43 protein-coding genes are annotated in these 43,040 nt (G+C 69.5%); 20 read left to right on the forward strand and 23 right to left on the reverse strand.

Features of this window, described 5'->3' with window-relative positions:
* Nucleotides 1-150: 150 nt before the first annotated feature.
* The 4 genes from radA to MKL11_RS09775 all read right to left on the reverse strand — a co-directional run bounded on the left by radA (nt 151) and on the right by MKL11_RS09775 (nt 3,879).
* Complete coding sequence (gene radA / locus MKL11_RS09760; RefSeq protein ID WP_243942729.1) at nt 151-1,587, reverse strand: DNA repair protein RadA; 1,437 nt, start codon at nt 1,585-1,587, stop codon at nt 151-153.
* Between the two features lie 44 nt (nt 1,588-1,631).
* Entirely contained in the window at nt 1,632-2,714 is a 1,083-nt protein-coding gene (gene alr / locus MKL11_RS09765; protein ID WP_243942645.1) for an alanine racemase, read from the reverse strand.
* Nucleotides 2,715-2,820: 106 nt separating this feature from the next.
* Nucleotides 2,821-3,054, reverse strand: coding sequence for a PbsX family transcriptional regulator (locus tag MKL11_RS09770; RefSeq protein WP_243942647.1), 234 nt, complete (start codon nt 3,052-3,054; stop codon nt 2,821-2,823).
* A gap of 135 nt (nt 3,055-3,189) precedes the next feature.
* Entirely contained in the window at nt 3,190-3,879 is a 690-nt protein-coding gene (locus MKL11_RS09775) for a queuosine precursor transporter (RefSeq protein ID WP_243942649.1), read from the reverse strand.
* A gap of 153 nt (nt 3,880-4,032) precedes the next feature.
* Between MKL11_RS09775 and MKL11_RS09780 the strand changes: the two genes are divergently transcribed.
* The 5 genes from MKL11_RS09780 to MKL11_RS09800 all read left to right on the forward strand — a co-directional run bounded on the left by MKL11_RS09780 (nt 4,033) and on the right by MKL11_RS09800 (nt 8,812).
* Entirely contained in the window at nt 4,033-4,659 is a 627-nt protein-coding gene (locus MKL11_RS09780) for a CvpA family protein (RefSeq protein ID WP_243942651.1), read from the forward strand.
* A gap of 132 nt (nt 4,660-4,791) precedes the next feature.
* Nucleotides 4,792-6,261, forward strand: a complete 1,470-nt coding sequence (purF, locus tag MKL11_RS09785) for an amidophosphoribosyltransferase (protein ID WP_243942653.1) — start codon at nt 4,792-4,794, stop codon at nt 6,259-6,261.
* Nucleotides 6,262-6,416: 155 nt separating this feature from the next.
* On the forward strand, nt 6,417-7,166 hold the full coding sequence (locus MKL11_RS09790; RefSeq protein ID WP_243942654.1) for an SDR family NAD(P)-dependent oxidoreductase: 750 nt from the start codon (nt 6,417-6,419) through the stop codon (nt 7,164-7,166).
* A gap of 63 nt (nt 7,167-7,229) precedes the next feature.
* On the forward strand, nt 7,230-7,637 hold the full coding sequence (locus tag MKL11_RS09795) for a dihydrofolate reductase (RefSeq protein ID WP_243942656.1): 408 nt from the start codon (nt 7,230-7,232) through the stop codon (nt 7,635-7,637).
* Between the two features lie 56 nt (nt 7,638-7,693).
* Nucleotides 7,694-8,812, forward strand: coding sequence for a carboxylate-amine ligase (locus tag MKL11_RS09800; RefSeq protein ID WP_243942658.1), 1,119 nt, complete (start codon nt 7,694-7,696; stop codon nt 8,810-8,812).
* A 9-nt stretch (nt 8,813-8,821) separates the two neighbouring features.
* On the opposite strand, the gene der is transcribed toward MKL11_RS09800, so the two are convergent.
* The 3 genes from der to MKL11_RS09815 all read right to left on the reverse strand — a co-directional run bounded on the left by der (nt 8,822) and on the right by MKL11_RS09815 (nt 11,639).
* Nucleotides 8,822-10,174, reverse strand: a complete 1,353-nt coding sequence (gene der / locus MKL11_RS09805; protein ID WP_243942660.1) for a ribosome biogenesis GTPase Der — start codon at nt 10,172-10,174, stop codon at nt 8,822-8,824.
* Between the two features lie 28 nt (nt 10,175-10,202).
* Complete coding sequence (locus tag MKL11_RS09810) at nt 10,203-10,913, reverse strand: tetratricopeptide repeat protein (protein WP_243942662.1); 711 nt, start codon at nt 10,911-10,913, stop codon at nt 10,203-10,205.
* A 117-nt stretch (nt 10,914-11,030) separates the two neighbouring features.
* The gene (locus MKL11_RS09815; RefSeq protein WP_243942664.1) at nt 11,031-11,639 is read right to left on the reverse strand and encodes an NnrU family protein; all 609 of its coding nucleotides are present in this window, start codon (nt 11,637-11,639) and stop codon (nt 11,031-11,033) included.
* Between the two features lie 106 nt (nt 11,640-11,745).
* Here MKL11_RS09815 and MKL11_RS09820 point away from each other — a divergent pair, with 106 nt between their 5' ends.
* Both MKL11_RS09820 and MKL11_RS09825 read left to right on the forward strand, forming a co-directional pair.
* Entirely contained in the window at nt 11,746-13,122 is a 1,377-nt protein-coding gene (locus MKL11_RS09820; protein ID WP_243942666.1) for a hypothetical protein, read from the forward strand.
* A gap of 85 nt (nt 13,123-13,207) precedes the next feature.
* Nucleotides 13,208-13,840 (forward strand): MSMEG_1061 family FMN-dependent PPOX-type flavoprotein, encoded by a 633-nt coding sequence (locus MKL11_RS09825; RefSeq protein ID WP_243942667.1) that lies wholly within the window; start codon nt 13,208-13,210, stop codon nt 13,838-13,840.
* Here the strand turns inward: MKL11_RS09825 and MKL11_RS09830 are convergent.
* Nucleotides 13,834-14,052, reverse strand: coding sequence for a hypothetical protein (locus MKL11_RS09830; RefSeq protein WP_243942669.1), 219 nt, complete (start codon nt 14,050-14,052; stop codon nt 13,834-13,836). The genes MKL11_RS09825 and MKL11_RS09830 overlap by 7 nt on opposite strands.
* Nucleotides 14,053-14,236: 184 nt before the next feature.
* On the opposite strand from MKL11_RS09830, the gene MKL11_RS09835 reads away from it, so the two are divergent.
* Together MKL11_RS09835 and MKL11_RS09840 are read left to right on the forward strand one after the other, a co-directional pair.
* Nucleotides 14,237-14,560 carry a hypothetical protein gene (locus tag MKL11_RS09835; RefSeq protein ID WP_243942671.1) on the forward strand — a complete coding sequence of 108 codons (324 nt, stop codon included), beginning with the start codon at nt 14,237-14,239 and terminating at the stop codon, nt 14,558-14,560.
* 87 nt (nt 14,561-14,647) lie between these two features.
* Nucleotides 14,648-14,908 (forward strand): hypothetical protein, encoded by a 261-nt coding sequence (locus MKL11_RS09840; protein WP_243942673.1) that lies wholly within the window; start codon nt 14,648-14,650, stop codon nt 14,906-14,908.
* Nucleotides 14,909-14,922: 14 nt separating this feature from the next.
* Here the strand turns inward: MKL11_RS09840 and MKL11_RS09845 are convergent, their stop codons facing one another.
* The 4 genes from MKL11_RS09845 to MKL11_RS09860 form a co-directional block, all read right to left on the reverse strand.
* On the reverse strand, nt 14,923-15,597 hold the full coding sequence (locus MKL11_RS09845) for an SOS response-associated peptidase (RefSeq protein ID WP_243942675.1): 675 nt from the start codon (nt 15,595-15,597) through the stop codon (nt 14,923-14,925).
* Between the two features lie 156 nt (nt 15,598-15,753).
* Nucleotides 15,754-17,232 carry a PAS domain S-box protein gene (locus tag MKL11_RS09850; RefSeq protein ID WP_243942677.1) on the reverse strand — a complete coding sequence of 493 codons (1,479 nt, stop codon included), beginning with the start codon at nt 17,230-17,232 and terminating at the stop codon, nt 15,754-15,756.
* 457 nt (nt 17,233-17,689) lie between these two features.
* Nucleotides 17,690-18,871: an SMP-30/gluconolactonase/LRE family protein gene (locus tag MKL11_RS09855; RefSeq protein WP_243942679.1), complete on the reverse strand. Its 1,182-nt coding sequence runs from the start codon at nt 18,869-18,871 to the stop codon at nt 17,690-17,692.
* A 92-nt stretch (nt 18,872-18,963) separates the two neighbouring features.
* A complete protein-coding gene (locus MKL11_RS09860; RefSeq protein ID WP_243942681.1) occupies nt 18,964-20,139 on the reverse strand; it encodes a zinc-dependent alcohol dehydrogenase in 1,176 nt (391 codons plus the stop codon).
* Between the two features lie 351 nt (nt 20,140-20,490).
* On the opposite strand from MKL11_RS09860, the gene MKL11_RS09865 reads away from it, so the two are divergent.
* Nucleotides 20,491-21,603, forward strand: coding sequence for an alkene reductase (locus MKL11_RS09865; protein ID WP_243942683.1), 1,113 nt, complete (start codon nt 20,491-20,493; stop codon nt 21,601-21,603).
* A gap of 172 nt (nt 21,604-21,775) precedes the next feature.
* Here MKL11_RS09865 and MKL11_RS09870 read toward each other — a convergent pair whose 3' ends face one another.
* Genes MKL11_RS09870 through MKL11_RS09885 form a run of 4 tightly spaced genes read right to left on the reverse strand, consistent with a single transcriptional unit; the run spans nt 21,776 to nt 25,905 of the window.
* On the reverse strand, nt 21,776-23,017 hold the full coding sequence (locus MKL11_RS09870) for a cytochrome P450 (protein ID WP_243942731.1): 1,242 nt from the start codon (nt 23,015-23,017) through the stop codon (nt 21,776-21,778).
* A 16-nt stretch (nt 23,018-23,033) separates the two neighbouring features.
* Complete coding sequence (locus tag MKL11_RS09875; RefSeq protein WP_243942685.1) at nt 23,034-24,350, reverse strand: NAD(P)/FAD-dependent oxidoreductase; 1,317 nt, start codon at nt 24,348-24,350, stop codon at nt 23,034-23,036.
* Complete coding sequence (locus tag MKL11_RS09880; RefSeq protein ID WP_243942687.1) at nt 24,347-24,586, reverse strand: ferredoxin; 240 nt, start codon at nt 24,584-24,586, stop codon at nt 24,347-24,349. The genes MKL11_RS09875 and MKL11_RS09880 overlap by 4 nt, the downstream gene beginning before the upstream one ends.
* A complete protein-coding gene (locus MKL11_RS09885) occupies nt 24,583-25,905 on the reverse strand; it encodes a nucleotide disphospho-sugar-binding domain-containing protein (protein WP_243942689.1) in 1,323 nt (440 codons plus the stop codon). The genes MKL11_RS09880 and MKL11_RS09885 overlap by 4 nt, the downstream gene beginning before the upstream one ends.
* 1,002 nt (nt 25,906-26,907) lie before the next feature.
* Between MKL11_RS09885 and MKL11_RS09890 the strand changes: the two genes are divergently transcribed.
* Together MKL11_RS09890 and MKL11_RS09895 are read left to right on the forward strand one after the other, a co-directional pair.
* Nucleotides 26,908-27,783, forward strand: coding sequence for a hypothetical protein (locus MKL11_RS09890; protein WP_243942691.1), 876 nt, complete (start codon nt 26,908-26,910; stop codon nt 27,781-27,783).
* A gap of 35 nt (nt 27,784-27,818) precedes the next feature.
* A complete protein-coding gene (locus MKL11_RS09895; RefSeq protein WP_243942693.1) occupies nt 27,819-28,274 on the forward strand; it encodes a hypothetical protein in 456 nt (151 codons plus the stop codon).
* 44 nt (nt 28,275-28,318) lie between these two features.
* On the opposite strand, the gene MKL11_RS09900 is transcribed toward MKL11_RS09895, so the two are convergent.
* The 3 genes from MKL11_RS09900 to MKL11_RS09910 are packed head-to-tail and all read right to left on the reverse strand — an operon-like array spanning nt 28,319 to nt 30,386.
* Nucleotides 28,319-28,951, reverse strand: a complete 633-nt coding sequence (locus MKL11_RS09900) for a TPM domain-containing protein (protein ID WP_243942695.1) — start codon at nt 28,949-28,951, stop codon at nt 28,319-28,321.
* A complete protein-coding gene (locus MKL11_RS09905) occupies nt 28,941-29,750 on the reverse strand; it encodes a TPM domain-containing protein (RefSeq protein WP_243942697.1) in 810 nt (269 codons plus the stop codon). The genes MKL11_RS09900 and MKL11_RS09905 overlap by 11 nt, the downstream gene beginning before the upstream one ends.
* On the reverse strand, nt 29,751-30,386 hold the full coding sequence (locus MKL11_RS09910) for a LemA family protein (RefSeq protein ID WP_243942699.1): 636 nt from the start codon (nt 30,384-30,386) through the stop codon (nt 29,751-29,753).
* A 195-nt stretch (nt 30,387-30,581) separates the two neighbouring features.
* Here MKL11_RS09910 and MKL11_RS09915 point away from each other — a divergent pair, with 195 nt between their 5' ends.
* From MKL11_RS09915 to MKL11_RS09935, 5 genes are all read left to right on the forward strand, one after another.
* On the forward strand, nt 30,582-30,992 hold the full coding sequence (locus MKL11_RS09915) for a hypothetical protein (protein ID WP_243942733.1): 411 nt from the start codon (nt 30,582-30,584) through the stop codon (nt 30,990-30,992).
* A gap of 32 nt (nt 30,993-31,024) precedes the next feature.
* Entirely contained in the window at nt 31,025-31,915 is an 891-nt protein-coding gene (locus MKL11_RS09920) for a LysR substrate-binding domain-containing protein (protein WP_409565836.1), read from the forward strand.
* A 105-nt stretch (nt 31,916-32,020) separates the two neighbouring features.
* Nucleotides 32,021-33,214, forward strand: a complete 1,194-nt coding sequence (locus MKL11_RS09925) for a CaiB/BaiF CoA transferase family protein (protein ID WP_243942701.1) — start codon at nt 32,021-32,023, stop codon at nt 33,212-33,214.
* Nucleotides 33,211-34,134: a hydroxymethylglutaryl-CoA lyase gene (locus tag MKL11_RS09930; RefSeq protein WP_243942703.1), complete on the forward strand. Its 924-nt coding sequence runs from the start codon at nt 33,211-33,213 to the stop codon at nt 34,132-34,134. The genes MKL11_RS09925 and MKL11_RS09930 overlap by 4 nt, the downstream gene beginning before the upstream one ends.
* A 277-nt stretch (nt 34,135-34,411) precedes the next feature.
* Nucleotides 34,412-35,737, forward strand: coding sequence for an MFS transporter (locus MKL11_RS09935; RefSeq protein ID WP_243942705.1), 1,326 nt, complete (start codon nt 34,412-34,414; stop codon nt 35,735-35,737).
* Nucleotides 35,738-35,753: 16 nt separating this feature from the next.
* On the opposite strand, the gene MKL11_RS09940 is transcribed toward MKL11_RS09935, so the two are convergent.
* The 3 genes from MKL11_RS09940 to MKL11_RS09950 all read right to left on the reverse strand — a co-directional run bounded on the left by MKL11_RS09940 (nt 35,754) and on the right by MKL11_RS09950 (nt 39,049).
* Nucleotides 35,754-36,713 (reverse strand): helix-turn-helix domain-containing protein, encoded by a 960-nt coding sequence (locus MKL11_RS09940; RefSeq protein WP_243942714.1) that lies wholly within the window; start codon nt 36,711-36,713, stop codon nt 35,754-35,756.
* Between the two features lie 379 nt (nt 36,714-37,092).
* Nucleotides 37,093-38,052, reverse strand: coding sequence for a helix-turn-helix domain-containing protein (locus MKL11_RS09945; RefSeq protein ID WP_243942717.1), 960 nt, complete (start codon nt 38,050-38,052; stop codon nt 37,093-37,095).
* Nucleotides 38,053-38,089: 37 nt separating this feature from the next.
* Nucleotides 38,090-39,049, reverse strand: a complete 960-nt coding sequence (locus tag MKL11_RS09950; protein ID WP_243942719.1) for a helix-turn-helix domain-containing protein — start codon at nt 39,047-39,049, stop codon at nt 38,090-38,092.
* A gap of 251 nt (nt 39,050-39,300) precedes the next feature.
* Between MKL11_RS09950 and MKL11_RS09955 the strand changes: the two genes are divergently transcribed.
* Together MKL11_RS09955 and MKL11_RS09960 are read left to right on the forward strand one after the other, a co-directional pair.
* Entirely contained in the window at nt 39,301-39,714 is a 414-nt protein-coding gene (locus tag MKL11_RS09955) for a MucR family transcriptional regulator (RefSeq protein WP_243942721.1), read from the forward strand.
* Between the two features lie 3 nt (nt 39,715-39,717).
* Entirely contained in the window at nt 39,718-39,957 is a 240-nt protein-coding gene (locus MKL11_RS09960) for a hypothetical protein (protein WP_243942723.1), read from the forward strand.
* 99 nt (nt 39,958-40,056) lie between these two features.
* On the opposite strand, the gene MKL11_RS09965 is transcribed toward MKL11_RS09960, so the two are convergent.
* The gene (locus tag MKL11_RS09965) at nt 40,057-41,685 is read right to left on the reverse strand and encodes an inorganic phosphate transporter (RefSeq protein ID WP_243942725.1); all 1,629 of its coding nucleotides are present in this window, start codon (nt 41,683-41,685) and stop codon (nt 40,057-40,059) included.
* A gap of 389 nt (nt 41,686-42,074) precedes the next feature.
* On the opposite strand from MKL11_RS09965, the gene MKL11_RS09970 reads away from it, so the two are divergent.
* A partial coding sequence (locus MKL11_RS09970) for a phosphatase PAP2 family protein (RefSeq protein WP_243942727.1) occupies nt 42,075-43,040 on the forward strand: 966 nt, incomplete at its 3' end.

Genomic DNA, 43,040 nt, shown 5'->3' on the forward strand with positions numbered 1-43,040 from the left:
GGGACAGGGTGAGGGGTGCGACCTCTCCGGATGGACCTGATCCCTCACCCCAGCCCTATCCCGCACGGGAGAGGGGGCATGTCGCGGCCTTCACACGCCACCGCACGCTTCATGCTGCCTCGTCCTTCGCGAGCAAAGCGACAGCCAACCCTAAACCTCCTCGTCGGCGTAGCGCGACTGCGCCCGCCCGCGCTGCCCCGATCCCTTCCGCGGCGCGCCGGCGCTGATCCCGGCCACCAGGTCGGCGATGTGGCGCAGGGTCTCCACCGACAGGGCCTTGTCGCCCTCGCCGCGGCCCTGCGGGATCAGCGCCTTGGCGAATCCGAGCTTCTGGGCCTCCTTCAGCCGGGCGCCGGCCTGGGCCACCGGCCGGATCGCCCCGGACAGGCCGATCTCGCCGAAATACACCGTCTCCGGCGGCAGTACCGCCCCCGACAGGGACGAGACCAGCGCCGCCGCCACCGCCAGATCCGCCGCCGGCTCGGTGATCCGCAGGCCCCCGGCCACGTTCAGATAGACGTCGTGGGTGCCGAGCCGGATGCCGCCATGAGCCTCCAGAACGGCCAGCACCATCGACAGCCGGTTCGGATCCCAGCCGACCACCGCCCGGCGGGGCATGCCGAGGGAGGAGGGCGCCACCAGCGCCTGGATCTCCACCAGCAGGGGCCGTGTCCCCTCCATCCCGGCGAAGACCGCGGTGCCGGCGGCCTGGTGGTCGCGGCCGGCCAGGAACAGGGCCGAGGGGTTGGGCACCTCGGCGAGCCCCGCATCGGTCATTTCGAATACGCCGATCTCGTCGGTGGGGCCGAACCGATTCTTCACGGCGCGCAGGATGCGGAAATGGTGGCCCTGGTCGCCCTCGAACGAGGCGACCGCGTCGACCATGTGCTCCACCACCCGGGGGCCGGCGATCTGCCCGTCCTTGGTGACGTGGCCGACCAGGATCACCGCCGTGCCGGTGGTCTTGGCGAAGCGGATCAGCGCCTGGGCCGAGGACCGCACCTGCGTGACCGTGCCGGGGGCCGATTCGACGGTCTCGGTCCACATGGTCTGGATCGAATCGATGATCGCCAGGGCTGGCGGCCGGCCCTGGCTGAGGGTCTCGATGATGTCCTCGACATTGGTCTCGGCGGCCAGATCCACCGGGCGGGAACTGAGCCCCAGCCGCTCGGCCCGCAGCCGCACCTGCCCCACCGCCTCCTCGCCCGAGATGTATGCGACCCGCTCGCCGGTGCCCGCCATGGCGGCGGAGGCCTGCATCAGCAGGGTCGATTTGCCGATGCCGGGATCGCCGCCGATCAGGATCACCGAGCCGCGCACGAAGCCGCCGCCGGTGACCCGGTCGAGCTCGCCGATCCCCGAGGGGATGCGCGGCGCCGCCTTGGTCTCGCCGGTCAGGCCCTCAAGCGGAAACACGCGGCCGCGGGCCCGGGACGGCCGGGTCGCGAGCGGGCCGGACTGGCCGGGCGCAGCGGCCGCCTCCTCGACGATCGTGTTCCAGCCGTTGCACGCCTCGCAGCGCCCGCGCCAGCGGTTGTAGACCGCCCCGCAGGATTGGCAGACGAAGGTCTGGTGGATCTTGGCCATTCGGGTCCGCGCGCCGCCGGTCCGGCATTCGAGGGTGGGTCGGATCACCCTACATAAGTTCGAACATAACGCGAACCCAACCCCGTCAGGATCTCGTAGCCGATCGTCCCGGCAGCGCGGCCGACCGTGTCGATGTCCAGGCTGTCGCCGATCAGCACGGCTGTGGCGCCGCGCCGGGCCGCGGGGGCTGCGGTGACGTCGAGGATGATCAGGTCCATGGAGACGAGACCGAGGATCGGGCAGGGCACGTCGCCGACCAGAGCCTGGCCGCGTCCGCTGATCGCCCGGGGGAAACCGTCGGCATAGCCGAGGGACAGGGTGGCGAGCCGGCTCCGGGCCGGGGCGGTCCAGCGGCCGTTATAGCCGACGCTCGTGCCGGCTTCGACGGTCCTGACCTGGGCGATCAGGGCCTCCAGCCGCACCACCGGGCGCATCGGGTTGGCGGATTCGGGGGTCGGGTTCCCGCCGAACAGGGCGTAGCCCGGGCGCAGCAGGTCGTGCCGGGCGCCGTCGAGGAAGACCCCGGACGAATTGGCGAGCGACGCAAGCAGGCCCGGATAGGCCGCCCGGACCCGGGCGAACTCGGCGATCTGCCGGGCATTGACCGGATCCGCCGGCTTCTCGGCGCTGACGAAGTGGCTGAGCAGCAGATCGATGCCGGCGGCGGCGATGCACGGGTCGCCGGCGAGCTCCAGCGCCTCCGGGACCGGCAGCCCCAGGCGGTTCATGCCGGTATCGACATGGAGCGCCGCCGGCAGACCCCCGCCCGAGAACGCCGCCCATTCGGCGATCTCCTCGCGGCTGCCGAGAACCGGGCGCAGGCGATAGGCCGCGAAGGGCTCGCAGGCGCCGGGCGGCAGGCCGTTCAGGATGTAGATCGCGGCCTCCGGCAGGGCGGCCCGGGCCGCGATGCCCTCAGCGAGGTGCGCGACGAAGAAGGTCCGGCACCCGGCCGCCCACAGGGCCGGCCCGACCCGGGCGACGCCGCTTCCATAGGCATCGGCCTTCACCACGGCGGCGCAATCGGCCCCCCGGGCGGCCAGCATCCGCCAGTTGGCCACGATCGCCCCGAGATCGATGGTCAGCCGGGCGCCGTGGGCGCCGATCTCCGTTCCCGACTCCGTCACCGATCCGCTACCCGCCACCGAAGCGCCCCCGATCCTCGATTCCCCGCGGACGGATGCACGATGCGGACCCGTGAGGCGAGTCGGTTCGCGGCATGGACCAGTCGGCCTACAGCGCACCCGCCGTGTCCGCATACAGCGCCGGCAGATGCTCGGCGCCTTCCAGAAGCTCGGCGAGGGTGTAGCGGCGCTTGGGAGCCGGTATGGCCGTCGCGACGAGCGATCCGTCCTTCACGGCGAGGGTAAGAGTGGTGCCGGTGCCGGCTCCAATGGCCGCCAGGATGGCTGGGTGCAGGGTCATCACGTGGGTGCCGCCCTGACGCTGGATCGTCACGGCCGTCATGTCCGGCTCCCGCCGGGGCGGTCGACCGTCCTTGCTTGTTCGCGATTTTTCGGCAGCGGGCGACATGGTCACGCTCCCCCGGGAAAGCACCGCCACGATAGCACCCCACCTGCGGCGTTGCGAAGACAACACCCATCATCCCCGCAAGCGGAACGGGTTGAAATCCGTCTCCGTATCGAAGGCGTCGCGCCCCTCGGCGCGCTTCAAAACGCCGATCAGCGGCACGCTGAGGGGCAGGGCCACGATCTCCCAGCCGACCTTCAGCGCCCAGATCGAGAGCGCGAGGCGGACGAGATCTGCGGCGGGGTAGAGGCCGCCGAAGCCGAGCCCGATGAACAGGGCCGAATCGATGCCCTCGCCGACCAGCGTCGAGGCGACGAGACGCACCGCCAGGAAGCGGCCGCCGAAGCGCAGCTTCAGCCTGGCCAGCAGGTAGGCGTTCAGGAATTCGCCGACGAGATACGCCGCGAGCCCGGCCAGCGCGAGCCGCGGGGTTGCGCCCAGCACCGCCTCGAACGCCGCCTGGTGCGGCCAGAACGGCGCGGGCGGCAGCGCCGCCGCGATCCCGTAGGCCAGGATCCAGAGCGCCTGCGCCAGGAAGCCGGTCCAGACCACGGCCCGGGTGCTGGCGTAGCCGTAGACCTCGGTCAGCACGTCGCCGAACAGGTAGGAGGCGGGAAACACGATCACCGCCGCCGTGAAGGTCAGGCCGCCCACCGAGACGATCTTGCCGGCCAGCACCAGCGAGATCATCAGCACCGCGCCGAACAGGCCGGCGATCGGAACGAGGTAAACGGGGCCGGCGGACGCCTGGTCCGCGCTCACGATCGGCGCGGGCTGATGCACGGACGGCACAGGCCTCGGCCGAGGCCCGCACCCGAGGGTGACGGCCGAGGTTCGGCTTGGTATACTTCGCCCCCGGTCCCGGGGAGCCGCATGGCCGCCGCGGCATCCCCTCTGGTGCCTAAAAGTTCACAGATGCCGTTTACCGTTCTGGATCTCGTCGTGCTCGGCATCGTCGCGGTCTCCGCGCTGCTCGCGGCCGTCCGTGGCGTCACCCGCGAGGTGCTGGCGATCATCGCCTGGGTGGCCGCCGCCGCCGTCGCGTGGTCGTTCTATCCGATGCTGCTTCCGCTGGTGAAGCAGCACGTCAACAGCGATACCGTGGCGCTGGTCGCCTCGATCGCGGCGATCTTCCTCGGGACTCTGATCGTCGTGTCGATCATCACCGTGAAGATCTCCGACGTGGTGCTCGATTCGCGCATCGGCGCGGTCGACCGCTCGCTGGGTTTCCTGTTCGGGGCGGGCCGCGGCTTCCTGATCTGCGTGATCGGCTGGGTGTTCCTGTCCTGGCTGGTGCAGGGCAAGGTGCCGGATTGGGCGGCACAGGCGCGCACGCGCCCGATGCTGGAGAAATCCGGAGACGCCCTGGTGGCCCAGCTCCCCGAGAACCCGGAGGGCTTCCTGAAGCAGTTCAAGAAGCCGAAGGCCGTCACGCCGCCCAACGAGGCGGCCGACGCCCCCGCCGAGACCGACCCGGCGCCCCAGCGCCGCACCGAGACCGTGCCCAATCCGACGACTGCGCCAAGCCCGACGCGACGCTGACCTGCGGCACGCGCCGTTGGACGGTCTGCGCAGAGCGCCTAGATAGCGGTTCCGGAGACGATCGGATGATATCCGCGACGACCGGCGCGCCGGCCCGTCGCCGCCGGGACTCGTGAAGTGGTCGATCGCAGCATGTTTCAATCCGACGCTCACGCCTCCGATTTCGATCTCGACGGCGACACGCTGCGCGAGGAGTGCGGCGTCTTCGGCATCTTCGGGCACCCGGAGGCCTCGGCCATCGTGGCGCTCGGCCTGCATGCCCTGCAGCACCGCGGCCAGGAGGCGGCCGGGATCGTCTCCTTCGACGGCTCCGTGTTCCATTCCGAGCGCCGCCCCGGCCTCGTCGGCGATTCCTTCTCGGACGGCGACACCATCGCCCGGCTGAAAGGTCGCGCCGCCATTGGGCACGTGCGCTACTCGACCACCGGCGGGACGATCCTGCGCAACGTGCAGCCGCTGTTCGCCGAGCTGGCCAGCGGCGGCCTCGCAGTCGCCCATAACGGCAATCTCACCAACGCCCTGTCGATCCGGCGCGACCTCGTGCGCGACGGCGCGATCACGCAGTCGACGTCCGACACCGAGGTGATCCTCCACCTGGCGGCCCGCTCGCGGAAGCCGCGGATCGTCGAGCGCTTCATCGACGCCCTGCAGGCGATCCAGGGCGCCTACGCGATCGTGGCGCTGACCAACAAGAAGCTGATCGGCGCACGCGACCCGCTGGGCATCCGCCCGCTGGTGCTGGGCGAGCTGGACGGCCGCTACATGCTGGCCTCCGAGACCTGTGCGCTGGACATCATCGGCGCCCGCTACGTCCGCGACATCGAGAACGGCGAGGTCGTGGTGATCTCCGAGGAGGGCGTCGAGTCGATCCGCTTCGCCGACGCCGTGCCGATGCGGCCCTGCATCTTCGAGTACATCTACTTCGCCCGGCCGGATTCGGTGGTGAACGGCAAGAGCGTCTACGCGGTGCGCAAGGCGATCGGCCGGGAACTCGCCCGGGAGGCCGCCGCCCCCGCCGACATCGTCGTGCCGGTGCCGGATTCCGGTGTGCCCGCTGCGCTGGGTTTCGCCCAGGAGACCGGCATCCCCTTCGAGATGGGGATCATCCGCAATCACTATGTCGGGCGGACCTTCATCCAGCCGACCCAGTCGGTGCGCGAGCTCGGCGTGCGGATGAAGCACTCCGCCAATCGGGCGGCCATCGAGGGCAAGAGCATCGTGCTGGTGGACGACAGCCTGGTGCGCGGCACGACCTCGGTGAAGATCGTCCGGATGATGCGCGAGGCCGGCGCCGCCGAGGTGCATTTCCGGATCGCCTCTCCGCCGATCACCTATCCCGACTTCTACGGGATCGACACACCGGAGCGGGAGAAGCTGCTCGCCGCGACGCACGATCTCGAGGCGATGCGGAAGTATATCGGCGCCGATTCGCTCGCCTTCCTGTCGATCCCCGGCCTCTACCGGGCGATGGGCGAGGAGGAGCGGAATGCGACCTGCCCGCAATACACCGACCATTGCTTCACGGGCGACTACCCGACCGGCCTGACCGACCTCTCCATCGCCGGCCCGAAGCGCTTCGCGATGCTCGCCGAAGCCGACTGACACGGGGTTCCCAAAGGGCGAGCCCTTTGGCGGGGTTAAGGGGCGGCGCCCCTGGGTCTTCGCAGGGCTCTGCCCTGCACCCGCAAAAGGTCACGGACCTTTTGAAACCGGAACTTTTTGGTCCTCCTGGCGCGGAAATGCGCTAGGTCCCGCGCATGGCTGAGTCTCAAAAAATCCTCGAAGGCCGCGTCGCGGTGGTGACCGGGGCGTCCCGCGGCATCGGGCGGGCCGCCGCCCTGGCCCTGGCCGAGGCCGGCGCCCACGTGGTCGCGGTGGCCCGCACGGTCGGCGCCCTGGAGGAGCTGGACGATTCCATCCGGGCGGCCGGATCCAGCGCCACCCTCGTGCCGTTCGACCTCGCCGATTACGACGCGATCGACCGGCTCGGCGCGGCGATCAACGAACGCTGGAAGCGGCTCGACATCCTGGTCGGCAATGCCGGCATCCTCGGCGCGCTCATGCCGATCGGCCACATCACCCCGAAAGTCTGGGGCCAGGTGATGGACGTGAACGTCACCGCCAACTGGCGCCTGATCCGCTCCCTGGACCCGCTGCTGCGCATGTCGGACGCCGGCCGGGTGGTCTTCGTCTCGTCGGGGGCCGCCTCGAAATGCCGGGCCTATTGGGGGCCGTATTCGGTCTCCAAGGCGGCGCTCGAAGCGCTGGTGCGCACCTACGCGGCCGAGACCGAGACCACCGCCATCCGGGCGATGCTGCTCAACCCGGGGCCGCTGCGCACCGGCATGCGCCGCTCGGCCATGCCGGGCGAGGACCCCGAGACCCTCAGGACCCCCGAGGATCTCGCCCCCCATTTCGTGCGGCTCGCCGCACCGGACTGGGCCGAGACGGGCAAGCTCTACGATTTCCCCACCGACCGGGTGCTGAGTTTTCGCGCGCCCGAGTAAAGGGGTCCGGGGCCCGCGGCCCCGGCGGGTCGCGGGCGGAGCCCGCAGGGGTTGGGATTTACGATGATCGACGTCCGCTGCATCTGCGCGATCGGCCTGCGCGGCCAGCTCGGCCTGAACGGGCACCTGCCCTGGGAGGGCAACACCGATCCGCTGTTCGTGGAGGACGTGACGCGCTTCTTCGCGCTCACCATGGGCCACGTGCTGATCGCCGGCCCGAAGACCGTGGCTTCGGTCCCCGCATTCGCCTTCGAGGACCGCACCATCGACGTGATCCGCAGCCACGAGGATCCGGAAGCGGTGCTCAAGCGCTACCCGGGCCGGCGCATCTTCGTCGGCGGCGGCATCGCGGTGTGGAACGTCTACGCCAAGTACATCCAGAACTGGGACATCACGCGCCTGCCCTATGACGGCGAGGCCGACCGCTGGTTCGACCCCGCCTGGCTGGTGGGCGGGGCGCTGCGGACCTAACGGCACCTTCGAGCCGGCCGGCGCGTTGGCATGCGTGCCGTGTGTCCGGAGTCTCGATGAGCGCCCACAGCTACCGCTTCGGCGTCGAGGAGGAGTATTTCCTGGCCGATGTCGAGACTCGCGGCACGCCCCGGGGCGATCTGGCCGGGTTCCACGCCCGGGTGAAGGCGGAACTGCCCGAGACCGGGCGCGAGCTGGTCGCTGCGCAGGTCGAGGTGTGCACGCCGCCGCTGTCCGATGCGCAGGCCGCGCGAAACAATCTCGGCGGCCAGCGGGCGCAGCTCGCCGGCATCGGGGCCGAGAACGGGCTGAGCCTGCTGGCCTGCGGCACGCATCCGCTCGCGCGCTGGTCCCGCCAGACCGCCACGGACGGGGCGCGCTACCAGGGCATCCTGTCGGATGTCGGCATCGCAGCCAGGCGGGCGCTGATCTGCGGCATGCATGTCCATGTCGAGGTGCCCGACCCCGATGCCCGGGTCGACCTCATGAACCGGCTGCTGCCGTTCCAGCCGCTGCTGCTGGCGCTCTCGGCCTCGTCGCCGTTCTGGCAGGGGGAGGCGACCGGGCTGATGGCCTATCGGCTGAGCGTCTTCGGCGAATTGCCCCGCACCGGCCTGCCGGAACTGTTCCGCGACGCCGCCGCCCATACGCGGTTCGTGGACATCATGACCCGCTCCGGCGCCATCGCGGATGCGAGTTTCCTGTGGTGGTCCCTCCGGCCGTCGATCAAGTTCCCGACCCTGGAATTGCGCATCGCCGATGCCTGCACGCGGCTCGACGATTGCCTGTGCGTCGCCGCCCTGTATCGCTGCCTGGTGCGCCTGTGCGTGCGCCGGCCGGACCTCCATGCCGGGCTCGACGGCGTCTCGCGGGCCTTGGCCTCGGAGAACCTGTGGCGGGCCCAGCACAGCGGCGTGCGCGCGACGCTGATCGACGAGGCGACGGCCGCGGCCGTGCCGTTCGCCGCGGCGCTGGAGGCGGTCCTCGCCCTGGTGGAGGAGGATGCGGACGCGCTGGGCTGCGCGGCGGATGTCGCCCGCGCCCGGGCGATCGTCACCGCGGGCACCAGCGCGGACGGGCAGGTGAAGGCCTATGAGGCCGCTCTGGCCGAGGGAAAGGACGAGCGCGTCGCGCTGTCGGCCGCGGTGGACTGGATCGCCGACGCCTCCCGGTGACGGTCCGCCTCAGCCCTTGTCGAATGGGTTCTCCGAGGTCCGCAGGCTCAGGCGGATCGGCGTGCCCGGCAGCTCGAACGTCTCGCGCAGGCCGTTGACCAGGTAACGGGTGTAGGATTTCGGCAGGGCGTTGAGCTGGTTGCCGAACAGCGCGAAATGCGGCGGCCGGCTCTTCACCTGGGTGGCGTAGCGGATCTTGATCCGCCGGCCCGACACCGCCGGGGGCGGGTTGCGGGAGGTCGCCTCGCTCAGCCAGTCGTTGATACGCGAGGTCGAGATCCGCTTGTCCCAGACCTCGGAGGCCTGCACCACCGCCTGCATCAGCTTGTCGAGGCCCTCGCCGGCGAGCCCCGAGAGCGGCACCACCGCGACGCCGCGCACCTGCGGCAGCAGGCGGGTGCAATCCTCGCGCAGCTGCTTGAGCAGGCCCGGCTGGTCGGCGACGAGGTCCCACTTGTTGAGGCCGATCACCACGGCCCGGCCCTCGCTCTCGACGAGGTCGATGATGGTCAGGTCCTGCTTCTCGAACGGGATCGTGGCGTCGAGCAGCACCACTACCACCTCGGCGAAGCGCACGGCGCGCAACCCGTCCGAGACCGCGAGTTTTTCCAGCTTGTCGTCGATCCGGGCGCGGCGGCGCATCCCGGCGGTGTCGTGGAGCTTGATCTTCCGGCCCCGCCACTCCCAGTCCAAAGAAATCGAATCGCGGGTGATGCCGGCCTCGGGGCCGACGAGCAGCCGATCCTCCCCGAGCATCCGGTTGATCAGCGTGGACTTGCCGGCATTCGGCCGGCCCACGATGGCGACCTTCAGGGAGCGGCCGCCGGGGGCGTCCTCGTCCGCATCGTCGTCCTCCGGGTCGGGTTTGGGCAGGACGCCCTTCAGCGCCTCGTGCAGCTCGCCCAGGCCCTCGCCGTGCTCGGCCGAGAACGGGATCGGGTCGCCCAGCCCGAGGGTGAAGGCCTCGTAGGCTCCGGCGAGTCCTGTGCCGCCCTCGGCCTTGTTGGCGATCAGGATCACCGGGCAGCCGGCCCGGCGCACCAGTTCCGCGAAGGGCTGGTCGGCCGGCAGCACGCCGGCACGTGCGTCGATCACGAACAGCACTGCGTCGGCGGCGAGGATCGCCGCCTCGGTCTGCATCCGCATCCGGCCCATGAGGGTCGCGGCGTCCGATTCTTCCAGTCCGGCGGTGTCGATCACCCGGAAGTGGAGGCCGCCGAACGCGACATCGCCCTCGCGCCGGTCGCGGGTCACGCCGGGCCGATCGTCCACCAGCGCGAGCTTCTTGCCCACGAGGCGGTTGAACAGGGTCGACTTGCCGACGTTCGGCCTCCCGACGATCGCGACGGTCGGCATATCCATGATGTGTCTCGAAAAGTCCGAACAGAAATCAGCGCGTGATCGGCGGGGGCGGGGCGGCGACCTCGGGCTTGGCCTCGGTCACGGTGACCGGGCCGCCCGCCACGAGGGCCGCGTAGACCTCGATCCGCTCACGCAGGTTCCGGGGCGTCTCGGGATCGGCGACCAGCTGGTCGAACCAGCGGCCAGCCTCCTCGAAATCGCCCTTCTTCAGGGCGGCCAGGCCCAGCATCTCGCGGGCGGTGTGGCGGAACGGCGTGCCGGCGGCGAGCCCCTGGAGGTTGGCGAGCGCCGGGTCCGGGTTCGCGCTGTCGAGGCGCAGCAGGGCGGCGCGCAGGCGGGCGAGGTCGCGCAGGCCGTCGCCGAGGCCGGTATCACCGGCGAGCGTGTCGAATTCCTTCGCGCCCGCCTCCGGGTCGCGCTTGCCGGCCTCCGCGGCCGAGCGGAACCGCGCCAGCAGCCGGTAGCCGGCCGGGCCTTGGATTTCCAGGGCGTCGAAGACCTTGTCGGCCTCCGCGACCTTGCCGTCTCGGGCGAGGCGGTTGGCCTCGTCGAACTGCACCGAGGCGGCTTCGGCCGCCGCGCGTTGCTGGTTCTGCCAGTAGCGGTAGCCGGCGACGCCCACCACCAGCAGCACGGCAAGCGCGATGATCACGCCGCTATAGCGCTTCCAGATCTGGAGGATCCGGTCGCGGCGATAGTCCTCGTCGACCTCGCGGATGAACTCGTTGTTCTCTGCCATCGTTTCCCGGCCCGCGCATGTCCGCGGGCCACCTTGCACAGCTATCGAGCCCCGCGCCTAACACACGGGGGCCGGGTTGGCGACAGCGGGCGTGGTGGGGGCGGGGGTGCGGAGGCCTCAGGCGGCGCCGGGCCAGACCGAAACGCCGATCAGCGGGTAGTGCAGGTAGCGGGCGAAGACGAACCAGACGGCCGTCCCGATCACCACGGCCAGGATGTCGTTGCGCCAGCCCTGCGGGGCCGCGACGGCGCCGCCGTGCTGTGCGACCACCGCCCCAGGGGCGAGCGCCCGGCGCTTGGCGCTGATCCGCGCCGCCACCGCCCAGGCCAGGAAGCCGCCAAACAACAGGATCGAGCCGAGATCGCCGTTGGCCAGGAGGTGGGCGGTCGCCCAGATCTTCACGGCAAGCAGCATCGGGTGCTTGGCTTTCGCCCGAATGTGGCCCGGCAGGTAGGCGGCGGCGAGGCAGATGAAGGCGAGCCAAACCAGCGTCAGGGCAAGGTGGCGGGTCCAGACCGGCGGATCCCAGACCGGGATGTAGCCGCTGAGCCGGTAATCGTGGAAGCCGATCCCGATCAGTACCAGCCCGAGCAGCGACAGGGCGGTATAGCCGAGCTTGTACCGGCCCTCGCCGACCCGGCCGACGATCTCGGCGCGCTTCGCGCGCACCATCGAGAAGGCATGCGTGCCGAGAAACAGCACGAGCCCGAGGATCAGGAGGAGCATGAGGGACTTTCGGACGACGGCCGGACGGCAAGTACTCTGTAACGGTTCTCAAGCGAATCTGGCGCGCTTTGTCCAGGCGCGGCCGGGACGCACCCGGATTTCAGCGATGGGCGTGGCGTATCGGATGGCCGGGATGCGTGCCGAAGCGGCGCCGCTTTTCCCTCCCCCCACTGCGGGGGAGGGTATTCACCCCTCTCAAGACGGGGCGCGGGTCCTCTCTCCCGTGCGGGAGAGGGAGCCTGTCGCGGCTCGCATAAGCAGATGTGTGAAACTCAGGGCTTCTGCGCGGGGAGGCCCCCCTAGCCATACCGCTCTCCTCGCCGCTGCCCTCCTGGCGCTCGTCCTCCTCATCCCCCCGCCGGCCCGGGCCGCAGCCGAGCCGCCCCTGTCCGCCCTGACCCTGGTCGGGCCGCCCGCGATCGTCTTCAAGTCCGGGCGCGATGCCTGCGACGGCGCCGATGTGCCGGATGCGCCGGCCCGGGCGTTCCGGGATGCCGCCGGGGCGGTGGCCCTGTTCGGGATGCATTACCGCAACCGCGCCCTGCGCGGGCCGGATCTCGACCACCTCAAGCTCGATTGCACGGTCGTGCTTGAGTCCGGCGAAAAAGCCGATCCGGCGGCCTATGACGACCGGTCCTGGATCACCGCCACCTGGACCGAGGACGGCACCCGCGTCGCCGCGCTCCTGCACCACGAATACCAGGCCAACGAACATCCCGGCCGCTGCGCGTCGGGGTCCTACATGGCGTGCTGGTACAACACGATCACGGCCGCGGCTTCCGCGGATGGCGGGCGCAGCTTCCTGCGCCGGAACCCGCCCGTCGTGGTCGCCGGCGCTCCGTTCCGGCAGGAGGTCGACCAGGGCCGGCACCGGGGCTTCTTCAACCCGTCGAACATCGTCGCGGACGGGCGCTGGCGCTACGTTTTGGCCTCGACCACCGGCTGGGACCGCCCCGGTAGCGACCAGGAAGCAGGTGTCTGCCTGTTCCGCAGCGACGACCCCGCCGACCCGGCCCGGTGGCGCGCCTGGACCGGCACCGGCTTCACCGCCGCCTTCCCGGACCCGTACCGCAAAGCTGTCCAGCCGCCTGCCACCTGCCGGCCGGTGGGACCGTTCCCCGGTCCGGTCGGCGCCCTGGTCCGACACCGCGCCACCGGCGCCTGGATCGCGGTGTTCATGGCCAAGGCCGGGGAGGGTTTCGCCAAATCCGGGTTCTACTGGACGAACTCGCGCGACCTGATTGCCTGGGATATGCCGCGCCTGCTCCTCGAAGGTGCGACCCTGTACGACGATCCGTGCAGAGCGACTGCGCCGCTGATCGCCTATCCGTCGCTCCTCGATCCGGGGGCGAAAGGCCGCAATTTCGACGATGTCGGCGACGGGGCGTTGCTGACCTATGCGAGCCTTCGGGTCGAGGGCTGCACGATCACCTCCGACCGGGACCTGCTGCGCCGCCCGGTGGCGATCCGCGTCTGGCCCTGAGGGGCTCGGCCCCGTTCCGAAAGCCCCGGGCCATCGTTAAGGTCGAAGCCGTGATCCGGCCATCGGCGGTTTTGAGGAGGGTCTCATGGACAGCGAAACCCGGGATCCCGCCAGGATCCGCGACGCGGCGGGCCTGCGCGCCCAGTTCGGCGCCGTCGGCCCGCTCGCCGCCGGCAAGGTGCTCGACCACATCGACGGTTACGCCCGCCGGTTCATCGCGCTCGCGCCGTTCCTGGTCCTGGCGAGCGCCGACGCGGCGGGCCAGGCCGATGCCAGCCCCCGCGGCGACGCGCCGGGCTTCGTGGCCGTTCCCGATGACCGCACTCTCGTGATCCCCGACCGGCGCGGCAACAACCGCATCGACAGTTTTCGAAATATCATTGAGAGCCCGGGTGTCGGGCTGATCTTCTTCGTGCCCGGTATCGACGAGACCCTGCGGGTGAACGGCACCGCCGCGGTGACGCGGGATCGCGCGCTGCTCGAACCGTTGAGCGCCCAGGGCACGGTGCCGGTGGTCGGCCTGGTCGTGCGGGTGCGCGAGGCGTTCTTCCATTGCGGCAAGGCACTGATGCGGGCGCAACTCTGGGATCCGGCGCGCCACGTCGCGCGCGACACCTTTCCCAGCCTCGGGCGCATCCTGGCCGACCAGACCGCCGCCTCCGATATCCCGCAGGCCGAGGCGCGGATCGCGGAATCCTATCGCACGCGGCTCTACTGAGCACCGGGCTCGGACGGCCAGTAGAGCAGGCCGGCCTCCGTGGAGCCGGAAGGTAGGCCGAGACGCTGGCAGAGCAGGCTGCCGAGGGTCAAGCTGAGCATCAGCGCGGTGGCGGAGAGCAGCAGCGTCGTCGCCCGCGCATAGGCCCGCCCGGCATGGATCAGCAGGCAGCCGAAGGCGAAGATGGTGAGGGCGGGAAGCAGGTCGGGCATGGCGAGCGTCCTCGCGGACGGGCGGTCCCGGCGACGGACCGCGGCAGGGAGATCGAGCCGGAGTGTCGCCCGGCTGCGTGAAAACACGGTTAAGGGTCTGTCTATGGGGCGCCGGACCCGATCCGGCCTTGCCGCGCTCCGGAGGCACGGCGATACCCAAGGACCCGTCGCGAGAGGATTCCGCATGCGTGCATCCGAGAAGCCCGAAGAGGCGCGCCCCCGTCTGGTCGAGGCCGGACACGCCCCGTCCCCCGATGTGGCCGCGCTCGGGGCAGGGGCCATCGGGGCCGGGGCCGTCGGCGCCTCGGCTTTGGGCGCGCTCGCGATCGGGGTCGCGGCCTTCGGCGCGGTGGCGCTCGGAGCCTTCGCGATCGGCCGCCTCTCGGTCGGCCGCGCCCGGGTCGGGGCTCTGGAGGTGGGATCCCTGAAGGTCGGCGCGCTGGAGATCGACCACCTGACGGTCCGGTCGCTGCGCGTGCTCGACCGGGAGGGCGGCGGCGGGCACTGAGGCTTCGTCCCGAAGGCTGGCCGGGCGCCACCCGATCGCGTAGCCTTGAGCCGGTCATACCGGACATGCCCGCGAGGTCGGCCCGCGATGAACGAAAAGACCGAGCCCTTTCGACCCGCAGACGCGGTCGACGTCCTCGGCGAGACGGAGGGCGATTTCGTCCTGCCGCTCTGCCTGCCGAAGCCCAGCCTGCTGATCGGCGAGGATCTCGCCATGGTCGTCCTCGACACGATCCACGGCCAGCGGGTCGGGCTTCCCCTCAGCCTGCAGGGGGCGGCCGACCTGCACGCGGTGCTGGAAGAAGCCCTGCGGCTGCTGCAGGCGCGGGACGGCGGTTCGATCCAATAGCGGTCGAACCGGCTTTACGTGTCCGGCTCGTCACCCGTCTCGGGGCCGTCCGCGCGTTGGCCCCGGGCGACCTCGCGCATCGCCGAATCCGGCAGCGGCCGCTGCAGCTTGAGCGCTTCCGCGGTGGGCGCTTCCAGCCAGGCGGCCCATTCCTCCGGCTCGGTCAGCAGGACCGGCATCGCCTTCGGGTGGACCGGGCCGACGATGCCGTTCGCCTCCGTGGTCAGGAAGGAGAACAGGCGGTGCTCCTCCGCCACCCGGTCCGGGTTCTCTCGCTTGGTCCCGCGCACGCCGGTCCAGGCCCGCCAGATCCCCGCGAAGGCGAAGAGCGGCCGGTCCTCGTCGAGCGCGAACCACACCGGCGTCTTGCGCGGCCTGGTGTCGGCGTACTCGCTGAACGCGGTCACCGGCACGAGGCAGCGATGGGCCGGTCCGAGCCAGGGCCGCCAGTGCGGGCTCGCCGCGTTGCGGACATTCGTGACGGGATGCTCGCCGAACGCCTTCGGGCCCGGGATGCCCCAGCGCATCAGGGCGAGTTCCCGGCCCTCCGCCCCGTTCCAGACCACTGGCGCCATCTGGTCGGGAAAGATCGCGGGCATCGGCGGCAGATTGCCGGTGCGGTCGCGGACGATCCCGAAGGCGCGGCGCAACTCGGCAGGGCCGGTGCGCAGGCTGTAGAGGTTGCACATGGGGCTCTCGGACCGTCCGGGGCGTCGGGAACCCGCCGGCCCCGCACGCTTGCGCAGCGTCCTGGATAGCGGAACCAGGACGATGCGCCAGGTCTCTGGTTCTGCATCATCCCGAAAGCCGGAAACCACCGTTCGGGATGACGCTTTATCCCGCGATCAGGCGGCGCTCTGCGCAGCGACGCGCAATTGCTGCGTGGCGCCGTTCGCCCGCTCGGCGGATTGCGCGATGACACCGAGGTTCGCCGTGATGGCGCCAACGCCCTGGGCAGCCGTCTGCATGCTGGAGGACATCTCGCGGGTGACGGCGGATTGCTGCTCGACGGCGGTCGAGATCGCGGTCGCGACCTCGTTGAGCTTCACGATCGTGCCCTGGATCGAGCCGATCGCCTCCACGGCCCCCCGGGTGGCCTCCTGGCTCCCGGCGATCTGCGTGCCGATCTGCTCGGTGGCCCGGGCGGTCTGGTTGGCCAACTCCTTCACTTCGGATGCGACGACGGCGAAGCCCCGGCCCGCCTCGCCGGCGCGTGCGGCCTCGATCGTCGCGTTGAGTGCCAGCAGATTGGTCTGCGCCGCGATGCTCTGGATCAGCGCGACGACTTCGCCGATCTGCGCGGCCGACGCGCTGAGGCCGGCGATGATCCGGTGCGTCTCCCGGGCCTGGTCCACGGCCTGGCCGGAGATTTCCGAGGCCTGCGCGACCTGCGCGCTGATCTCGGAGACCGAGGCGGCAAGTTCCTCGGCGCCCGAGGCCACCGTTTGGATGTCGCCGGAGACGTGCGTCGACAATTGGGCCGCCTGTCCGGCCTGCTGGGAGACGCCGGAGGCGGCCTCCGCGATAGCGTCGAGGTCCTGCGCGATGGCGCTCTGCAACGCGGCCCGCTGCCGGCGCTCCAGCACCGTGGCGGTCACGTCGGTGACGAACTTGACGATCTTGAGCAGCCGCCCGTCGCGATCGAAGATCGGATTGTAACTGCCCAGGATGAACACCTCGCGGCCGCCCTTGGCGAGGCGCTTGTACTCGGCCATCTGGTATTCGCCGCGGCCCAGCGCGTCCCAGAAGCGCCGGTACTCGGCGCTGTCGCGCTCGGTCGGGTCGACGAACAGGCTGTGGTGGTGGCCCTGGACCTCCTCCAACCGGTAACCCAAGGTGGCGAGGAAATTGTCGTTCGCGGTCAGGATCGTGCCATCGAGCGCGAACTCGATCACCGCCTGCACCCGGTTGATCGCGGTGACCTGGCCCTCGTGCCCGATGGTGCGCAGCGCCTGTTCGGTCACGTCGCTGGCAAACTTGACGACCTTGATCGGCTTGCCGTCCCGTCCGAGGATCGGGTTGTAGGTCGCCTGCATCCAGATCTCGCGGCCGCTCTTGCCGATGCACTTGAACTCGCCGGTCTGGAATTCGCCACGCCGGAGCGCCGCCCAGAAATCGCTGTACGCCTCGCTCTCCCGAAAGGCCTGCGCGACCAGCATCCCGTGGGATTGGCCACCGATCTCGTCGAGGCGATAGCCGACCGCGTCGAGGAAGTTCTTGTTGGCCGTAATGATCGTGCCATCAAGGGCGAATTCGATGATTGCCTGGGATCGGTCCAAGGCTTCTACTTTCGAGTGGAGATCCCTATCGAACAGCAGGCGCATTGGTCGTCTCGTCCTCAAATCAATGTCTTGACAGATGCGGAGATGATTCACGCGCGCTGAAGATCATCAATGTACAGGCGATAGCGCCACTGCCATGAACAAAATATTAATACAGGAGATCGTTCAAAAAAGAATCGCCATTTGCATCTCGGATGAAAGAAAATTCTTCGAAAAATATGTATTCACTTTTACGTCAGTGCGAGTAATTTCGAAAATAAGTAGCGATTGTCCGCGATTTTGCTGCCCGGGGCGAGATGTACTCGGGCGACGCATTGTTACTTATAGTGGTATTCTCCCGCCTGGTCTGATCCGGGACGGGGCCGTTCAGAATTCATGGCCGGTCGGCCGCAGCATCCCTGCTGCCGACCGGCCATTGCCGGGCCGAAGGCACGGCGCTGGAAGGATGCCAGCGCCTGCAGCTGGTCGCGCCGGCCGAAGGCGGCGGTGTATTCCGGCCTCAGCGCGTCGCCACCGTCGGCTTGAAGCTCCACAGTTCGGTCGGCAGGGCGATCGGGGCGCCCTCCTTGAAGAAGGCGGAATCCTGGATGTGTGAGGTCGTGAGGTAGACCGTCCCGTCCGGGCCTTGGCTGAACGTGTCCGGCCAGCGCAGCCGCGGGTCCTGGATCAGCGTGGTCACACCCGCATCCTTGGAGCCGAGGTCGCGCACCTTGATCGAGTCGTCCTGCGGCGAGGTCACGTACATCCGGCCGCCGTCGCGGTCGATGAGGAGACCGTCCGCCGGCCCGTTCTCGCCGACCGTGACGATCTTGCCGGCGAGACTCTTATCGGCCAGCGTTTCCGGTACCAGGGCCGCCGTGACCCAGCCGGTGAGCGCGTCAGTCGGCAGGCTGTACAGGGTCTTGCCCTTGATCGCCTGCCAATAGAGCGTCTTGCCGTCCGGCGAGAGGCCGATGCCGTCGGCCGAGAACTCGACGCCGCGCCCATCGGGCCGCCGCAGGGGCTTGCCGTCATAGGTCACGGTCACGGCGGTGTCGGGCATCGTCGCGGGCACGCCCGCCAGCAGCCGCTTGGCCTTGCCGGAGTCGATATCGACCACCACCAGCGCGCCCTCGGCGCCGGAATCGGTGAGGTAGGCGGTCTTGCCGTCCGGCGAGATTCGCACGTCGTTCAGGTAGGAACCCTGCGGGGCCACCGCCGGATCGAACGCGATCGTCTTGGCGACCGTATTGGTCTTCAGGTCGATCGCGACGAGCTTCGGGCCGTCCTTGACGACGGCGGCCATGGCGGGAGCGGCGGCATCGACCACCCAGAGCCGCCCGTGCCGGTCGGCGACCACGCTCTGAACGCATACGAAATGCGTCTTGGGGTCGACCTCGTCCTTGCGGGCGTTGCGCCAGGCATTCCATTCGGCATCCGGGTAGGGGACGGGCTTGCCGTCCTTCAGCTCCGCCACCGAGACCGGGGCATCCTCGGTCCAGCGCGGGAAGTTCACGAAGATCCGCCCATCCTGCGCCACGGTCACGCCGGTGACCTGATGCTGAAAGCGCGCGACCTGGGTCAGCGCCGACGATCCGGCCGGCGGCGGCGATGTCGCGGCCACGGGCTCCTGCGCCAGGGCCGGCCCGGCGAGGGTGGAGAGGAGGAGAGGCAGCAACGTACGGGCAGCCGGCATCGTCATACGGGATCAATCCTGGGATACAGCGACGGTCGAAGCCCCGGTCCAAGGGGACCGGGGCGGTGTCAGCAGCGTCAAACGCGCCGCACGCGCACTCAGTTCGGGTGGAAGACCACCTTCACGCAGCCGTCCGTCTTGTCCCGGAAGGCTTTGTACAGGTCCGGGCCGTCCGCGAGGTTGGTCGAGCGGTGGGTGATCATCGACGTCATGTCGAACTTGCCCTCCTGGATCAGCTTGGTCAGCGTCTCCAGGTAGCGCTTCACGTGGGTCTGCCCGCTCTTGAGGGTCAGGCCCTTCTGGACGATCGAGCCCATGTTGACCGGCACCGGACCGCCATAGACGCCGGGCACCGAGACGATGCCGCACGGCCGCACCGCCTTGATCGCCTCGGCCAGCGCGTAGGGCCGCTCGGTGGAGGTCAACTTCTCTTGGAGGGTCGAGAGCACGCCGGTGAGGCCGCCATGGCCGGCGCTCGCCTCCATACCGACGCAGTCGATGACGCCGTCCGCGCCCTGGCCCTTGCTGATCTCCTTGATCCGTTCGAACACGTCCTCGTTCATGAAGTCGATCACGTCGGTGGCGCCGGATTTTCTCGCCAGGGCGAGGCGCTCGGGCACCGTGTCGATGGCGATGATGCGCCCGGCGCCCATGATCTTGGCCGACTGGATCGCGAACAGGCCGACCGGCCCGGCGCCCCAGATCGCGATGATCTCGCCGCCCTGGATCTCGCAATGCTCGGCGCCCTGCCAGCCGGTGGGCAGGATATCGGTGAGGAACAGGACCGACTCGTCGTCCATGCCGTCCGGCACCTTCATGGGCGCCACGTCGGCCATCGGGACGCGCACGTACTCGGCCTGGCCGCCGGCGTAGCCGCCGGTGAGGTGCGAATAGCCGAACAGGCCCGCGGTCGGGTAGCCGAACTGCGCGGCCGCCATCTCGCCGTTGCGGTTCGAGCGCTCGCAGACCGACCAGTTGCCGAGCTTGCACTGCCGACAGGCGCCGCAATTGATGTTGAACGGCACGACGATGCGGTCGCCCTTCCGGAACTTGGTGAAGCCCTGGCCGACCTCGATCACCTCGCCCATGAACTCGTGGCCGAGCACGTCGCCGGATTTCATGGTCGGCATCTGACCGTCCATCAGGTGGAGATCCGAACCGCAGATCGCGCAGCTCGTCACCTTGATGATCACGTCGCGGGCATCCTCGATCACTGGATCCGGCACCGTGTCGCAGCGGATGTCATTCTTGCCGTGCCAGCAGAGTGCCTTCATGGCGTCGGTTCTCCAGATCGGGGGGAAGCACAGCCGCAGGACGCGGCCTCGCCAGGGCAAGTCCCCGGCCGTCCAGTCAAGTTCCGCTGAGGCGACGCGCAGGGCCAAGCCGCTCGCGACAAGCCTACTGGGCAATACGCACTCGGAATTCCGGTTCCCGCGGCATTCCGCGCTGCCGACCGGCGACGGTCTCCACCTGAGCCGATCGAAACGCGGCCGTGGAACCGAGACCCGACCTCGACCGGTTAACATCTATTCCGCTGGACCCGCCGGTGCCGCGATGCTGGCTGGCCGATGGCTCGCGACTCCCCGGGCCGCTCGTCCTTCCAAAAATGTTCCATCCGAGGTCTCATGCCGAACAGCCCGATCCTGCAGCCGGTCACCATCGGCGACCTGACCCTCAAGAACCGGGTGGTGATGGCACCGCTCACCCGCAGCCGGTCGAACAATGACGGCGTGCCGCCGGATTTCGCGGCCGATTATTACGGGCAGCGGGCCAATGCCGGCCTGATCATCTCGGAGGCGACCAACATTTCCCCCCAGGCCGTCGGCTACGCTTACACGCCGGGGATCTGGTCCGACGCGCAGGTCGAGAGCTGGTCGCGGATCGTGAAGACCATCCATGCCAATGACGGGCTGATCTTCCTGCAGCTCTGGCATACCGGCCGGATCTCGCATCCCGAGCTTCAGCCGGGCGGCGGACTCCCGGTCTCGGCCTCCGCGATCAAGCCCGAGGGCACAGCCTTCACGCGGGACGGCATGAAGCCCCACGTGACCCCCCGGGCGCTCGAGACCGACGAGATCCCGGGGATCGTCGACGATTACCGGCGTGCGGCGGAGAACGCCAAGCGGGCAGGCTTCGACGGCGTCGAGATCCACTCGGCCAACAATTACCTTCTGGAGCAGTTCGTCCGCGACTCCACCAACAGACGCACGGACCGCTACGGCGGCTCGGTCGAGAACCGCCTGCGCTTTCCCCTGGAGGTCGTCCGGGCGGTGACCGAAATCTGGGGCGGCGGCGCCCGGGTCGGCATTCGTTTGTCCCCCGCAACCACCCAGCCCGGCGAGACGCCGCTCGATTCCGATCCCCACGCCACCTACGGCGCCTATGTCGACGCGCTGAACGGCTTTGGCCTGCTCTACATCCACACGATCGAGGGCGTGACCCAGCAGACCCGCGACGTGCCGGACGGGATCGATTTCCTCGACCTGCGCCGCCGGTTCAAGGGCGCCTATATCGGCAACAACCAGATCACCCTGGACCTCGCCGAGAAGGAACTGGCCGAGAGCCGGGCCGACCTGTTCAGCTTCGGCCGGCCCTACATCGCCAACCCCGATCTCGTCGGCCGCCTCGCAAGCGGCGCGCCCCTGGCCGAGGCGCCGAAGCCCTACTGGTACGGCGGCGGCGCCAACGGCTATTCCGACTGGCCGGGGATGAACGGACCGGTGCCGGTGCTGCGCTGACCGAGCGGCATTCTGTGATCCGGCGGGACCTGGTCGTTCCGCCGGGGTCGGGGCGCCGGAACCTGTAAATGTTTCACGGGAAACATTTTGGCGTTTCACGTTTAGCAACCAATTCGCGGTTCAGCCGTGTCGCCGAGCCGCGGCGGCCCTCGCTTTGGCCTGGGGACACGGCTCAGACGATCCCGCCGATCCCGATCGCCAGCTGCTCCGGCCCACGCAGCGATGCGCCGGGCCGGTAGGGTGGCGGGTCGCACAGGAGGCGTGGCGCGACGAGGCGGCGGCTCAAGGCCACCAGGGCGATCTCGGCCTCGATCCGGGCGAGCGGCGCACCGATGCAGTAATGCAGGCCGCCGCCGAAGCCGAAATGCTGGATGTCCGGCCGGTCCGGATCGAACCGGTCGGGGTCAGCGAACCGCTCCGGATCGCGGCTGCCCGCGGCGAACAGCAGGATCACCGGGGCGTCCTTCGGGATCGTCTCGCCGGCGATCGTGATCGAACCCAGCGCCTTGCGGGTCCGGAAATGCACCGGCGGATCGTAGCGCAGCACCTCCTCGATCACCTGCGGCGCCCGCTCCGAATCGGCGCGCAGGCGATCCAGCTCCTCCGGGTGGCGGAGCAGGGTGAGCATCGCGTTGGTGATGAGATTGACGGTGGTCTCGTGGCCGGCGACCAGGAGCAGGACCGCCGTGGCGATCAGGTCGAAATCGCTCATCTGCTTCCGGCCGTCGGGACCTGCTGCGGCCAGGCCGCTCAGCATGTCGTCGGCCGGACGCCGGCGCTTCTCGCGGATGAGATCGCGCATATAGGCTGCGATCGCGTCGAAGGCGTCGATGATCGCGCGACGGCCCTCCGCATCGTGGTGCGCGTCCGGCTCCACCGCGGTGGCGAGCTGCGTCGCCCAGACTTGGAAGCGCGGCTCGTCCGCCTCGGGGACGCCGAGCAACGCGCAGATCACCGTCACCGGCAGCGGATACGACAGGTCGCTCACCAGGCAGACCTCCGGGCGCCCTCGGCAGGCCTCGATCAGCTGATCCACCTCGCGGGCAATCCGGTCGCGCAGGGCGAGCACCCGGGCGATGGAGAACTCGCGCATGACCAGGCTGCGCAGGCGGTCGTGGGCAGGCGGATCGCGGAAGATCAGCGGCCGGTGGCTCGCGGTGATGCGGTTCTTGATCGGGTTGAGGATGAAGTCCTTGAGCGGATTGCCGGTCCGCGGCCGCCGGGTCGGCGGCAAATCCTCCGAGCTGAGGCGCGGGTCGAAGATCAGCGCGCGGATCGCCGCGTGGCCGCTCACCACGTAGCTCCCGTCCGGCTGCCGCCAGACCGGGCGCTGCCGCAGCCGGGCGTAGAGCGGATAGGGATCGGCCCGGTTGGCTGGGTCCGTCACGGCGGCGAACAGGGCGGCATCAGGCATCGCGTCGGCCATCAGATTAGCCATGGACGGCCTCTGTCGAGCGGGCGGCGACGCGCGGCGACGGGAAGCCCGGCGCCGCACTCTCGATCCGCGGCTGGTCCGTGGCGTCGAGGATCGGCGGGAAGCCCGCACCGGCCGCGATCGCCTCGGCATAGGCCGGCAGCCACCGGGCCTGGTCGAAGGAGACCGCCGCGATGCTGCGCCCGCCCCGGCCGTAGACCGCGAGAAAGCGCCGGGATGCGCGCGTGCCCTGGACCACCGCGACGGCGTCGGCGCCCTCGGTCAGGCCCACGGCCTTGATGTTGATCCCGAACTGGCTGGACCAGTAGGCCGGCAGATGCACGTAGGAGCGCTGGTCGTCCGGGCCGGCCAGCATGTTGCGGGCGGCGTGGGCCGCCTGCTCGACGGCGTTGCCCCAATGCTCCACCGAGACCAGCCGGTCGCCGTAGAGCCGGCTCGGCCAGCGGGCCACGTCGCCGGCCGCGTAGATGTCGGGGCAGGGCGCTCCGTCCATGTCCAGGACGCGGCAGGCCGCGTCGCAGGTGAGGCCGCCGGGATCCGCCATCAAGCCGGCGCCCCGGAGCCAGCCGGTGGCCCGGGTCGCGCCCAGTGCGGCGATGACGAGGTCGGCCTCCACGATGCTGCCGTCCGCCAGGCGGGCCCGGGCGACCCGGCCGGCCGCGTCGCCCTCGAACCGCAGCACCTGGGTGCCGGGCCGGAACACCGCGCCGGACTCGCGCAAGCAGGCGGCGATCACGCCGCCGACCCAGGTCCCGAGAGCCCGGGCCAGCGGCGCCGAATTGGAATCGACCAGGGTCACCGGCAGGCCGAGGTCGCGCAGGCAGGAGGCCGCCTCGCAGCCGATCAGGCCGCCGCCGACGATGAGCACCCGGCGCGGGCCTGCCAGGAGGTCTGCCCGCAGGGACGCGGCGTCGTCACGGCCGCGCAGGGTGTGGATGCCGGCCAGCCCGCCGCCGGTCTCGGCCGGCCACGGACGGGCCTCGGCGCCGGTGGCGATCAGCAGTTTTCGGTACGCCAGCGCCGTACCGTCCGCGAGGCTGAGCCTGCGGGCGGACCGGTCGAGGGAGACGACAGCGTTCCCCAGATGCCAGCGGGCGCTCAGGCGCGTGCGCTCCGGCAGGCGGGTCGCGTCCGGCCTCAGCTCTCCGGCGAGCACGTGCTTCGACAGGGGCGGCCGGTCGTAGGGCCGGTGGGCTTCGGCGCCGACCAGGGTCAGGGGGCCGTCGTAGCCGCCCTGCCGCAGGGCTTCGGCTCCGCGCAGGCCCGCCAGCGAAGCGCCGATCACAACGAGGCCGGCCGGCTCAGTGGTCACAGCGCGTCTCCGTCATCCGGGCCAGCCTGCAGGCTGATGGCGCGGACCGGGCAGGCCTGGACCGCGCGCTCGATCGCGCAGCGCCGCTCGGCCGGCGGCGTCGGATCGTAGAACAGGATCTCGTGTCCCCGGATCGCGAAGGCGTCCGGCGCGGCGTAGCAGCATTGGGCGTAGCCCTGGCAGCGGTTGAGATCGACCACGACCCGGAGTGCCGGATGATCGGTCGCCGACTTCATGCCGACCTCGCCATCGGGATGGCGGCGGCGCCCGCGCGCACCGGGCCGGTGCGGGCCAGCTCGTCGACCGCCCCGAGGATGCCGGCCATGGCGTCCCGCGCCGCGAAGGCCTCTTGCAGTTCCATCGCTTTTTGCCGGAAGTCCGGCTCGTCGAGCACCCGCGTCACGGCACTGCGCAGCGCTTCGACGCTCGGCGTGTTGGTGGCGAGGTTGAGGCCGACGCCGGACCAGCCGATGCGGGCGTTCACCTCGGCCTTGTCCTCGGTCAGGCCGGCCGAGACGATCGGCACGCCGTTCGACAGCGCCTGCGAGACGCTGCCGTAGCCGCCATTGGTGACGAGCACGCTGACGCGCGGCAGCAATTCGCGGAACGGCAGGAAACGCGCGACCCGCGTGTTGGCCGGGATCGGCCCTCTCAGCGCCTCGACCGGACGTCCGCCCGTGGTGGCGAGGACGAGGAGGTCGTCCCGGTCGGCCAGGGCGGCCATCGTCGGCTCGACCAGAGCACCGAAATCGGCGTTGGCAAGCGTGCCCTGCGTGACCAGGACCACGGGCTTGCCGGCGGCATTCGCCTGTTCGAGCTCCGGCCACCAATCCGGCAGGGGCGCCGGCGGGGCGGGAGGCTCGAGCAGGCCGATGAAGCGGACGCCCGGGGGCAGCGCGCCGTAATCGTACTCGAAGCCCGGCACCGTGGGCTGGAGGAACAGGTCCGGCAGCACGACCACCGAATGCGGCAGGGACGCCGGCAAGGGCGCCGCGCCCAGCCGCGCGAGCTGCGCATCCGCATAGGCCCGCACCGGGTTGGCGAAAGCCGCATCCATGCCGGCCTTCAAGGCGGCGTAGCGGGCGAGCTCGGCCGGGTCGCGGGCCGGCGGCAGGCCGAGGCCGACCGGGGCGTGGTCGGGCCGCTCCAGAAACAGGAAGCTGATATTGGCAGTGACGATCGGCGGACGCGGCGCGCCGTCGAGGAGCAGGGGCAGCACGCCAAGGAACATGCTGCCGGCCACGATCACGTCCGGCGCATCCTCGGCGATCAGGGCCCGCAGGGCGGCGGCCTGAATCGGCATGGGATCGATGAAGCGCCGCTCGAACTCGCGACGGAAGCGCTCCGGGCCGGCGGGCAGCGTCGTCTCGAGGAACCCGGCAGAGTCGTTGTCCGCGTAGGGCGCGAAGCCCAGGCCCGCCGCCTCGACCTTCGCCTGGAACGCCGGGTCGGTGAGCACACGCACGGAATCGCCACGGGCGGCGGCGGCGCGGCCAATGGCGAGCAACGGGTTCACGTGGCCGGTGAGCGGCGTCGCGGCAATCAGGATCTTCATCACGGCCTCCTCGGATGATGCCGGCGCCTCGGTCCCGGTGTTCTGCAGGCAGATACATCGGATTCGGCTCGGCACACGCCTTTCAGAAGACAGAATCGCCCATGGGCTTGCCGAGTTACTGGTATCGATCTGGATTTGTGCGGTATCACACAAATCCTGCGACACAAGGTCGGTGTGAAGACGGATCCGCCGATCCGACGCAGGGCACGATGGGCGCAATCCAAGTCGAAAGAGTAATCGCTTTAAATATGGATCAAATCAGTAGAAATGCGCGCTTGACCGATACCGATCTGAATGGACATATCCGAGTATACTGATGGTACAAATATATTGGTTAACGGCGCGCACTATCGAGCCACACGTCCGTTCGTAAATCGGCGGGCCTCAGCAGATTGTGGTGGAGGGACAGGTGAAGGAGCGCTTCTCGCGTGCCGCTGATTTGGCCTTCTTGTCCCGGGCCGGGTTTACCGTCTCCGCTCGCTCGGAAAAGATCGACTTCAGGATTGATTGCAGCCGTCCGTCTTTCGGATTTCGCGTTGCCAATGCGGATCTGCAAGCATTTTCCTTCAGACTTCCCGATCTTGGGTCATCTGCGATCTCGGATATCTATCCGATCGACGATAAGCCTGGGAACAAGGCGAGACATTCCGCGGGACCAGCAGTTTTTCCGGGTATTGGGTCGCGCCAAGTCGTCGATTGCGGAGCATTTAATACTTCTTCTCCTCTCTGCAACATAGCCGGCAGCTCGGCACAGAACGGGTCGGGAGCAGGCGGGCCCACGGCAACCGGTCGGGGTGAGGCATCTCCGTCCAGGACCGGTGGAGCATATGCCGGCTTGTTCTCGGTTGATGGCGTTTCCGGTTCCGGCGGTGGCTCTGGAGGCGCACCCGCGCCCGAGATCAACGCGCTTCCGGGCCTCGCGCTCGCCGGAGGCACCGTGACCTACTTCCGTCGCGGGCGCCGCGAGCGGTCCGACCTGGCGTCCGCCTTGAGAGCGCCGGCGTGACCGATCTCCTGACAGCGCGGGGCGCGACGGCTCGCATCCTCGGTTCGAATAAGGCCGTCCGCGCTACGCACTGGAGCCTGCTGGTCTTCTGCTGCGGCACCTCCCTCTCGGCAGCCCTGCAGCGCCTTCTGCTCGAGCCCGATCCGGGTCTTCAGCGCCTCGTCGAACTCAAATTCGGTGAGGTGTTCGCCGCCCTCGCCAGCGCGGCGATCCTGCTCACCGCCCGGCACGTCCGGCCGGCGCTGACGCGGACCGACCTCGCCATCCTGGTCGCCTGCGCGCTCCCCTGGTTCCTGCCCGAGCCCCACGCTGTATATGCCGGCCTGACCCTCGCCGCGGCGTGGCTTCTCGCCCGGCGCTCGCAGGACCGCCTGCTCGCCGATCTCGGGCAGATCTGGCTGGCTCTGTCGGTCTGCGAGCTGTGGAGCAAGCTCGTCTTCAAGCTGTTCTACCACGCCATCGAGCCGTTCGAGGTCGCCCTGATGGCCTGGGTCGGGCGCTTCGCGTTTCCCGGCCTGCATGCGACCGGCGTCCATCTCAGCGCCCGCCCGGACTGGTCGATCGTCATGCTGGAGGGCTGCTCGGCGTTCCACAACCTATCGCTGGCGGCCCTGATCTGGCTGTGCGTGCTCAAGATCGCCGGGCGTCCGGTGAGCGCGGGCGCATTCCGTGCCCTGGCGGTGAGCGCCGTCCTGGTGGTTGCGATCAACATCTGCCGGATCCTGGCCATGCTGCCCGCGGCGGAGGCGTACCGGTACTGGCACGACGGGGCCGGCTCGGTCACCGTGGCGCTGGTCTCCGTGGCGGCCTCGCTGCTGCCGATCGTGGTTCATGTCGAGAGGTCGCCGTGCCCGGTCGCGCAACCCGTTTGAGCGGAGCCGACCGCGCTTGCCTGGGCGCTTTGTGCGTGCTGCTCGCCCTGTCGGTGTCGATGCGGGTCCAGGCCTACGGGATTGGCGCGGCAGCCCCGGCGCCGGGCGCCGAAGCCGCTTCGGTCGATCTCGGCGCGGGCGTCGTCATGATCCGCGCCGAGGCCGTGCGCCGAGAGATCTGGACCGCCGCGTGCCTGCGCCCCGTGATCGCCGACTTCGTCGAGCCCTCGCCGCACGGCACAGACACATCCCTCGCGGCGCCGCGCGACCCGAACGACCGCGTCGTCTACGTCTACCGGGGCTGGACCCTCGAGGGGCCCCGCGCCGCGATGGCGCTGAGCGTCCTGCACTTCGCCCACCGGGCCAGCGCCGTCCTGCGAATGCGCGCGGCCTCGGCGCGGAGCGATTTGGCCGTGAAGCTGGTCGTGCCGGCGGGGTGCGATGCCTCGCCCGAGGCCGCCATGGCCGCGCTGCGGCGGATTCCGGGTTAGTTCGGCGGACTTGAGCGCCGGCCCCCATTCTCTGCGATGGCGCCCTAATCCGCGACGATCACCCGGTTCGGCAACTCGTTCGGGTCGCGCGGGCCGGCTGGGAGGTGCTCCGTCAAGCAGGCGCCGATGCGCTCCACCGCCTTGGTCAGGCCGCCCTCGATCTCGCCCCGCGCCAGTGCGTGGGTGAGCTCGGCCAGGATCCCGTCCCAGGATTGCGCCGGGATGCGCTGCAGCACGCCGAGATCCGTGACGATCTCGGCGTGGCGCTCGGCCAGCGACAGGTAGAGCAGCACGCCGGTGCGGGACCGGGTGCGGCTCAAGCCCCGGGACCAGAAGGCCCGCTGCCCCGCCTCGCGGGCCCGGGCGCTGCGCAGCCGGCGCGGCACCAGGGCGAGGCGCAGCCGCGCGTTCTGGCTCAGCCCCAGGATCGCTGCGACCAGGGCCGCCTGCGCCAGCAGGATCGTGGCGGCACTCCAGCCGGTCAGCGCGATCAGCGGCCAGGGCAGGATCAGCGCGGCGATCAGGGCCGTGAGCAGCACTACGGAGCGGTAGGCGCCCGCGCGCCGTCCGACCATCACGACGATCTCGCCGGACGTGCCGGCTTCCGCCCGGGACACCGCGGCAGCCAGGCGCTCGCAGGCTGCCGAGGGGAGAATGTCGGCGATCCTACCAGTCACCCGAGGCCCCCCCGCCGCCGGACGAGCCGCCCCCGCCGGAAAAGCCACCGCCGGATGAGCCACCATCCGAGAAGCCGCCGCTCCATCCGCCCGAGCCGGGGCCGGGCAGGAACACGATGCCGCCCCCGCGCCCGGCCGAGCGACCCCCTGGGCCACCCCCTCGGTTCATGCGCCAGGCCACGAACAGCACGACCAAGAACAGGATGACGAAGAGGGCGACCTGCGTGGGATCGACCTCGTCGGCGCGGACCTGCGGCTTGCGCTGCCAGTCCTGCGCATCCCCCGACAGGATCCCCAGCATCCCGTCGATCCCGGCATCGATCCCGCCGTAATAGTCGCCGGTCTTGAACCGCGGCGTGATCGCGCTGGCGATGATCACCCGGGACAGGGCGTCGGTGAGCGCGCCTTCGAGGCCGTATCCGACCTCGATCCGCACCTTGCGCTCGCTCGGCGCCACCAGCAGCAGGGCACCGTTGTTGGTCTTGGCCTGGCCGAGCTTCCAGTCCCGGAACAGGCGGTTGGCGTAATCCTCGATCGTCGTGCCCTGGAGGTTGGGCACGGTCGCCACCACGACCTGATCCGAAGTCTTGTCCTCGTGCGCCTTCAGCTTGGCCTCCAGGGCCGCGCGCTGGTCCGCCGTGAGGATGCCGGCGCCGTCGACCACGCGACCGGTGAGCGGCGGGAAGGTCAGGTCGGCGGCGAGCGCCCCCATGGCGTAGACCGCAAGGCACGCGAACAGGACGATCAGCGCGAGGAAGAGCCGCACCAGCGTCCCGGTGCTGGAGCCCATGAGACGCATCTAGAACTTCACGTTCGGCGGCCGGTCGGCATTCGGGGTCGCCGAGAACGTCTCCATCGGCTTGGCCTCGGGATACAGGATCGCGGCGATCCAGCGGCCCGGGATGGTGCGCAACTCGGTGTTGTAGGCCTGGACCGCGCCGATATAGTCGCGCCGCGCCACGGCGATGCGGTTCTCGGTGCCTTCGAGCTGCGATTGCAGCGCCAGGAAATTCTGGTTCGACTTCAGGTCGGGGTATTTTTCAACCGTGACCAGCAGGCGCCCGAGGGCGCCGGAGAGCTGGTTCTGGGCGTCCTGGAATTCCTTGAACTTCTGCGGGTCGCTCACTGTCGAGGCGTCGACCTTCACGCTCGACGCCTTGGCCCGGGCCTCGGTGACGCCGATAAGCACGTCCTTCTCCTGCTGGGCGTAGCCTTTCACCGTCTCGACGAGGTTCGGGATCAGGTCGGCCCGGCGCTGGTACTGGTTCTGCACCTCGCTCCAGGACGACTTGGCCTGCTCCTCCAGGGTCGGCACGCGGTTGATCGACCCGCAGCCTGACAGCCCGGCGGCGACCAGGAGGATCGTGAGCGCACCGAGAAGGCGCGCCGCCGCGGATGTCGGGCGCAGGGCGCCGGCGTTCAGCATCGAGACCATTCAGGCTAACTCCCGTCCGGGCGAGGCCCGGTACACCGATCACAGGTTCGAGAGATAAGGGCTCGCATTGTCAAGGTAAGGGTCTCGCCGGATCCCGGCTTGAGGGTCCGGGCCGCGACCCGGTAAGGGCCTCGGCAACGGCCGGGATCGGCACGCGTTCGAGACTGCATGAGCGAGACCGCACGGGGACCCGGGATGGATGCAGAACTCGCCGACCACGTCAGGGCCGCCGCAGCGGCGGCCCGGCGCCACGCGCTGGCCTTCCGGGCGCCGGCCGACAAGGACGCGCTGCCCTGGTCAGTGATCGAGGCCTTCGACGCCCGCGTTCGCGGCCATGTCGAGCGCGACCGGCGGATCGAGGAGGAGCGCGACCGGGTGCTGATCGCCGCGGTGAACCTCGCCGAGACCCCAGCCGAGGAGGGCGAGGACGCAATCGCGGCGGCCCGCGCTCATCTCGTCGACGCGATCGACTTCCTCGAGCAGGCTGTGCTGCGCTTCGGCCTGGTCAACCGGCAGGGCGCGAAGCTCGGCCACGGCGTGTACGGCCAGCCGGTCGGTGCCCGGGACTGGCGCGGCCCCCAGGAGACCGCGAAGAAAGGATCCTGAGCATTCGCGAGACGCTCCCCACCGCGGCGACCGTGAGCCGCCTCGACCTCAAGACGCTGCGTCTGTTCGCGGCGATCTGCGAGGCCGGGACGCTCAACGGCGCGGCGCGGCGGGCGGCGATCGCCCCCTCGGCGGTGAGCAAGCGCCTGGCTGAGCTGGAGCACGCGCTGGGCTGCACCCTGCTCACCCGCGAGCCGCGGGGGATGCGCCTGACGCCGGCCGGCGAGACCCTGCTGCACCACACCCGCCGAATGCTGGCGAGCGCGGAGCAGATGGCGCTCGAACTCGCCGAGCACGCGCATGGCGTGCGCGGCTTCGTGCGGATGCTCGCCAACCTGTCGGCCATCGTGCAGTTCCTGCCCGAGGACCTCCAGGCCTTCCTGGCCGCGCAGGAGCGAATCCGCGTCGACCTGGCCGAGCGGCCGAGCGGCGGCGTGGTGCTGGGCGTCGAGGAGGGCGCGGCCGATCTCGGGATCTGCGCCGGCGGCACCGATACCCGCTCGCTCGTCGCCTATCCGTATCGCGGCGACCGGCTGGTCCTGGTGATGCCGGCCGACCATCCGCTGAGCGGGCGTCCTGCGGTCGCCCTCGCCGAGACCCTCGATTACGATCATGTCGGCCTGCACGTCGAGAGCTCGATCTACGCGGCCCTGCGGGACGAGGCCCGGCGCCTCGGGCGCCCGCTGCGCCTGCGGATCCATGTGCCGAGCTTCGACGGGATCTGCCGGATGGCCCAGGCCGGGATGGGCCTCGGGACGATCCCCGAGGGGGTCTACGCCCTGCTCGGGCCGCAGCTGCGGCTCGCCGCGGTGCCGCTGACCGACTCGTGGGCCACGCGGACGCTCACTCTTGTGGTCCGGTCCGGGACCCTGCCACCCGCCGCCGCCCTGCTCCTCGACCATCTACGCACGGCCGGAAATTAGAGGGCACTTGCGTTCGCGTTCGGAGAACGCACGCTGGCGCATGACGTTTGGACATCCCCCAACCGCCGGTCCTATCCTGCAGGCAAAGACAGGGAGAGAACGACGGTGTCAGGTCCGCTCAACGGGATCCGTGTGCTGGAACTTGGCCAGCTCATCGCCGCACCCTTCGCCACCAAGCTCCTGGCCGAGTTCGGTGCCGAGGTGATCAAGGTCGAGACGCCCGAGGGCGGCGACCCCCTGCGCACCTGGCGCAAGATGCACGGCGACACCTCGCTGTGGTGGTATCTGCAGTCGCGCAACAAGAAGTCGATCGCCGTCAATCTGAAGACGCCCGACGGGCTCGACATCGTCAAGCGCCTTGCCGCGAGCGCCGACGTCGTGGTCGAGAATTTTCGTCCCGGCGGCCTGGAGAAGCTGGGGCTCGGCTGGGACGTGCTCTCGTCCCTCAATCCCAACCTCACGATGGTCCGCATCTCCGGCTACGGCCAGACCGGGCCGTATCGCGACCGGCCGGGCTTCGGCGCCATCGGCGAGGCGATGGGCGGGTTGCGCTACACCACCGGCTCCCCGGACAGCCCCCCGGCCCGGGTCGGGGTCAGCATCGGCGACACCCTGGCCTCGCTCCACGGGGTGATCGGCGCGCTGATGTCGATCCTCAACGTCAAGGTGAACGGCGGCGCCGGGCAGGTGGTGGACGTCTCGCTGGTCGAGAGCGTGTTCAACGTCATGGAGAGCCTGGTCCCCGAATACGACCTGCTCGGCGAGATCCGCACCCGCACCGGCGGCGCGCTGCCCGGCATCACCCCGTCCAACACCTACCCAACCCAGGATGGCGGCTTCGTGGTGATCGCCGGCAACAGCGATCCGATCTTCCGCCGGCTGATGACGGCCATCGGCCGCCCCGACCTCGCCGAGGACCCGCGGATGCGCTCGAATGACGGCCGCTCGCAGCACGCCGCCCTGCTCGACGGCGTGATCGGCGACTGGTCGAAGGCAAGGAGCGTCGACGACGCCCTGGCTGCCCTCGACGCCGCGGACGTGCCGGCGGGACGAATCTACTCGGTGGCCGACATCGTCGCCGATCCGCACTACCAGGCCCGCGACATGATCCTCGAGGCGGAGCTGCCCGGCGGCACCCAGGTGAAGATGCCCGGCATCGTGCCGAAGCTCTCGGGCACCCCCGGGGCGGTGCGCTGGCAGGGCCCGGCGCTCGGCGCCCATACCGACGCGGTGCTGGCCGATCTCGGCCTCGACGCGACCGCAATCCAGACGCTGCGCGATGCGGGAGCCGTGAAATGAGCGACGCCACGATGCTGGTCCAAGAGGTCGCGCCGCGCGACGGCCTCCAGATCGAGGCGGCCTGGGTCGAGACCGCCGACAAGATCGCCCTGGTGGACGCGCTCTCGGATGCGGGCTTCTCCCGCATCGAGGTCTCATCCTTCGTCTCGCCGAAAGCCGTGCCGGCCCTGCGCGACGCCGCCGAGGTCTTTTCCGGGATCCGCCGCCGGCCCGGCACGGTCTACGTGGCCCTGGTCCCGAACCCGAAGGGCGCCGAGCGGGCGCTGGCGGCCGGGGTCGACGAGATCAACCTCGTCGCCTCGGTGAGCGAGACCCACAACCGCGCCAATATGGGCATGAGCCCGGACGATTCGATCGCGGGGTTCTCCCGGATCATGGAGACCGTGAAGGGGGCGTCGGTCCTGACCAACGCCACGGTGGCGACCGCCTTCGGCTGCCCGTTCGAGGGCGACCAGCCGGTCGACAAGGTCGTCGCCCAGGTCGAGCGCTATCGCGCCCTCGGCGTCACCGGCGTGACGCTCGCCGACACAACCGGCATGGCCAACCCGCGCCAGGTCGAGCGGCTCGTCGCCCGCGTGCTCGACATCGTTCCGGCCGAGCACCTGACGCTGCATTTCCACAACACCCGCGGCGTCGGCCTCGCCAACGTGCTGGCTGCCTGGCAGGCGGGGGCACGCCGCTTCGATGCGGCGCTCGGCGGCCTCGGCGGCTGCCCGTTCGCGCCGGGCGCCACCGGCAACATCTGCACCGAGGATCTGGTCAGCATGGCCCACGAGATGGGCATCCGCACCGGCCTCGATCTGCCGGCGCTGATCGCCCTGTCCCGGGATCTGCCGCGGCTGGTCGGCCACGCGGTGCCCGGCCAGGTCGCCAAGGCCGGACGGCCCTGCGACCTGCACCCGGTCCCCCGGGCCGCCTGAGCGAACGGCGGGCTTAGAGCATCATCCCGAAAGGTGGTTTCCGGCTTTCGGAAAAGTTGATGCCAAATCAAAAGCCTAGAGCATCGTCTCGGTTCCGATTCCCGGGACGATGCTCTAGCCCGATGCGTCAGGGGCTCCGCCCCCGAACCCCGCCAAAGGGCGAGCCCTTTGGAAACCTATGACTCGAGACACCGCGTGAGGAAGCCGCCCATCTGAAGGCGGTCCCGCGCAGCTGCCCCCCGTCTTCGACGGGCGGACAAATCCAGGGAGGAACACGATGGCCATCGCGGTGACCGGCGCGCCTGCGCGCCCAGAGGACGTGACCGAGGCCGGGATCGTCCGGAAGGTGGCCTGGCGGCTGATGCCGCTGATCATGGTCTGCTACCTGTTCGCGTTCTTCGACCGGATCAACATCAGCTTCGCCAAGTTTCAGCTGCAGAGCGACCTCGGCTTCAGCAACGTCGCCTACGGCCTCGGCGCCAGCATGTTCGTGGTCGGCTACGTCATCTTCGAGGTGCCCTCGAACCTGTTCCTCTACCGGGTCGGCGCCCGCCGCTGGATCGCCCGGATCATGATCTCCTGGGGTATCGCCACGGCGCTGATGATCTTCATCCGTACCGAGTGGCACTTCTACGCCCTGCGCTTCCTCATCGGCGCCATGGAGGCGGGCTTTGCGCCCGGCATTCTGTACTACCTGACCCTGTGGTTCCCGGCCTCGCATCGCGGACGGATCACCTCGTTCCTGTTCGTCGCCTCGGCGTTCTCGGGCATCGTCGGGGCGCCCGTAGCCGGCCTGATCCTCGGCGGCCTCAACGGCGTCGCCGGGCTCGCCGGCTGGCAATGGCTGTTCCTGGCCGGTGGCCTGCCCTGCCTCGTGCTCGGTGTCCTGGTGCTGATGCGCCTCGACGACCGGATCTCCGATGCGCGCTGGCTCTCGGAGCCGGAGAAGGCGCTGCTGTCGGCCCGGATCGCCCACCACAACCGCGAGATCGGCGACCATTCGCTCCTCGGCGCGATCCGCCAGCCGGGCTTCCTGATGATCGGGCTGGTCTACTTCCTCCTCCAGATCGGCTCCTACGGGCTGAACTTCTGGGGGCCGGACCTGATCAAGACCGCGAGCGGCAGCAGCGCCGCCTATGTCGGCTTCCTGACCGCGATTCCCTATATCTGCGGGGCGATCAGCATGGTGGTGGTCGGGCGCCTGTCCGACGCTTCCGGCGAGCGGCCGAAATTCGTCGCCGGGCTGGCGATCGCCGCCGCCATCGGGTTCTTCACCGCCGGCCTGTTCGACCGGCAGATCGTGCCGCTGATGATCGCCCTGGCGCTGCTGGGAGCCGGTATCGTCGCCTCGATCCCGACCTTTTGGACCCTGCCGGCCAAGCTCGTCACCGGCGTCGGCGCGGCCGGCGGCATCGCGCTGATCAACACGCTGGGCCAGCTCGGCGGCATCGTCAGCCCGGTGATGGTCGGCTGGGTCAAGGACCTGACCGGATCCACGACGCCGGCCCTCTACGTCATCGGGTCGCTCTGCCTGGTGGCGGCCGCCTTGCTGCTGTTCGCCATGCCGGCGAGCCTGCGCCGGAGCGACCGCGGTCCTGAATAGATGCGGCGGCGAACCGCTACCGGGTGCCCAAGCCGACGGCGTACCGGAAATCGCTGGGTGTCAGGCCGAAGCGGTCCTTGAAGCGGCGCGTGAAGGAAACCCGGCTGCCGAAACCGCAACGGCCAGCCAGGGTGCCGATCGTCACGTGGGCGCAGGCCGGGTCGGCCAGGCGGTCGGCCGCGACCTCCAGCCGCCGCCGCCAGATCCAGTCGAAGACGTGCTGGCCGCGTTCGTGGAACAGCTCCTGCAGCCGGCGCGACGAGACGCCGACCGCCGCCGCGAGCTGGCACGGGTCGAGGGTCGGGTCGCTCAGATTCGCCTCGACATGCGCCTTGGCCCGCTGGACCACGACGGACCCGCTGAGCGGCAGGGGCACGTCCTTGGCCATCCGCTCGGCGATGCTGGCGACGATCAGGTCCACGCCGATCGCCCCCATGCGGGCGACCGTCGCGGGGTCGAGCCTGTGATGCATGCGGCTCAGCTCCTCGAAGAAGCTCATCGCCAGGGTCACGGTGGCCAGTTCCGCCCCCACGGTCAGGGCCGCGTAGCCTCGGGCCGGGCCGAGCACGCTCTCCAGCCGGTCGCGCGGCATTTTCAGGTACAGCGACCGATTGCCTGGGCTCGTCGTCATCACCGTCGGCTGGTGTTCGATCACCACCAGGTCGCCCTGACGTTGGGTCGTTGCCCGATCGCGCTGGTGGACCTTCATCATGCCGGCGAGCGTGAAGCCCACACTGATGCAGCCCTCGTCACCCAGACGGCGGATGGCACTGGGCGTCGCCTCGGTGCGCAGGGGGCCCTCCGAGAGCCGGGTCATCGTGAGGGGACCCAGCGTGGCGATCTCCCACTTGCCTTCGAAGGGCGCCGCGTCGAGTTGCTCCTGCTCGAGCGGCAGGCGTTGCTCTTCGAGCAGCTCCTGCCACCGCACAAATCTCGACTTGATAGGAAGATTATCGGTAGAAAACAATAATTTCACAACTATGGTTCCATTTTCACCGATCGATCTTGCGAAATGAATTTGCGATGCGCTTTCGCACTATGGTTCTAGCACCTCGATTGTTTATGGAAAGCTTTTTGAACAAAAACCGAATATTGACCCAGCGATGTCCTGCGTCTATCCAAATGTTGCTGCGGCTGTATATCAAAAATGCGCTCGCCTGTGCAAATAGGGTGCCCTGTCGTACCCGCGGCTCGGTGTCTCGCGGGCGGGGCGTCCCGGGCCGGCCTTGGCTCGGCTTGGGATGGACGCCGTCGGGGCGGTCGCGCAGCATCGGGTGTCTTATCGCGTCGCCGTTGGGATTTCGTCGGGCCTCTCTGCGCCATCACCGGCTTTGCCGCGGCCGGACCGTAGCCCCCTACGCGGTGCTCAAAAGGGCGGCGTGTCGGTATTCGCTGGGCGGCATACCGTAGCGATCCTTGAATCGGCGGGAGAAATGCGCCTGGGTGGCGAAGCCGCAGCCATAGGCCACGGCGCCGATCTGCACATGGGCACCGCTCGGGTCTGCCAGCCGTTTGGCGGCCGCCTGAAGCCGGCGCTGCCAGATCCAGTCGGAGATGGGCTGGCCGCGCTCGTGGAACAGCTCCTGCAGCCGGCGCAGCGACACGCCGACCGCGGCCGCGAGCTGCGGCGGGTCGAGGGTCGGGTCGCCGAGATTGGCCTCGACGAATGCCTTGGCCCGCTGGACCACGACGGTGCCGTGCAAAGGCTGCGGCACATCCCTGGCCATCCGCTCGGCGATGCAGGCCACGATCAGGTCGACGCCGATCGTCGACATCCGCTCCGCCGCGTCGGGGTCGAGCCGGTGGCGCACCTGGATCAGCTCGCGGAAGAAGGTCGAGGCCAAGCTGCTCGAAGGCAGCTCCGCTCCCATCGATAGCGCCGTATAGAACCGGGTCGGACCGAGCATGCTCTCCAGGCGCTCGCGCGGCAGTTCCAGGAACAGGGACTGGCTGCCCGGGCCCGTCGTCACCACGGCCGGCCGATGATCGAGCACCACGATGTCGCCTGGCTTCTGCACCGAATCCCGGCCGTCCTGAAGGCAGGACGACGTGCCGGCGAGCTTGAACAGCACGACGGCCATGCCGGCCCTGTCGTGCTGGCGCGCGGCCTGGGGCGTCGTCTCGCTGCGCAGGGCGCCCTGCGAGACGCGGCTCATGTTGAGAGAGCCGACCTGTGCGACCTCCATCTTGCCGGCGAACGGCCTGTCGTCCAGCCGCTCCATCTTGATCGGCACGAGCCGTTCGAACAGCACCTCGCGCCAGATCTTGAAACTGTTCTTCGGGTGGAGGCCGTCGGTCGAAAAAACGGGTTGCACGGTCCTGTTTCCTGGCGATGCCGGGTGGAGCGGTGGCCTATGGGGTGCTCCCAAGCGCTGCGTGGCGATACTCGCGGGGCGTGCTGCCGTGGCGCTCTTTGAAGCGGCGGGAGAAATGGGCCTGGCTGGCGAAGCCGCAGTCGAAGGCCAGGGTGCCGATCGGCAGGTGGGCGCAGGCGGGGTCAGCCAGGCGCTTGGTCGCACGCTCCAGCCGGCGCTGCCAGATCCAGTCGGAGATGTGCTGGCCGCGCTCGTGGAACAATTCCTGGAGCCGGCGCAGCGAGACACCCACAGCCGCGGCGAGCTGGGGCGGATCGAGGGTCGGGTCGCCAAGATGGGCGTCGACATGCGCCTTGGCGCGCTGGACCACGACGGTGCCGTGGAGTGGCCGTGGGATTTCTTGAGCCAGCCGCTCCGCGATGCTGGCCACGATCAGGTCCACGCCGACCGAGGCCATGCGGGCGGCCGAATCGGGGTCGAGTCGGGCGCGCAGGCCGACCAGATCGTGGAAGAACTTGACGGTCAGCGCGGTGGAGGCGACATCCGAGCCCATCGTCATGGCCGTATAGAGCCGGGCGGAGCCGAGCGCGCTCTCGAGCCGCTCCCGGGGCAGCTCCAGGAAGAGGGACTGGCTGCCCGTGCTCGATTCGTGCGCGGCCGGGCGATGATCGATCACCACGATGTCGCCGCGCCGCTGGACCGAGCTTCGGTCATCCTGGCTGCGCATCGATACGCCCGCGAGCTTGAAGATCACGACGACGGTGCCGTCCTTGCCGTTGCGCTGGATCAACCCGCGCGTCGCCTCGCTGCGCATGGCGCCGTGCGCGACGCGGGTCAGCAGGAGCGGGCCGACGCGGGCCGCCTCCAGCGTGGCAGCGAACGGGCCGTCATCGAGGCGCGCCTGCTCAAGCGGCACGCCCCGGCCGACCAGCGTCTCCCGCCACCGCCGAAAGCTCTGCAATGGGTTGAGGCCCTGGGTCGAAAACAGTGCTTCCATAAGTAAGTTTTTTTGTCGACCGGCATTCCGCGCGACGAGGACAAGGGATCCGCGTCTTCAGACAAGCGCTGCCGGACACATATTGTATATTGTTTCCAGCCTCAAGAGATGCATTAGAGCAACTTGAGGTTTTCGTGGCAACTCACCCTTGGCGGGATATCCTGCGGCCATCGATCACTGGGGCGGACCTTCGGGCCGTCGATCGACCGCCAGGGGTATTCGTAACGAAATAATGAACAGCGATATCAGAAATGATCAACCAATCCGAACCCCGCTCGTCCTTCCTGCTTGAGAAAGTCGGCGCGATCGTTGCCGCCTACGTGTCGCGGAACCCCGTGGGGGCGGGGGAACTGCCGGTGCTGATCGACCAAGTTCACGCGGCGATCGCCGTGCTTCAGAAGCATCCGGCCGGCTCGGCCGCGTCCTGGACCGGCCCGGCTGCCGTGCAGATCGACGCTTCGATCGGCCAGGACGGCCTGGTCAGCTTCATCGACGGCCGGTCGTACAAGACGCTCAAGCGCCACCTGACCGCCCATGGCCTGACGCCCGAGCGCTACCGCGCCAAGTTCGGCCTGCCGGCCGACTACCCGATGGTCGCGCCCGGCTACGCCAAGCGGCGCTCCGAAATCGCCCGCGCGATCCAGCTCGGCCTTCAGGCGGATTGAGCGATGACGCGCGCCATGACCCAGCCGGTTCACGGGCACCCCGAGGCGGATCGCTCCGCGGCGATGCTGGAACGCATCGCCGACACGCTCCGCCTGCCGGTCGCCGCGTTCTTCTCGAACGAGCCCGAGCCGGGCGAGACCGTCGTTCAGGCGGCGGATCTCGTGACGGCCTTCATGGCGATCGAGACCGTTGCCGCGCGCCGTACCTGCCTGGCCTTCGTGCGCGCCATGACGCGCCCGTGAGGTGATCGGGAGGCCGCTCCGTCAACGAACAAGGCCGTTTCCGCCGATCACGGAAACGGCCTGTCCGTCCGGACACCGGCCCTCGGAAATGCTGCCGCGTCAGAACACGTGGCGCAAGAGGAAGAACAACCCCGCCGCCAGGGTGATGGCGGCCGGGAGCGTCAGCACCCAAGCCAGCGCCATGTTGCGGACGGTGGACATCTGTAGGCCCGAGCCGTTGGCCGCCATCGTCCCGGCGACGCCCGAAGACAGGATGTGCGTGGTCGAGACCGGCAGGCCGTAGAGCTCGGCGAGCCCGATCGTGCCCGCGGCCACGATCTCGGCCGACGCGCCCTGGGCGTAGGTGAGGTGGGTCTTGCCGATCCGCTCGCCCACGGTCACGACGATGCGCTTCCAGCCCACCATCGTGCCGAGCCCGAGCGCCAGGGCGACGCAGACCTTCACCCAGCCCGGGATGTAGCGGGTGCCGTCGTTGAGCAGGCTCGTATAGCTCTTCAAGGTCGTCTTGTCCGCCTCGGAGAGGTCGGCGCCGGCGCCCGGCAGCACCCGCACCGCGTCGGCGGCGAGATACATGTCGCTGCGCAGGTTCTGCGTCTGGGCGGCCGGGACGGTGCGGATCGCGCCGTAATTCTTCACGCTGGCGGCGATGTCGGTCGAGAGCGCGGCGAGCGCGGCGTAGACCGGCGGCCGATTCAGGTCCTTGGTCTTCAGGGCGTCGGTCACGGTCTGGCGCGCTTGCGCGGCCTCCGGCTGCGGCGCGCCGGCCGCCCGGGCGGAGAACACCTGGCTCGCCGCATGCGAGGTCTGGACGAAGGCCGGGGTCGTGTCGTCCGACATGGTGCGGTTCAGCGCGTAGGCGGTGGGCGCGGCGCCGATCAGGATCAGCATGATCAGGCCCATGCCCTTCTGGCCGTCATTGCCGCCGTGGAAGAACGACACCAGCGTGCAGGTCAGGATCAGGAGGCCGCGAATCCAGAGCGGGGGCGGCGCATCGCCCTTGGGCGCCTCGTACAGGTCCTTGCGCCGCACCGTGAATTTCAGGGCGAGCAGCAGCAGCGCGGCGAGCACGAAGCCGCAGATGGGCGAGAACAGCAGCGCCTTGAACACGTTGAGCGCCTGGGCCCAGTCGACCCCCGAGGTGCCGTCGCCGCCGCTCATCAACTGGTTGGCGAGGCCGACCCCGAGCACCGAGCCGATCAGCGCGTGTGAGGACGAGTTCGGCAGGCCGAAGGCCCAGGTCCCGAGGTTCCAGATGATGGCCGCCAGCAGCAGCGCGAAGATCATCGCGTAGCCGGCCCCGGAGCCGACATGCAGGATCAACTCGACCGGCAGCAGGGTGACGATGGCGTAGGCCACCGCGCCGGAGGACAGCATCACCCCCAGGAAGTTGAAGAAGCCCGACCAGATCACCGCCACCAGGGGCGGCAGCGAGTGGGTGTAGATCACCGTGGCCACCGCGTTGGCCGTGTCGTGGAACCCGTTCACGAACTCGAAAGCCAGGGCGACCAGCAGGGCGAGCCCCAGCAACGCGAAGGCCCCATAGGCCAACGGCGCCTCGCCGACCGCGTTCATGTCGGTTACGAGGCTCACCACTGCGTAGCCGAGGCCGCCCACCAGGATGAGCAGGAACGCGACGACGCCGCCCAGAGGCATCCCGTGATCGAGGCGTGGGCCCTGTTCCGGCCTGGCTCTCGCTGTGCCCGACGGCATCACGGCGGAATCGGACATGCTTCCTCGCAGGGAATCTTCTTTAGACGGCGAGCCGGGCTTAGGATGGTCGGATGACGGTTCCGTGACGCGTCGTGTCGGCGCCGAAGAATTGTATTCGTGGAGAGCAATATGGATCAGGCTCCAGCGAAGATGACCGAAAATCTGTCATCGGCCTTCCCGGCAGGGGCCGGAGATCGGCGTCCTGGGCGCGCCATGATCAAGCAACGCGGGGTGTTTCGCCGCCGATCCCAGTATAGGCTTTACGCCGGCTAAGCTCTGGGTATGTTGCGATCGGGATACAGGTGCCGATTCCGAATATTATGACCAGATTATGACGAAGTCGTATCTGTAAATTTCGCTAAATCTCCCGTCGCAGGCCGAATGGCCGCAGGCTTCGGGGGCCAGACATGAAGTTTCTACACGGGGTCTCGATCGCTGCCTTGACGGTGGCGGGGTTCAGCTCGGGGGTGCAGGCGCAGACCGCCAACACGACTCCCTCGGACGTCAACGTCCTCAACCTCCTCTCGCCGTACCTGGCGCTCAACGCCACGGCGACCGGGCAGGCGACCCTGGGCTTGAACCTGTCGCAATCGATCGCGATCAACACCGGGGCCGGCCTCGCCCAGCAGCAGCGGGCGATCAGCGACAAGAACCTGCTCGGCTCCGTCAGCAACGACCTCTCCTCGGTCGGGCTCGGCAGCTACGGTGTCGCCGCCAACCTCGCGGGCGGCCTTCCGGCCCAAACGCCGATCAACGGCATCGTCCCGCAGCAGCTCGTCGGCGGCCTCGGCGCGCAGCTCGGGCCGATCTATCAGCGCGGCGTCGCCCAGGGCGCCAACGGGCCGCTGGGCAGCACTGTCAGCCTCCTGGCCAACGCCTATACGTTCACCGGCAACAACCTGGGCGTCGCCAAGAACTACTTCGCCAACGGCGCGGCCACCAACCCGAGCGTGACCCCGGCGAATTACGTGGCTGTGCCGGCCGTGGCGCCGGCGGGCTACAGCCTGCCGACCTATAACGGCCTGCCCAACGCCACCAGCAGCGTCTACGACCTCGCCTATGGGGTGACCAACACCCAACCCGGCCAGGACGTCTACGGCTCCTCGCGGCCGGTCCAGGTGGCGGCGTCCCGCTTCAACGCCTTCGACCCGACGGCCCTCAACGGCATCGCCACCAACCCGTCCTTCCCGAGCGGGCACACGACCTACGCCTTTACCGACGGCATCCTGCTCGCGATGCTGGTGCCGCAGCAATACCAGAGCATGCTCGCCCGCGCCGCCGATTACGCCAATGACCGCATCGTGCTCGGCGTCCACTACCCGCTCGACATCATCGGCAGCCGGGCGCTGGCCGCCTACGACCTCGCGCAGGCG

Origin of the sequence: Methylobacterium sp. J-077, from assembly GCF_022829365.1 — a bacterium.
Lineage (GTDB): Bacteria > Pseudomonadota > Alphaproteobacteria > Rhizobiales > Beijerinckiaceae > Methylobacterium.

Excerpts from the sequence above, each read along its gene's own strand:
- MKL11_RS09780 (WP_243942651.1), top strand. The coding sequence starts at position 4,033 with ATGCCGTTTACCGTTCTGGATCTCGTCGTGCTCGGCATCGTCGCGGTC.
- MKL11_RS09800 (WP_243942658.1), top strand. The coding sequence starts at position 7,694 with ATGAGCGCCCACAGCTACCGCTTCGGCGTCGAGGAGGAGTATTTCCTG.
- MKL11_RS09850 (WP_243942677.1), bottom strand. The coding sequence starts at position 17,232 with ATGCGCCTGCTGTTCGATAGGGATCTCCACTCGAAAGTAGAAGCCTTG.
- MKL11_RS09840 (WP_243942673.1), top strand. The coding sequence starts at position 14,648 with ATGAACGAAAAGACCGAGCCCTTTCGACCCGCAGACGCGGTCGACGTC.
- MKL11_RS09835 (WP_243942671.1), top strand. The coding sequence starts at position 14,237 with ATGCGTGCATCCGAGAAGCCCGAAGAGGCGCGCCCCCGTCTGGTCGAG.
- MKL11_RS09935 (WP_243942705.1), top strand. The coding sequence starts at position 34,412 with ATGGCCATCGCGGTGACCGGCGCGCCTGCGCGCCCAGAGGACGTGACC.
- MKL11_RS09845 (WP_243942675.1), bottom strand. The coding sequence starts at position 15,597 with ATGTGCAACCTCTACAGCCTGCGCACCGGCCCTGCCGAGTTGCGCCGC.
- MKL11_RS09965 (WP_243942725.1), bottom strand. The coding sequence starts at position 41,685 with ATGTCCGATTCCGCCGTGATGCCGTCGGGCACAGCGAGAGCCAGGCCG.
- MKL11_RS09870 (WP_243942731.1), bottom strand. The coding sequence starts at position 23,017 with ATGCCTGATGCCGCCCTGTTCGCCGCCGTGACGGACCCAGCCAACCGG.
- purF (WP_243942653.1), top strand. The coding sequence starts at position 4,792 with ATGTTTCAATCCGACGCTCACGCCTCCGATTTCGATCTCGACGGCGAC.
- der (WP_243942660.1), bottom strand. The coding sequence starts at position 10,174 with ATGGATATGCCGACCGTCGCGATCGTCGGGAGGCCGAACGTCGGCAAG.
- MKL11_RS09960 (WP_243942723.1), top strand. The coding sequence starts at position 39,718 with ATGACGCGCGCCATGACCCAGCCGGTTCACGGGCACCCCGAGGCGGAT.
- MKL11_RS09865 (WP_243942683.1), top strand. The coding sequence starts at position 20,491 with ATGCCGAACAGCCCGATCCTGCAGCCGGTCACCATCGGCGACCTGACC.
- MKL11_RS09905 (WP_243942697.1), bottom strand. The coding sequence starts at position 29,750 with ATGCGTCTCATGGGCTCCAGCACCGGGACGCTGGTGCGGCTCTTCCTC.
- radA (WP_243942729.1), bottom strand. The coding sequence starts at position 1,587 with ATGGCCAAGATCCACCAGACCTTCGTCTGCCAATCCTGCGGGGCGGTC.
- MKL11_RS09795 (WP_243942656.1), top strand. The coding sequence starts at position 7,230 with ATGATCGACGTCCGCTGCATCTGCGCGATCGGCCTGCGCGGCCAGCTC.
- MKL11_RS09930 (WP_243942703.1), top strand. The coding sequence starts at position 33,211 with ATGAGCGACGCCACGATGCTGGTCCAAGAGGTCGCGCCGCGCGACGGC.
- MKL11_RS09955 (WP_243942721.1), top strand. The coding sequence starts at position 39,301 with ATGATCAACCAATCCGAACCCCGCTCGTCCTTCCTGCTTGAGAAAGTC.
- MKL11_RS09825 (WP_243942667.1), top strand. The coding sequence starts at position 13,208 with ATGGACAGCGAAACCCGGGATCCCGCCAGGATCCGCGACGCGGCGGGC.
- MKL11_RS09885 (WP_243942689.1), bottom strand. The coding sequence starts at position 25,905 with ATGAAGATCCTGATTGCCGCGACGCCGCTCACCGGCCACGTGAACCCG.
- MKL11_RS09830 (WP_243942669.1), bottom strand. The coding sequence starts at position 14,052 with ATGCCCGACCTGCTTCCCGCCCTCACCATCTTCGCCTTCGGCTGCCTG.
- MKL11_RS09770 (WP_243942647.1), bottom strand. The coding sequence starts at position 3,054 with ATGACGGCCGTGACGATCCAGCGTCAGGGCGGCACCCACGTGATGACC.
- MKL11_RS09790 (WP_243942654.1), top strand. The coding sequence starts at position 6,417 with ATGGCTGAGTCTCAAAAAATCCTCGAAGGCCGCGTCGCGGTGGTGACC.
- MKL11_RS09915 (WP_243942733.1), top strand. The coding sequence starts at position 30,582 with ATGGATGCAGAACTCGCCGACCACGTCAGGGCCGCCGCAGCGGCGGCC.
- MKL11_RS09810 (WP_243942662.1), bottom strand. The coding sequence starts at position 10,913 with ATGGCAGAGAACAACGAGTTCATCCGCGAGGTCGACGAGGACTATCGC.
- MKL11_RS09855 (WP_243942679.1), bottom strand. The coding sequence starts at position 18,871 with ATGACGATGCCGGCTGCCCGTACGTTGCTGCCTCTCCTCCTCTCCACC.
- MKL11_RS09860 (WP_243942681.1), bottom strand. The coding sequence starts at position 20,139 with ATGAAGGCACTCTGCTGGCACGGCAAGAATGACATCCGCTGCGACACG.
- MKL11_RS09950 (WP_243942719.1), bottom strand. The coding sequence starts at position 39,049 with ATGGAAGCACTGTTTTCGACCCAGGGCCTCAACCCATTGCAGAGCTTT.
- MKL11_RS09910 (WP_243942699.1), bottom strand. The coding sequence starts at position 30,386 with ATGGTCTCGATGCTGAACGCCGGCGCCCTGCGCCCGACATCCGCGGCG.
- MKL11_RS09820 (WP_243942666.1), top strand. The coding sequence starts at position 11,746 with ATGGGCGTGGCGTATCGGATGGCCGGGATGCGTGCCGAAGCGGCGCCG.
- MKL11_RS09880 (WP_243942687.1), bottom strand. The coding sequence starts at position 24,586 with ATGAAGTCGGCGACCGATCATCCGGCACTCCGGGTCGTGGTCGATCTC.
- MKL11_RS09815 (WP_243942664.1), bottom strand. The coding sequence starts at position 11,639 with ATGCTCCTCCTGATCCTCGGGCTCGTGCTGTTTCTCGGCACGCATGCC.